General features: G+C 65.0%; 60 protein-coding genes (1 of these 60 only partly in view). 23 read left to right on the top strand and 37 right to left on the bottom strand.

The window, feature by feature from the left end; translation table 11 throughout:
- Together VFZ97_05740 and VFZ97_05735 are read right to left on the bottom strand one after the other, a co-directional pair.
- Positions 1 to 737: the 5' portion of a glycosyltransferase 87 family protein gene (locus VFZ97_05740; GenBank protein HEX6392923.1), read on the bottom strand. Its footprint begins 445 nt before the window's first position; only the first 737 of its 1,182 coding nucleotides appear in the window; it begins with the start codon at positions 735 to 737; its stop codon lies off the left edge, out of view.
- Positions 738 to 740: 3 nt separating this feature from the next.
- Complete coding sequence (locus VFZ97_05735) at positions 741 to 1,529, bottom strand: class I SAM-dependent methyltransferase (GenBank protein ID HEX6392922.1); 789 nt, start codon at positions 1,527 to 1,529, stop codon at positions 741 to 743.
- Between the two features lie 38 nt (positions 1,530 to 1,567).
- Between VFZ97_05735 and VFZ97_05730 the strand changes: the two genes are divergently transcribed.
- Genes VFZ97_05730 through VFZ97_05720 form a run of 3 tightly spaced genes read left to right on the top strand, consistent with a single transcriptional unit; the run spans position 1,568 to position 3,616 of the window.
- Positions 1,568 to 2,359 (top strand): SDR family oxidoreductase, encoded by a 792-nt coding sequence (locus tag VFZ97_05730; protein ID HEX6392921.1) that lies wholly within the window; start codon positions 1,568 to 1,570, stop codon positions 2,357 to 2,359.
- A 14-nt stretch (positions 2,360 to 2,373) separates the two neighbouring features.
- Positions 2,374 to 2,787 (top strand): TIGR03668 family PPOX class F420-dependent oxidoreductase, encoded by a 414-nt coding sequence (locus tag VFZ97_05725; GenBank protein ID HEX6392920.1) that lies wholly within the window; start codon positions 2,374 to 2,376, stop codon positions 2,785 to 2,787.
- A gap of 10 nt (positions 2,788 to 2,797) precedes the next feature.
- The gene (locus VFZ97_05720) at positions 2,798 to 3,616 is read left to right on the top strand and encodes an alpha/beta hydrolase (protein ID HEX6392919.1); all 819 of its coding nucleotides are present in this window, start codon (positions 2,798 to 2,800) and stop codon (positions 3,614 to 3,616) included.
- Here VFZ97_05720 and VFZ97_05715 read toward each other — a convergent pair.
- The 5 genes from VFZ97_05715 to VFZ97_05695 form a co-directional block, all read right to left on the bottom strand.
- Positions 3,606 to 4,574, bottom strand: coding sequence for a zinc-binding alcohol dehydrogenase family protein (locus VFZ97_05715; GenBank protein HEX6392918.1), 969 nt, complete (start codon positions 4,572 to 4,574; stop codon positions 3,606 to 3,608). The two genes, VFZ97_05720 and VFZ97_05715, sit on opposite strands and share 11 nt — an antisense overlap.
- Positions 4,575 to 4,659: 85 nt before the next feature.
- Positions 4,660 to 5,136 carry a pyridoxamine 5'-phosphate oxidase family protein gene (locus VFZ97_05710; protein HEX6392917.1) on the bottom strand — a complete coding sequence of 159 codons (477 nt, stop codon included), beginning with the start codon at positions 5,134 to 5,136 and terminating at the stop codon, positions 4,660 to 4,662.
- 52 nt (positions 5,137 to 5,188) lie between these two features.
- On the bottom strand, positions 5,189 to 6,226 hold the full coding sequence (locus VFZ97_05705) for a Gfo/Idh/MocA family oxidoreductase (protein HEX6392916.1): 1,038 nt from the start codon (positions 6,224 to 6,226) through the stop codon (positions 5,189 to 5,191).
- Entirely contained in the window at positions 6,199 to 6,903 is a 705-nt protein-coding gene (locus tag VFZ97_05700; protein ID HEX6392915.1) for a DsbA family oxidoreductase, read from the bottom strand. Before VFZ97_05700 ends, VFZ97_05705 begins: the two co-directional genes overlap by 28 nt.
- Before the next feature lie 59 nt (positions 6,904 to 6,962).
- Complete coding sequence (locus tag VFZ97_05695) at positions 6,963 to 8,336, bottom strand: FAD-dependent oxidoreductase (GenBank protein ID HEX6392914.1); 1,374 nt, start codon at positions 8,334 to 8,336, stop codon at positions 6,963 to 6,965.
- 56 nt (positions 8,337 to 8,392) lie between these two features.
- Here VFZ97_05695 and VFZ97_05690 point away from each other — a divergent pair, with 56 nt between their 5' ends.
- The 3 genes from VFZ97_05690 (at position 8,393) to VFZ97_05680 (ending at position 10,097) form a co-directional block, all read left to right on the top strand.
- On the top strand, positions 8,393 to 8,746 hold the full coding sequence (locus tag VFZ97_05690) for a TfoX/Sxy family protein (GenBank protein ID HEX6392913.1): 354 nt from the start codon (positions 8,393 to 8,395) through the stop codon (positions 8,744 to 8,746).
- Positions 8,739 to 9,146 carry a PaaI family thioesterase gene (locus tag VFZ97_05685; GenBank protein ID HEX6392912.1) on the top strand — a complete coding sequence of 136 codons (408 nt, stop codon included), beginning with the start codon at positions 8,739 to 8,741 and terminating at the stop codon, positions 9,144 to 9,146. The genes VFZ97_05690 and VFZ97_05685 overlap by 8 nt, the downstream gene beginning before the upstream one ends.
- A gap of 180 nt (positions 9,147 to 9,326) precedes the next feature.
- Entirely contained in the window at positions 9,327 to 10,097 is a 771-nt protein-coding gene (locus VFZ97_05680; GenBank protein ID HEX6392911.1) for a VOC family protein, read from the top strand.
- On the opposite strand, the gene VFZ97_05675 is transcribed toward VFZ97_05680, so the two are convergent.
- Positions 10,075 to 10,665 carry a hypothetical protein gene (locus VFZ97_05675; GenBank protein ID HEX6392910.1) on the bottom strand — a complete coding sequence of 197 codons (591 nt, stop codon included), beginning with the start codon at positions 10,663 to 10,665 and terminating at the stop codon, positions 10,075 to 10,077. The genes VFZ97_05680 and VFZ97_05675 overlap by 23 nt on opposite strands.
- A gap of 101 nt (positions 10,666 to 10,766) precedes the next feature.
- On the opposite strand from VFZ97_05675, the gene VFZ97_05670 reads away from it, so the two are divergent.
- Complete coding sequence (locus VFZ97_05670; protein HEX6392909.1) at positions 10,767 to 10,961, top strand: DUF1059 domain-containing protein; 195 nt, start codon at positions 10,767 to 10,769, stop codon at positions 10,959 to 10,961.
- Between the two features lie 31 nt (positions 10,962 to 10,992).
- On the opposite strand, the gene VFZ97_05665 is transcribed toward VFZ97_05670, so the two are convergent.
- The 3 genes from VFZ97_05665 to VFZ97_05655 all read right to left on the bottom strand — a co-directional run bounded on the left by VFZ97_05665 (position 10,993) and on the right by VFZ97_05655 (position 14,386).
- Positions 10,993 to 11,409: a nuclear transport factor 2 family protein gene (locus VFZ97_05665; protein HEX6392908.1), complete on the bottom strand. Its 417-nt coding sequence runs from the start codon at positions 11,407 to 11,409 to the stop codon at positions 10,993 to 10,995.
- Between the two features lie 651 nt (positions 11,410 to 12,060).
- Entirely contained in the window at positions 12,061 to 12,810 is a 750-nt protein-coding gene (locus VFZ97_05660; protein ID HEX6392907.1) for a VOC family protein, read from the bottom strand.
- Between the two features lie 82 nt (positions 12,811 to 12,892).
- Positions 12,893 to 14,386, bottom strand: coding sequence for an MFS transporter (locus tag VFZ97_05655; GenBank protein HEX6392906.1), 1,494 nt, complete (start codon positions 14,384 to 14,386; stop codon positions 12,893 to 12,895).
- 127 nt (positions 14,387 to 14,513) lie between these two features.
- Between VFZ97_05655 and VFZ97_05650 the strand changes: the two genes are divergently transcribed.
- Entirely contained in the window at positions 14,514 to 15,110 is a 597-nt protein-coding gene (locus VFZ97_05650; protein ID HEX6392905.1) for a TetR family transcriptional regulator, read from the top strand.
- Between the two features lie 3 nt (positions 15,111 to 15,113).
- On the opposite strand, the gene VFZ97_05645 is transcribed toward VFZ97_05650, so the two are convergent.
- Both VFZ97_05645 and VFZ97_05640 read right to left on the bottom strand, forming a co-directional pair.
- Positions 15,114 to 15,926 (bottom strand): phytanoyl-CoA dioxygenase family protein, encoded by an 813-nt coding sequence (locus tag VFZ97_05645; GenBank protein HEX6392904.1) that lies wholly within the window; start codon positions 15,924 to 15,926, stop codon positions 15,114 to 15,116.
- A gap of 102 nt (positions 15,927 to 16,028) precedes the next feature.
- A complete protein-coding gene (locus VFZ97_05640; GenBank protein ID HEX6392903.1) occupies positions 16,029 to 16,391 on the bottom strand; it encodes a VOC family protein in 363 nt (120 codons plus the stop codon).
- A 231-nt stretch (positions 16,392 to 16,622) separates the two neighbouring features.
- On the opposite strand from VFZ97_05640, the gene VFZ97_05635 reads away from it, so the two are divergent.
- A complete protein-coding gene (locus tag VFZ97_05635) occupies positions 16,623 to 17,192 on the top strand; it encodes a TIGR03086 family metal-binding protein (protein HEX6392902.1) in 570 nt (189 codons plus the stop codon).
- A gap of 18 nt (positions 17,193 to 17,210) precedes the next feature.
- Here the strand turns inward: VFZ97_05635 and VFZ97_05630 are convergent, their stop codons facing one another.
- The 3 genes from VFZ97_05630 to VFZ97_05620 all read right to left on the bottom strand — a co-directional run bounded on the left by VFZ97_05630 (position 17,211) and on the right by VFZ97_05620 (position 19,584).
- Positions 17,211 to 17,657, bottom strand: a complete 447-nt coding sequence (locus VFZ97_05630; protein HEX6392901.1) for a pyridoxamine 5'-phosphate oxidase family protein — start codon at positions 17,655 to 17,657, stop codon at positions 17,211 to 17,213.
- A gap of 132 nt (positions 17,658 to 17,789) precedes the next feature.
- Positions 17,790 to 18,338: a hypothetical protein gene (locus tag VFZ97_05625; protein ID HEX6392900.1), complete on the bottom strand. Its 549-nt coding sequence runs from the start codon at positions 18,336 to 18,338 to the stop codon at positions 17,790 to 17,792.
- A 160-nt stretch (positions 18,339 to 18,498) separates the two neighbouring features.
- Positions 18,499 to 19,584 (bottom strand): DUF2330 domain-containing protein, encoded by a 1,086-nt coding sequence (locus VFZ97_05620; protein ID HEX6392899.1) that lies wholly within the window; start codon positions 19,582 to 19,584, stop codon positions 18,499 to 18,501.
- Between the two features lie 79 nt (positions 19,585 to 19,663).
- On the opposite strand from VFZ97_05620, the gene VFZ97_05615 reads away from it, so the two are divergent.
- The gene (locus tag VFZ97_05615) at positions 19,664 to 20,248 is read left to right on the top strand and encodes a GNAT family N-acetyltransferase (protein HEX6392898.1); all 585 of its coding nucleotides are present in this window, start codon (positions 19,664 to 19,666) and stop codon (positions 20,246 to 20,248) included.
- Here VFZ97_05615 and VFZ97_05610 read toward each other — a convergent pair.
- Positions 20,208 to 21,011 (bottom strand): mycofactocin-coupled SDR family oxidoreductase, encoded by an 804-nt coding sequence (locus VFZ97_05610; GenBank protein ID HEX6392897.1) that lies wholly within the window; start codon positions 21,009 to 21,011, stop codon positions 20,208 to 20,210. The genes VFZ97_05615 and VFZ97_05610 overlap by 41 nt on opposite strands.
- Before the next feature lie 23 nt (positions 21,012 to 21,034).
- Between VFZ97_05610 and VFZ97_05605 the strand changes: the two genes are divergently transcribed.
- Positions 21,035 to 21,499 carry an SRPBCC family protein gene (locus VFZ97_05605; GenBank protein HEX6392896.1) on the top strand — a complete coding sequence of 155 codons (465 nt, stop codon included), beginning with the start codon at positions 21,035 to 21,037 and terminating at the stop codon, positions 21,497 to 21,499.
- On the opposite strand, the gene VFZ97_05600 is transcribed toward VFZ97_05605, so the two are convergent.
- Positions 21,465 to 22,763: a geranylgeranyl reductase family protein gene (locus VFZ97_05600; protein HEX6392895.1), complete on the bottom strand. Its 1,299-nt coding sequence runs from the start codon at positions 22,761 to 22,763 to the stop codon at positions 21,465 to 21,467. The genes VFZ97_05605 and VFZ97_05600 overlap by 35 nt on opposite strands.
- A 29-nt stretch (positions 22,764 to 22,792) precedes the next feature.
- On the opposite strand from VFZ97_05600, the gene VFZ97_05595 reads away from it, so the two are divergent.
- From VFZ97_05595 to VFZ97_05585, 3 genes are read left to right on the top strand one after another with little or no spacing between them, the layout of a single operon-like run.
- On the top strand, positions 22,793 to 23,530 hold the full coding sequence (locus tag VFZ97_05595) for a class I SAM-dependent methyltransferase (GenBank protein HEX6392894.1): 738 nt from the start codon (positions 22,793 to 22,795) through the stop codon (positions 23,528 to 23,530).
- Positions 23,523 to 24,314: a hypothetical protein gene (locus VFZ97_05590; GenBank protein HEX6392893.1), complete on the top strand. Its 792-nt coding sequence runs from the start codon at positions 23,523 to 23,525 to the stop codon at positions 24,312 to 24,314. The genes VFZ97_05595 and VFZ97_05590 overlap by 8 nt, the downstream gene beginning before the upstream one ends.
- A 38-nt stretch (positions 24,315 to 24,352) precedes the next feature.
- Positions 24,353 to 25,804, top strand: a complete 1,452-nt coding sequence (locus VFZ97_05585; protein HEX6392892.1) for a DHA2 family efflux MFS transporter permease subunit — start codon at positions 24,353 to 24,355, stop codon at positions 25,802 to 25,804.
- Here the strand turns inward: VFZ97_05585 and VFZ97_05580 are convergent.
- The 6 genes from VFZ97_05580 to VFZ97_05555 form a co-directional block, all read right to left on the bottom strand.
- Positions 25,801 to 26,811, bottom strand: coding sequence for a pirin family protein (locus VFZ97_05580; GenBank protein HEX6392891.1), 1,011 nt, complete (start codon positions 26,809 to 26,811; stop codon positions 25,801 to 25,803). The two genes, VFZ97_05585 and VFZ97_05580, sit on opposite strands and share 4 nt — an antisense overlap.
- 111 nt (positions 26,812 to 26,922) lie before the next feature.
- A complete protein-coding gene (locus VFZ97_05575; protein HEX6392890.1) occupies positions 26,923 to 27,327 on the bottom strand; it encodes a PaaI family thioesterase in 405 nt (134 codons plus the stop codon).
- Between the two features lie 66 nt (positions 27,328 to 27,393).
- A complete protein-coding gene (locus tag VFZ97_05570; protein HEX6392889.1) occupies positions 27,394 to 27,690 on the bottom strand; it encodes a UBP-type zinc finger domain-containing protein in 297 nt (98 codons plus the stop codon).
- A gap of 104 nt (positions 27,691 to 27,794) precedes the next feature.
- A complete protein-coding gene (locus tag VFZ97_05565) occupies positions 27,795 to 28,769 on the bottom strand; it encodes an NADPH:quinone oxidoreductase family protein (protein HEX6392888.1) in 975 nt (324 codons plus the stop codon).
- Position 28,770: 1 nt separating this feature from the next.
- The gene (locus tag VFZ97_05560; protein HEX6392887.1) at positions 28,771 to 29,805 is read right to left on the bottom strand and encodes a phosphotransferase family protein; all 1,035 of its coding nucleotides are present in this window, start codon (positions 29,803 to 29,805) and stop codon (positions 28,771 to 28,773) included.
- On the bottom strand, positions 29,802 to 31,103 hold the full coding sequence (locus VFZ97_05555; protein ID HEX6392886.1) for an acyl-CoA dehydrogenase family protein: 1,302 nt from the start codon (positions 31,101 to 31,103) through the stop codon (positions 29,802 to 29,804). The genes VFZ97_05560 and VFZ97_05555 overlap by 4 nt, the downstream gene beginning before the upstream one ends.
- A 75-nt stretch (positions 31,104 to 31,178) precedes the next feature.
- Between VFZ97_05555 and VFZ97_05550 the strand changes: the two genes are divergently transcribed.
- Positions 31,179 to 31,676, top strand: a complete 498-nt coding sequence (locus VFZ97_05550; GenBank protein HEX6392885.1) for a VOC family protein — start codon at positions 31,179 to 31,181, stop codon at positions 31,674 to 31,676.
- Here the strand turns inward: VFZ97_05550 and VFZ97_05545 are convergent.
- A complete protein-coding gene (locus VFZ97_05545) occupies positions 31,669 to 32,595 on the bottom strand; it encodes a DUF5996 family protein (protein ID HEX6392884.1) in 927 nt (308 codons plus the stop codon). The genes VFZ97_05550 and VFZ97_05545 overlap by 8 nt on opposite strands.
- Positions 32,596 to 32,648: 53 nt before the next feature.
- On the opposite strand from VFZ97_05545, the gene VFZ97_05540 reads away from it, so the two are divergent.
- On the top strand, positions 32,649 to 34,376 hold the full coding sequence (locus tag VFZ97_05540; GenBank protein HEX6392883.1) for an LLM class flavin-dependent oxidoreductase: 1,728 nt from the start codon (positions 32,649 to 32,651) through the stop codon (positions 34,374 to 34,376).
- On the opposite strand, the gene VFZ97_05535 is transcribed toward VFZ97_05540, so the two are convergent.
- Entirely contained in the window at positions 34,370 to 35,902 is a 1,533-nt protein-coding gene (locus VFZ97_05535) for an adenylate/guanylate cyclase domain-containing protein (protein HEX6392882.1), read from the bottom strand. The genes VFZ97_05540 and VFZ97_05535 overlap by 7 nt on opposite strands.
- A 28-nt stretch (positions 35,903 to 35,930) precedes the next feature.
- Positions 35,931 to 36,542: a TetR/AcrR family transcriptional regulator gene (locus VFZ97_05530; GenBank protein ID HEX6392881.1), complete on the bottom strand. Its 612-nt coding sequence runs from the start codon at positions 36,540 to 36,542 to the stop codon at positions 35,931 to 35,933.
- 36 nt (positions 36,543 to 36,578) lie between these two features.
- Between VFZ97_05530 and VFZ97_05525 the strand changes: the two genes are divergently transcribed.
- From VFZ97_05525 to VFZ97_05515, 3 genes are all read left to right on the top strand, one after another.
- Entirely contained in the window at positions 36,579 to 37,457 is an 879-nt protein-coding gene (locus VFZ97_05525) for an ABC transporter ATP-binding protein (protein HEX6392880.1), read from the top strand.
- Positions 37,454 to 38,218 (top strand): ABC transporter permease, encoded by a 765-nt coding sequence (locus VFZ97_05520; protein ID HEX6392879.1) that lies wholly within the window; start codon positions 37,454 to 37,456, stop codon positions 38,216 to 38,218. Before VFZ97_05525 ends, VFZ97_05520 begins: the two co-directional genes overlap by 4 nt.
- 69 nt (positions 38,219 to 38,287) lie before the next feature.
- Positions 38,288 to 38,746, top strand: coding sequence for an FxsA family protein (locus VFZ97_05515; protein HEX6392878.1), 459 nt, complete (start codon positions 38,288 to 38,290; stop codon positions 38,744 to 38,746).
- A gap of 329 nt (positions 38,747 to 39,075) precedes the next feature.
- Here VFZ97_05515 and VFZ97_05510 read toward each other — a convergent pair whose 3' ends face one another.
- The 4 genes from VFZ97_05510 to VFZ97_05495 form a co-directional block, all read right to left on the bottom strand.
- On the bottom strand, positions 39,076 to 43,329 hold the full coding sequence (locus VFZ97_05510; protein HEX6392877.1) for a DEAD/DEAH box helicase: 4,254 nt from the start codon (positions 43,327 to 43,329) through the stop codon (positions 39,076 to 39,078).
- A 45-nt stretch (positions 43,330 to 43,374) separates the two neighbouring features.
- Positions 43,375 to 44,241 (bottom strand): MBL fold metallo-hydrolase, encoded by an 867-nt coding sequence (locus tag VFZ97_05505; protein ID HEX6392876.1) that lies wholly within the window; start codon positions 44,239 to 44,241, stop codon positions 43,375 to 43,377.
- Positions 44,238 to 44,660, bottom strand: a complete 423-nt coding sequence (locus VFZ97_05500) for a PAS domain-containing protein (GenBank protein ID HEX6392875.1) — start codon at positions 44,658 to 44,660, stop codon at positions 44,238 to 44,240. The genes VFZ97_05505 and VFZ97_05500 overlap by 4 nt, the downstream gene beginning before the upstream one ends.
- 83 nt (positions 44,661 to 44,743) lie before the next feature.
- Entirely contained in the window at positions 44,744 to 45,631 is an 888-nt protein-coding gene (locus tag VFZ97_05495) for a patatin-like phospholipase family protein (GenBank protein HEX6392874.1), read from the bottom strand.
- An 88-nt stretch (positions 45,632 to 45,719) separates the two neighbouring features.
- Between VFZ97_05495 and VFZ97_05490 the strand changes: the two genes are divergently transcribed.
- On the top strand, positions 45,720 to 46,460 hold the full coding sequence (locus VFZ97_05490) for a pyrimidine reductase family protein (GenBank protein HEX6392873.1): 741 nt from the start codon (positions 45,720 to 45,722) through the stop codon (positions 46,458 to 46,460).
- A 50-nt stretch (positions 46,461 to 46,510) separates the two neighbouring features.
- Positions 46,511 to 46,798, top strand: coding sequence for a MazG nucleotide pyrophosphohydrolase domain-containing protein (locus VFZ97_05485; protein ID HEX6392872.1), 288 nt, complete (start codon positions 46,511 to 46,513; stop codon positions 46,796 to 46,798).
- 13 nt (positions 46,799 to 46,811) lie between these two features.
- Here VFZ97_05485 and VFZ97_05480 read toward each other — a convergent pair whose 3' ends face one another.
- Together VFZ97_05480 and VFZ97_05475 are read right to left on the bottom strand one after the other, a co-directional pair.
- Entirely contained in the window at positions 46,812 to 47,705 is an 894-nt protein-coding gene (locus tag VFZ97_05480; protein HEX6392871.1) for an SDR family oxidoreductase, read from the bottom strand.
- Between the two features lie 97 nt (positions 47,706 to 47,802).
- Positions 47,803 to 48,459, bottom strand: a complete 657-nt coding sequence (locus VFZ97_05475; protein ID HEX6392870.1) for a peroxiredoxin — start codon at positions 48,457 to 48,459, stop codon at positions 47,803 to 47,805.
- 340 nt (positions 48,460 to 48,799) lie between these two features.
- Here VFZ97_05475 and VFZ97_05470 point away from each other — a divergent pair, with 340 nt between their 5' ends.
- On the top strand, positions 48,800 to 49,282 hold the full coding sequence (locus VFZ97_05470) for a carboxymuconolactone decarboxylase family protein (protein HEX6392869.1): 483 nt from the start codon (positions 48,800 to 48,802) through the stop codon (positions 49,280 to 49,282).
- A 27-nt stretch (positions 49,283 to 49,309) separates the two neighbouring features.
- On the opposite strand, the gene VFZ97_05465 is transcribed toward VFZ97_05470, so the two are convergent.
- The 3 genes from VFZ97_05465 to VFZ97_05455 are packed head-to-tail and all read right to left on the bottom strand — an operon-like array spanning position 49,310 to position 52,626.
- On the bottom strand, positions 49,310 to 50,842 hold the full coding sequence (locus VFZ97_05465) for an acyl-CoA synthetase (GenBank protein ID HEX6392868.1): 1,533 nt from the start codon (positions 50,840 to 50,842) through the stop codon (positions 49,310 to 49,312).
- Between the two features lie 2 nt (positions 50,843 to 50,844).
- Complete coding sequence (locus tag VFZ97_05460) at positions 50,845 to 51,738, bottom strand: enoyl-CoA hydratase-related protein (protein ID HEX6392867.1); 894 nt, start codon at positions 51,736 to 51,738, stop codon at positions 50,845 to 50,847.
- Between the two features lie 30 nt (positions 51,739 to 51,768).
- Entirely contained in the window at positions 51,769 to 52,626 is an 858-nt protein-coding gene (locus tag VFZ97_05455; protein HEX6392866.1) for an enoyl-CoA hydratase-related protein, read from the bottom strand.
- Between the two features lie 65 nt (positions 52,627 to 52,691).
- Between VFZ97_05455 and VFZ97_05450 the strand changes: the two genes are divergently transcribed.
- Positions 52,692 to 54,362, top strand: coding sequence for an FAD-dependent oxidoreductase (locus VFZ97_05450; protein ID HEX6392865.1), 1,671 nt, complete (start codon positions 52,692 to 52,694; stop codon positions 54,360 to 54,362).
- A gap of 11 nt (positions 54,363 to 54,373) precedes the next feature.
- Here the strand turns inward: VFZ97_05450 and VFZ97_05445 are convergent, their stop codons facing one another.
- Positions 54,374 to 55,666 carry an aromatic ring-hydroxylating dioxygenase subunit alpha gene (locus tag VFZ97_05445; protein ID HEX6392864.1) on the bottom strand — a complete coding sequence of 431 codons (1,293 nt, stop codon included), beginning with the start codon at positions 55,664 to 55,666 and terminating at the stop codon, positions 54,374 to 54,376.
- Positions 55,667 to 55,706: the final 40 nt, after the last annotated feature.

Here is a 55,706-nt window from a genome sequence, read left to right as displayed (position 1 = left end):
CGAAGGGACTGATTTTTGTATCCCGCGGTGCGCCCCGGTCGTTCGGTATCAAAGAGCAGGTGAGTCCAGTAGCGGTGTGAGTCGCCAAGATCCGCGAAAGCGGCTATTGCTTCGCACGCGACAAACACTGCGGCGGCGAACGCGGCGGCCTTCCTGCGGCCGGTCACCCAAAGGTAAGGAATGAATATCCCCGGCACCAGCTTGATCGCTGTAGCGAGGCCGACGAGCAGGCCGCGCGGCCACCGAGGACGAGCCGCCAGGGTGTCGGCGAGGCACAGCGTCATCAGAAAGATGTCCACCTGACCATCGGCCAGGTGGTCGTACACCGGCCGGGTGACCAGGAAGGCCGCAGTCAGAATTGCGACGATCCAATCCGCACGAGATGGCTCCCGATCAAGCAGCCTCTGGAACGACACGCGCACGCACCAGAAGAGCATCAGGATCGTCGCCGTGGCCCAAAGGACCGCGGTCAATCCCTCGGGTAAGGGAAGCAGCGGGAGGGCGGCGATGCTCGCGAAGGGCGGGTAGGTGAACGGCAGGTGTCCACGGTTGCCAGTGGCGAAGCTCGGCGCATAGAGCGACTGCCCGTGAAGCAGAACGGACGCGCCGTGGCGGTACACATCCAGGTCGGCGGAGCCAACGTGGAGAATGAGCAAGGGAGCCGCTAGTAACGCGAGCAGGACGCCGCCGCGAATGGTGAAGACTCGGGCTCTGTCCCGGGCAATCCGAGCTTCCACGGTTCAACCTCCACGCGGCACAGCGACCACGAGACCCGCGGCGGCACGCCGCGCTTGCGTGGCGTCGTCAGGAGCGACGCGGTCCGAAAGCCGCCATCCGGTCCTCGAAAGCAAAGCGCCGACCTGGTCCTGCTCTATCGTGCTGCGGGCCGGCTCGCCCATCCTGGCGACGGCCGCTTGGAACTGCCGGCGGCGCTCGCCGGTGTCAGGTGATTCAGAAGACACCGACAGGCTGATTGCAAGGACGCTTCCGGGTCCGGCGAGATCGCTGAATTCCCGCAGCACCGCCTCCAATGTCGCGCCCTCGAGATACACCGCGACCCCCTCCAGCAGGAAGAGGGTCGCCTGATTCGGATCGAGCCCCGCGTGCTTCAGCGGAACGGCTAGTGGATCGACCGCGAAGTCGGCGCCGATGAACCGCACTTCGGCGCTGTCGATGCCGAGAGCTTCAAGTCGATCCAACTTGTCGCGCTGAGTGGATGGATGGTCTACCTCGAACCATGCAACGTCCGGCTTGCGGTACCGCCAGGCCCTACCGTCGTACCCGGCAGCTCCGACGACGATCTGCTTGATCCCTCGTGCGATCGACTCCACGACGACCGTGTCGAAGAACTGGGTGCGCGCCTGCAGGTAGGCACGGAGTGGGGAGTCTGTGGCATCGATCCCAGCGGCCACGTCCCTTGCGAGCCGCTCGTCGGCAGTGGGGTCCCCGTAGTCCGTTTCTCGACGTGGAAACGTCAGGCGCTGCGCCGCCACCCGTCGTGCCGTCTCCGATGCCCGTCCCCTGTGCACGATCACTCCTAAGGTCGCGATTTCTATACTCGGACGCCGTGGCCCCTCTGACCCGGCTCTCTCGATCGGTACAAGACAAGGTAGCGGTAGTCACCGGGGCTGCCTCGGGAATGGGCATGGCGACGGCCTTCTTGTTCGCCGACGAGGGAGCGAAGGTGGCGGTCCTCGACCGCGACGGCGAAGGTTCGAAATCGGTCGCCGCAACCATAAACCAGGCTCACGGAGAAGGATCTGCCACGGCCTGGGAAGTGGACGTGGCTCACGCCGACGACATAACCCATGTCGTCGACGACGTCGTCGCGACGCTGGGCCCGATCGACATTCTGGTGAACAACGCGGGCATCGCGCTCCTCGCTCGATTCGACGGGAACGATGCGGAGTACGAGGCGGCGTGGTCCGCGACTCTTGCCGTCAATCTCACCGCCCACCAGAGGCTCATACGCGCGTGTCTCCCCTACCTGGCGCGCAACTCGGCAGGACGCGTCGTCAACATAGCCTCCACCGAAGGGATCGGCGCCAGCCGGTACAACAGCCCTTATGTCGCCGCCAAGCACGGGGTGATCGGCCTGACCCGCGCGCTGGCCGTCGAACTCGGGTCGGCTGGGGTAACTGTCAACGCAGTCTGCCCTGGTCCGATCCGCACAGGCATGACCGAGATGATCCCCGAGGAGGCCAAGGAGAAGTTCGCCCGGCGCAAGATCCCTGCCCGGCGCTACGGCGAGCCGGAGGAGGTCGCTCACGCCACCCTCTCACTCTGCCTGCCCGCGAGCAGCTACATGAACGGCGTCGTGTTCGTGGTCGACGGCGGGATGACCGCCAAGAACGACTGACCGGGCTGCTCGGCTTGACCGGCGAACAGGCACGAAGGAGATTCATCGAAGCCAGGGTGGCGCACATGGCGACGGCAGATGAAGCCGGTCGTCCGCATCTGATACCGATCGTCTTCGCACTCGAAGGTGACGGCCTCGTCAGCGCCGTCGACCACAAGCCGAAGCGGCGAGCCGAACTACGGCGCCTGGCGAACATCGCAGACAATCCCCGCGTGACTGTCCTCGTCGACGAGTACGACGAGGATTGGGACCGGCTCTGGTGGGCCCGCGCAGATGGCGTCGCGACGCTTCTCGAGCCCGGGTCGGTATCGTCCGAGCACGCGTTGGACCTGCTAGTCGCTCGCTACCGGCAGTACGAGGGGCGCCGGCCGACGGGGCCGGTGGTTTTGGTCGAAGTGAGCCGTTGGAGCGGGTGGTCGGCCTGCTAGAACTTCCGGTATGCCCACCACGGTCAACGGTGAGATAACCCTCTACTACGAGACCTTCGGTTCCGACGACGACCCTGTCCTGCTGCTGGTGAACGGGTTGGGGAGCCAGTGCATCAACTTCAAAGAGGAACTGTGCGAGAAGCTGGCGGCCAGGGGCATTCGAGTCATCCGATTCGACAACCGCGACGTGGGGCTGTCGACCCACCTCAGTGATGGCGCGACGTACACGGTCGAGGACATGGCCGAGGACGCATTCGCCGTGCTCGACTCGGTGGGGGCTCCAGCTGCGCACATCGCCGGCTGGTCGATGGGCGGGATGATCGTGCAAGCCATGGCCATCCGCAATCCGGCTCGGATCCTCACGATGACGTCCGTCATGTCGGCGCCGGGGCCGCTTACCGGAGAACGCGACCCCGACGTCGTCGCAGCGTTTACAGCGCCGCCGGCCACCACCCGCGAGGAGGCGGCAGAGCGGCATCTCGCCAGCCTCAAGGCCTGGGGAAGCCCGGCATGCCTTGACGTCGACCGGATCACCGCGGACGCGTACGCGGCGTTCGATCGCTGCTGGGATCCGGGGGGCCGGCAGCGCCAGGCGATCGCGGTCGCCTCATCCGGGTCGCGGGAAGAAGCGCTCGCGTCGTTGACCGTTCCGACGCTGGTGATTCACGGCGATGCCGACCGCCTGGTGCCGATCGAGTTCGGTCGCAGGACCGCCGCAGTGATACTGGGCGCTCGTTTCGAGGTCATCGAAGGAATGGGCCACGACTACCCGCCGCAGCATTGGGACCGAATCGTCGAATTGATTTCGGCCCACGTCCTCAGGGGATGAGCACCACCCGACCGAAGGACTGCCGGCTCTCGATGTAAGCGTGCGCCTCCGCGGCTTCGGATAGCGGATAGGTTCGGTCGACCACCACCCTCAGCTCTCCGCTCGCGATCCGATCGAGCAGTCGAGCGATAAGAGCGTGTGCGCGCGGCGACAGAAACAGCTCCGCCCCGAGGAAGTAGCCCGACAGTGTCTGGTTGTTGGGCCGCATATTGGAGACGTCGAGGCTCTCCACCGCCGATCGTCCGGCATCTCCGACGCTTACGCACCGACCCCGGTACGCGAGCGCGTGCAAGCTGTCCTGGAGGGTCTTGCCGCCCACAGAGTCGACGATCACGTCGACGCCTCGACCGTCGGTGATCCGGCGGGCCTCTGCGACAAAGTCGGAACTGACGTAGTTGATGCCCTCGTCGAGCCCGAGCGGCTTGAGACGGTCGAGCTTTTCGTCGCTCGAGGCGGTAGCGAGAACCCTCGCACCGGCACGCTTGGCGAGCTGGATCGCAGCGATCCCTACGCCGCTGGCGCCGGCGTGGATCAGCGCAGTCTCGCCGCCGGCCAGGTGGCCGAACTCGAAAAGGCAGTCGTCCGCGGTCCCGAACGGGACCGGCACGCACGCTCCTTCTTCGGTCGACAAGCCATCCGGCAGCCTCCACGCGAAGGTCGCGGGAACCGCGCGAAGCTCCGCGTGCGACCCGTTGAGGCCTACGGTGACGACACGATCGCCCACCGCGAACCCCTCTGCGGCCGATCCGACGTCGAGAACCGTCCCGGCACACTGATATCCCACGATGTGCGGAACCGTCGCCATTTCTCCGTGCAGGCGGTTGAGGGTGTCGCCGCCCTCGATGCTCACCGCCTCGACTCGCAGGAGGAGGTCCGATTGTCCTGGCACCGGGTCAAGGACATCTTCGTAGCGAAAGACGTCGGGTGCTCCCGTGGAGTAGTAGACGGCTGCCTTCACGGCCGAGTTTCTAACACCAATCGTTCGACGGGTCAGGCAGGGCGACCGTCGAAATCGAGTCGCGGACTAAGACTGCCAGCGACTTCTAGGTGCCGATCTGGTCCGGGCGGACGTCGTCAAGTTTGCGATGGTCCCACGAAACAACGACCGAAGGCTGGACCGCGACGCCGACGCGGTCCGCGGCAAGCGAGGCCACATACGCGCGGATGTCGTCACTCAAAGTCCCCATCGTGCGGGAGAAGAGAGCTTCGCCCACCTTCCGAGAAGCTTCGAAATCGGTGATGAGGGAACCGGTTCCTACCAGTTGCACCGCCCGGAACGACCGGAAATCCTCGCCTAGTTCGACGAGACAGGTCAGCCGCGGGTCTGCCCGCAGGTTGTTCACCTTCCGGGATCCGGGATCCGTCCACAAGGTGACCCTGTCCTCGTAGATCACGTAGGCCATCGGCACCAGATGGATCGAGCCGTCAGAGTTGTACGTGGCGATTTGCGCCCGGTGGCCCTCTTCGAGGTGGTCGGCGATCTCGAGATTGGTCATCCGAAGCAGATCGCGTTCAGCCACGCCTGCAAGTATTGCTGAATCGTCGCCGCGCGATGAGCTCGCACCCGCCGAGTCAGTACGGGTCGGTGCTTCCCCGGCGAGGTTCGAGCCCGGCAGCCTCGTAGATGGCGTCGATCGCCCGCATGTTGGCGACACCGTCGTCCGGACCTGTGGGGAACGGCTTCCCGTCTCGGACCGCATCGGCAAAGGCTTGCATCTGATAGTCGTAGGTCGCCTGCCCGCGAACCCGCGCACGGCGCGTCTGTCCCTTGGCCTTGACCGTCAGGAGATTGAAGAACTGAGGGGCAAGGGGGTTGATTACGGTCATGGTTCCCGCCGTGCCGCGCACGGTCGCCTGTGCCCTGAAGACCGGGGAAGCCCACATTCCCGCGGTTACCAGCCCGGAAGCGCCGCCGCCGAAATCGAGCTCGGCGCGAATCCAGCGGTCGACCTGGGGTGTACGCACCTTGGCCCGTGCCGAGGAGACCCTGGGTTCGGTACCGGCCAGAGTCCGGACTATGTGCACGGGGTAGCAGCCGGCATCCATGAGCGAGCCACCGGCAAGGCCGAGCTGCCACCGGATGTCGGACCATCTCGGGAGCGGGAAGACGAGCGCCGCTTCGATCCGGGTGAGACGTCCCAGGTCGCCAGACGAGATCACGTCGAGCATCCGTTGCGCGAGCGGGTGGTAGCGCCAATGAAACGCTTCCATCACCACTCGGTCGGACCGCCGGGCGATATCCCGCACCCGTTCGGCTTCGCCGGCGTTAGCCGTGAACGGTTTTTCGCACAGGACGTGCTTGCCGGCCTCGATTGCCGCGATAGCCCACTCGGCGTGCAGGCCGTTGGGCAGGGGCACGTACACGGCGTCCACGTCGTCAGCCTCCACCAGCTCTCGATACGAGCCGTACACGCGAGGCACTCCATGCTTCGACGCGAACGCCTCCGCTCGCCCCTTTTCACGAGCGGCGACTGCCGTCACCTCCACACCGGCGCAATTGCGAGCAGGCCGGATCAACGCTGCGGGAGCGATGCGAGCTGCTCCCAGGCACCCGATGCGAATCGTCCGGGACCCCTCCGTGCTCATATCGCGCAGCCGTCTTCGCTGCACGCTGAGCCCCCCGGAGCCGGTACCACTTCGACGGGGTGAGATCGCGACCAGGCTCTCCTCAGCGTTGCGAGGAACGTGCCGGGATCCTGGGCTCCGTGAATCGCAAACGCCCGGTCGATCACGAAGAAGGGAACCCCGGTGCAACCCAGCTCCGCCGCGTCTGCCTCGTCCGCGCGGACTTCCGTCGAGAGGCTGTCGGAGCCGAGCAGATCCCTCACCTCGCCGGCATCAAGGCCCACAGACTCGGCGATTCGCTGGAGCACTTCCGGCTCGCTGATCGGTTCCAGGTTGATGAAGTACGCCTTCAGGAGAGCCTCCTTGACTGCCGCGCCGGTTTCGGGATTTCTTTCGTAACCAAGATGTATCAGCCTGTGGGCGTCGAACGTGTTCCCGCCCGGCGTCCGCGCAAGGTCGTACTCGAGGCCTTCATCTGCGGCCAGCCGGTTCATGCTCTCGATGCGAGCGCCGGCCTGCTCGACTGTCATCCCATACTTCCTCGCCAGGTGCTCCGCCATGTTCCCGGAGCGCCGGAAAGGGGCGCGAGGGTCGAGCTCGTAGCTCCGCCAGCGGACTTCGACTTCCTCCCTGTGCTCGAATTCCCCGAGCGCAGTCTCGAACCGTCGCTTGCCTATGTAGCACCAGGGGCACACAGCGTCTGACCAGATCTCTACCAGCATGGCTGCAACAACGCCGAATCGTCGAACCCTGTTCCGTAAGGGCCTGCGATGACGCCGGGTTAACCATTGCGGACGGTGCTCTCGACGATCTCCGAAGCGGCGCGTTCCCCGGAACGGACGGCGCCGTCGATGGCTCCGTGGCTGGTGCCCGCTGTCTCCGTGCCGGCCCAGTGGATCCTTCCGAAAGGCTCGCGCAGCAGGTACCCATGGCTGGTGAGGACACCCGGGGGAAGGTGCGCCATGGAGCATCCCCTGGACCACTCTTCGTTCCACCATGCCGTTTCGACGAACTCGGAAGGCGCGGCAGATTTCGGTCCGAACCGCCGGATGAGCGCGTCGAGAACTGATCGCCTCCGTTCCCCGCTTTCCATCGCGTCGACCCTCTTGGCAACGGGACCGAAGGTGAACGAAGCAAGCACCCCCGGCGATCCGGACGGCGGCGAAGCATCGAGGGTTACCTCTGCCGCGGATCCCGGCCCCGCGCTCTGCCCACTGAACCCCTCGTCGCGCCAGAACGCGGTGTCGTACACAACGAGGGTCTTCGTCTCGACACCAGCGACGGCGCTCTTGTACAGAGTCGCTCGGTCGGCGGGGAGGGCAGGATCGAATGCGATCTTCAGCGTCAGCGCCGGCGGTGTCGCAACAACCACGTCTCGGCACCGAACCGACAAACCATCGCCATCAACTGCCGCGCCGCCGCCGTTCTGGGTGATTGCCCGGACGGGTACCCCCAGCTTCACCGCGTCCCCGAGGCGATCCGCGATTCGCTGGGCTATCGAACCAGCCCCACCGTGAACCATGTTCTCCTGCGCGCCGCCTTCTATCGAGAAGAGCTTGCTGATGCTCTTGTGAGCGCTGACGAGTTGAAGCAGATGTAGGTAGGAAACCTCTTCCAGGTCGGTTGCGAAAAGGCCGCGAACAGCCATCTCGAACAGGTCGAATCCGATGCCCCTGCGAACGCCGGAGTGCTCGGCCCAGTCCGCCACGGTCCGAGCATCCCACTCGGCGGCGCGGTCAGCCGTCCAGGGTGCGTCGGCTGGGACCCGTTTGGCAACACGGTCGACCTTGGTTTGGGCCAGGGCGATGCTCAGCACGGCGAGGGGGCTGATCTTGGGGATGAGACCGGTGTAACGACGATTCCGGTCCCCGTCCACGAGAAGGTGGGCCCCCTTCACCCAGGTCTTGTAGGTCGACACCCCCAACTCGTTGGCAAGTCTGAAGATTGCCTCGTGGCCAGGGGCGAGCCACGCACCGCCCCGGTCGATGACCCCAGCCCCCGGTAGCGCCTGCGTCCATATACGGCCGCCGACCCGATCACGCGCTTCGAGCACCGCAACCGACAAACCCCCGGCCTGTAACTGCCGTGCCGCGGTCAACCCCGCGTAGCCCGCACCGACGACGCAAACGTCGGCTTCGATACGGTCGTCGGACATCACCCTCCCCCAACCTGTGGCGATTCGAGAAAACAGCAGACCCTATAGTCAACCCGGTGGCCTACGACGAACTGCTCGCCAATCGGATTCGGGAACTGATCGGGGCACACCCCGACGTCACCGAGCAGAAGATGTTCGGCGGCTTGGCGTTCCTGATTGGAGGGAACATGGCGATCGCGGCGAGCGGGCAGGGAGGGGTGCTCGTGCGCGTCCATCCTTCAAAGTCCCAGTCGATCGTAGGCAAGTCGGATGCCAAAACCGCGGTCATGCGTGGACGGGCGATGGACGGCTGGCTTCGAGTCGCCGACGAGCACGTGAGCACCCAACGGCAGCTCGGCAAATGGGTCAAGCTCGGGGTCGACTACGCCGGTTCGTTACCTCCCAAGACCAAGGCGAAACGTAGTGGCTGACTGGGACGGGGCAGGATTCGAGTCAGCCATTCCGCTCGCAAAGACGCTGGGCATCTCATTCCAGACCACCGAACCCGAGTTGGTCAAGGCTCGGCTCAACTGGTCCGATGGGCTCTGCACAACCGGCGGAATGCTCCACGGCGGAGTTCTCATGGCCCTCGCAGACACGACCGGAGCCGCCTGTGCCTTCATGAACCTGCCGGAGGGGGCGGGCGGGACTACGACAATCGAGTCCAAGACCAACTTCCTCCGTGCGGTGCGCGAGGGATTCGTGGAGTCCACATCCAAGCCGCTGCACGTCGGACGGACGGTCATCGTGGTCGAAACCGATCTCAGAGACCATCACGCCAACCTGGTCGCGCGCGTCACCCAGTCGCAGCTGGTGCTCCAGCCTCGTTAGCGCCGCCGCCGGTTAGCTCGGCCTACTCGGCTTCGCTGTGAACGTCTTCTCAAGCTCCGTCGGCCATTTCTGTCCTTCTACCTGGGGTTTTCCATCTTGTATGACGTACGTGGGCCTCGCTGGTCATCGGTCCCGGAGGAGTGTTCCGGGTTGGTCTCGGAGGGGCGTAGCCTCGCGCGCATGACTATCCGATGGATGACCGCGTTCATTGACCGGCCAGCGGATCCATTCGATAACGCAGTCGAGTTCTGGATGGAGACGACCGGCACCAAGCTCTCGTCGGCTCGGGGTGATCACAAGGAGTTCGCCACCCTGCTACCACCCGGTGGGGATGCATACCTGCGGGTGCAGAGGGTCGGCGATTGTGGTGGCAGCCACCTCGATTTGCACGTCGACGACGTAGAAGGCTTCGTACGCCGTGCGCACGCGATGGGCGCTCACGTCGAACATCCTCCCGGGGGACCGCCGCTGATCCGCTCCCCCGCCGGGATGGTCGCCTGCGTCGTCAACCATCACGGGGAGTCGATCCGACCAGGCGCTCTCATGTCGCCCGAAGGGGCCGTGTCGATCGTCGACCAGTTGTGCATCGACGTACCTGAAGATGGGTTCGACGAGGAGTGCGCATTTTGGTCAGGTCTTACCGGTTGGGTCTTGCAGTCGTCGTCATCGCACCCGGAGTTCAAGTTCCTCATCAGGCCGGCGTGGTCGCCACTACGTCTGCTGCTTCAGCGCCGCGAGGACAGCGACGGGCCGGCGCGGTCACATCTCGACATCGCGTGCGACGATGTCAAGCTTCTCGTGGACGACCACCTGCGACTGGGCGCGTTCTTGCTCGAGGAGTTCGCGGACTGGACCTGCATGATCGACCCTGCTGGGCTCCCCTACTGCATCACCCGGCGGAACCCACACACCGGGCTGCTCTCAACGCCTACGCCTGATTACGGTCCCTGACCTGATCGAGACCGGCTGTCGGCACTCGCCTCAGTGTTTCGCCGGGCCGCACCGTGCCGGCGGTGATCACTCGGGCGTTGCGACCTCGCAGGTTGAGTTCGATCCCAGGGCCGGTATTGACGAAACGCAGAGCGTCCCGCCCGAACCGAGCGGAGAACTTGGCGCAACCCCGGTGCGGCTTAGGAGTGATCTCGATCACCGCGTCCCCGATCGACAGCCGAGTCCCGGCCGGGAGTGAGACCTCGCTGAGGTCGAAGTCGACGTACAACTGGTCGCCGGCGAGGGCCCAGCGGTCCGGGTGGCCGGCGATGAGCGCGATAGCCCGCGAGTTCATGAGAGTCAGCTGACCGTCCGGGTTTGGCGATTCGTCCGGTGTGGAGGTCGTCGGCTTTACGCTCCAGTTGTCACCGACGAGTCCCAACTTCAGATCCAGGGTGCCCTGCCCAAGGACCTGCCGTTCGTCGACTGCCGGGCGGCACACGATCAGCTCGACCGTCCCGACGTCGGCAGGTGACAGCCGGATGTGATCCAGCCCGGCTGCCAAGTCCGCACTTCCGATGTGTGCCATCTCATAAGCATTGCCGGAACGGGACTGAACGGTCGGAGATTTTTCTCGGGCGTTCGACCGGGCGGGGCCTACCCTCGCGCCAGTCCTATGTAGGAGGGAACATGCCGAGGAAGGTAGCCGACTGTAGGGACTTCCCCAGCGAGAGCGGATGCACGCTGACCATCGCGGGGGAAGAGGACGAGGTAATGAGAGCGGCGTTGCAGCACGCCGTCGATATGCACGGGCACCAGGACACCGAAGAGGTGCGGGCCTGGCTGAAGGAGCACCTGAAGGACGAGGTGCCTTCGCCGGCCTGAACCTCGCGGCGCGAGGGGGTCGCCGGCGAATTCAGGTCGTGAGGTCCTTGCCGAGCGCTTCCTTGTTGCTGACCCCCATAGAAGCGTGAGCCTGAGCCATCTTCCAGCCGTCCGGCCTCCGCGTGAAGACTGCGGTGATCCGCGTCGTGACCGGGGTTTCGCCTGGGAGCGCGATCTGCATCTTGCCGGCTCCCCACCCGACGTCGCGTTCGACCCATCCTTCGGCATGCTCGAGCTTGACGGACATCCCCTGAAGTTCGTCGCTTTGCGCGGTCATCACCGCCTTGATGCGATCTAGGTCGTCCCACCACTCGTCAGGGTCGGTACCGATCACGAGTGTTCCAGGCTCAGTCGAGATCGTCTCCAGGAAGGACTTGCCCATGGCGGGGGACCCGAACGTTTCGATCAGAGATTCCAGCGCGGTCCGGATTTCGTCAGAAGTCTCCATGAATACCCCCATTTCTCGAAGCACTCGAGCGACGCTACCGACCTGGCGCGGTCATGAGGACATCTCCATACGAACGGACAGGTTTCGGTAGCCAAGCCCCGTTCATCGAAACGTACGAACCGATCACACCGAGTCTCATCACGAAGTTCACGATCGACAAGCGATCAAAACGACACCAGCGCGCGATAACGACGCGCGCGATCGATGCGCGATTGCTTATTTCAAGGAACTTCGCTCTACACTGTTGATCGCCAACTTCCCCCGCATCTAGGAGTCTTACGTGGCAGAACCGAAGCTCGTAGTTACAGAAACCAAAGGTGGTAGCAAAATCACCCTCATCGGGTCGAGTGGAACACCCTTGCTCACGTCGAAAGTGTTCAGCGAACCGAGAGGAAAAGGTGCGACGCTCCGGGCTCTCAAGGGACTCCTAGGTGAGGGCGTTGCCGTTGACGATCAGACGCTTCCTGGTCGTGAGACGGCTCCAAGCACGGTGACCACTCGCCGTCGAAGCACCAGATCCACCAGCAGTTCGAGGACTCGCACGTCGGGCACCCGCCGTAGGGCGATCAAGAAGTCCGCGAAGGCTTAGATCGGGCGAGGCGTAGGTCGGCGAGAAGTTTCGCCGACCTAGCCTTCGCTTCCAGTCTGTGGCTAACCCTTGAAGAGAGCGAAAGCAGCTCCCTGCGGATCCAGAAGAACCGCGAATCTTCCGGTATTAGGGATGTCGGTCGGTTCAACCAGGACAGTTGCCCCCATCCCCGAGGCTTTCTTGGCCTGAGAGTCAACATCTTCCGAACCGAAGTAGACGAGCCAGTTGTCCGGAACCTCGGCGGGGATTTCGGGCGACCGGGGCATTACGCCGCCGATGGTCCGGCCGCTCACCTGAGCTTCGGCGTACTCGTCACTGCCTCCCCACGTCCAGGCGAACACCTCTGAGTAGAACGCCTTCGACTTGGCGGGGTCAGACGTCGACAGTTCGCTCCACGTGAAGGCACCCGGCTCGTTGACCAGTTCTGCCCCTTTGTGGTCACGGGGTTGCCACACCGCTATCACCGCGCCGGTCGTGTCGGCGAATATCGCCATGCGTCCGGCGGACATGACGTCCATCGGAGCGACGATTACGTTCCCCCCGGCGGACTCCGCCTTCTTGACCACGTCATCGACGTCGTCGACGTTGATGTAGGTGGTCCATCTCGGCGGTCCGGGGTCTTGGGCGGTGCTCAGAGCGGCGACCTGTTTTCCGTTCTTGGAGGCGATGGTGTAATGGCCGGTTTCCTCACCCATGTCCTGGGCATCCCAGCCGAACAGGTCCTTGTAGAACCGAACACCCGCAGCGAGATCGGGTAACCCGATGTCGACCCAGCTTGGAACGCCGTGCTCGTACCGCGATACATCCGGCATTTTTTTCTCCTTATCGGTCGGAAGAGCATTCGCGCTCCACTCTGGACCGGCTGCGGCGGCAACGCAAGGGTCGCCCCTCCCCTTAAGCTGCCTCCACCATCTCGAGCTCCGGCTCGGGAAGCGGCACCCTCTCGGGTGGGCCGGTACGAACGAACCCGGCGACGACCACCAGCGCAGCGACCGCGAATGCAGCAGCGATGCCGAGGGTGAAGTCAAGCCCGTGGATGAGCGACGCCGTGGCTACTGAATGCACTCCCGCTTGTGCCAATCCTCCGGACTTGCCGGCGCTTGTGACACCGTCAAATATCGAGACCAGCACGGCGAGCCCCAGCGCCGCACCGACCTGCTGCGCAACGTTGATGACACCCGACGCAGCACCGGCATCCGCGGGCTCGACCCCGTGCAAACCGGCAGTAGTGAGGCTGACGAACGACAGGCCCATACCCCACCCGGTGAGGATGAAGCTCGGCAGCAGCTGAATGTAGGGAGTGCCGGCGTGCAGTTGTGTCAGCAGAATCAGCCCGAGCGCCGAAAGAAGCGAGCCTGAAAGCATCAGGACCTTCGGTTGTACCCGCCTGACCAACACCTTGCTGGTCAGCTGCGACGACAGGAACACCGACGCCGGAGCCGGCAGGAAACCGAGCCCGGTGACCAGCGCCGAATGATGCTGGACGTCCTGCAGGAACTGGGTGAGGAAGAAGATCATGCCGTACATCCCCGCGTAGCCGAGGCCGCGGGCTGCGTTAGCGGACGCGCGGGTCGGATCGGCCAGGATCCGAAGCGGAAGGATCGGCTCCTCGGCGTTTCTTTCGATCCTGATGAAAAGCGACACGAGAGCGACACCGATCGCGAGCGAGCCGACCGTGATGGGCGAGCTCCAGCCGGATGTGCCGGCCTCGACCAGGCCGAGAACGATTCCGGTCATTCCTGCGGTGGAAGTGATCGCACCGGCGAGGTCGAACCGTCCGCGACGGCGATCGGTCTCGGTCAGAACCCACAGACCGGTGGCAATGACCGCCAAGCCGATCGGGACGTTCACGAACATGACCCACCGCCACGACGCCCACTCGGTGAGCAGGCCGCCAGCGACCAAACCCGTGGCCGCGCCAGCGGCTGAAACGGTGGTGAAGAGCCCGATCGCCTTGACCCGTTGAGGCCCCTCTGGGAAGACGACCGTTAGCAGGGCGAGCGCAGCTGGAGCGGCAAGAGCACCTCCGACGCCCTGGGCCGCGCGGGCGGCGAGCAGCAACCACCCCGAGGTGGCCAGACCTCCCACTAGCGAGCTCACCGAAAAGAGCGCGATGCCGGTGATGAAAGTCCGGCGACGGCCGAGGAGGTCGCCCGCGCGTGCACCCAGCAGCAGGAGCCCTCCGAAGGTCAAGACGTATGCGTTCAGCACCCACGACAACGCTGAGCTCGAGAAACCGAGGCTGCGCTGTATATGGGGTAAAGCGACGTTGACGATAGTCGCGTCAAGCACGACCATCATCTGGGCGGTGAGGATGACGGCGAGGACCACCGAAGGATTCGGGCGCCACCCGTCCGGGCGGCGCCGGGGACTTAACAGCTGGACCATTGACTACGACCTTTCCGCTGGTATCCTGAGAGGCAAAGCGGAAGCTTCCTCCACTTAGTATACGGAGGGTGCCTCCGCTTAGCAAGTCCTTTTGGACAACAGCGTTTCGAGGGGAGGTATTTCGGCGATGGCCGGCGAGCACGACAATCAGGCGGAAGGCAGCGTCAGCGACCGCCCCCTTCGTGCCGATGCCCGCCGGAACTACGAGCGCCTGGTCGACGCGGCCCGCAAGGTGTTCGCCGACCAGGGCGGCGGCGCATCCATGGAATCGATCGCCAAGCAGGCCGCAGTCGGGGTCGGGACCCTATACCGACATTTCCCCAGGCGGATCGACATCGTCGAAGCCGTTTATCGCGACGACGTCGACACCCTGGTTGGCTCTGCCGATCGGGGGATGACGGAGCTCGAGCCGTGGGAGGCCCTCGAAGCGTGGTTACGCGCTTATGTCGACTACGGGCGCGCCAAGCGAACGTTCCTCAACGAGCTGCACGAGGCGTTCGAAAAGAATCCGGATCTGAAGCCGGCCTCGCGCGAGCGGATTATTGCCGCTTGCGAGCGCGTCGTGAAGCGCGCCCAAGAGGCGGGTGTTGCCCGGACCGACATCAATGGGGAGGATCTCATGCAGCTGGTGTCCCCGATGTGCATGAACGGCACCCTCGAGGCCGACCAAGGCGGCCGGCTGCTCAACATGATCCTGGACGGACTGCACACTCCGACCGCCTGATTCTCAGCCGACCTGGTCCCAGATCATCTGGCTCTTTTCGGTCTCGGGTTTGAGGAGCACAGACCGGGGGCTCTGCTTGTCAATGTGTCCGATCAGGCCGTTGTAGATGCTGTACCCGACCAGCTCCTGGAGCCGGCGGGGCATCCGCCTGACCATCTCCACCGGGACGCCTAACTGCTGGTTCTCCTGCTGCCGGATGAAACCGGCGCAGTAGTTCATCGCGATCCCGACCCGCTTCCGATCGGTCTGGTTGGCACCCCCTCCGTGCCAGAGGCTCCCGTGCCAGACCAAGACGCTCCCCCGTTTCATCACCGCTGGCTCGGAGTCGTAGTGCTGTCCGTACACGGGCGAGTCGTCGGCGAGGTGGGTTCCCGAGATAACCCGGGTCGCTCCGTTGGGCTCGGTGAAGTCGGTGAGCGCCCACATCGTGTTGCACACCGTCGCAGGATGAGGCTTCGGGAGAGGGATCAGCTGATCGTCTGCGTGGATGGGTTGCGCGGTCTGCCCGGACCCGATGTTGATGGAAGAGAGCGACGAGATGAGACAACCGTTGTCAAGGACTCCTTCCACCACCGGCAGCACCGCCGGATGCACCGGCACTTGCCACCACACCTCACCTCTCGCCAGAAGGTTGTAGACCCTCAAGGTGCTCCGTCCCTCGAACGAGTTGTCGGACGGCTGGACGTCCAGGTCGCGCTCCAACCGATCGAGGTCCTCTGCCAAGGCGTCAACCAGGCCTGGTTCGATGGCATCCTCCAGTACGGTCCACCCTCGGGTCCTGACCTCGGCGACGTGCTTTTCTACAGATTCGCTCATCGCCAAACTTCTTAGCACCACTCCCGACGGACGCCGCGGCGAAAATCCCGGCGAGCCCGGCGCCAGGCCTCCGGTGCCTGGCGCCACCGAAACGCCCGACCGCTACCTGGGAGCGGCCACGATGTCGAACTCGTTGCCTTCAGGATCGTTAAGAGTGGTCCATTGAAAGCCGCCCTCGTCGAAATCACCGACGCGGCTTGCGCCACACTCGAGTGCGTGGGCAACCGCCTTGTCGAGAGAATCGGAAACAAGGTCCACGTGCACGCGGTTCTTGGCGACTTTGCTTTCCGGGACCCGGTGGAACATCCAGACCGTCGATCCCGAGAGCGCTTCGCCGAGGCCGATCGAGGCAAAGTCGGGGGTCGCGCCCGCGTCGACCGGCCGGTCGAGAATCTCCGACCAGAAGCCGGCCACCCGTGTGGCGTCAGAGCAGTCGTAGCTGATGCCGAGCAGTGAAGAGTTCACGGTCTTGCCAATTCCTTTCTGTGGATGGTGGCGAAATGGCTCCGGGAGCCATTTCAGAATCCAAGGATCGAGGCTCCCGTAACAGGAGAGTCAAGAAGCGATTTCGCCGCCGTTCCCGACCTGAAAGGATTTGGAAAAAGAGGACGGATTCTGTCCTCTAACTGGTTCATGCTTTTCAGGTCCGATGAGTTCAAGGAGGAAACGTTGTCTGCTGCAGACCACCGTCAAAATTTGATTCGGGCGTACGAACACGCCGCGGAAGTGGTTTCGGGGATTGAACCGGCCCAGCTGCGGCTTCCCACGCCCTGCGCCAAGTACGACGTAGCTTCGCTGATCGACCACGTCGTCGGCGCCGGCAATCGAGGAGTGTCGATTGCCCAGGGAGACCCGGTGGGCGGGGACGAGTTCCCTCACATCGAGCTCGCCGACGCCCCCGAGGAGCTCCGCCAGACGGGCAAGGCGGCGGAGGCGGCATGGGGCGATGACCAAAAGCTGGGTGCCAGCATCACGATGCCGTGGGGGGAGATCTACGACGGTTATACCGCGGTGAACATGTTCCTGACGGAGCTCGCCACCCACACGTGGGATCTCGCCGCCGCTACCCGCCAGCTGTCCAAGCTGGATCCCGCCCTTGCGCCGAGCGCGCTCGACGGTGCACGGAGCATGCTCAAGCCCGAGTACCGCAACATGATGGAGGAAGGGTCGCCTTTTGGGTCTGAGATCAACCCCCCAAAGGATGCGAACGATTGGGAACGGCTAGCCGCGTTCACGGGCCGTGCGCCACGGCCAGTACTTGGGTGACCTAGCCGTCGCCGACCACTACAGGCTCGACGCGTCCCAAGTTCGTGTAGAGGCCTCTGTATCCGGCAGCGTCCACGTCAATGCTCGGCGCGGCTCCAGCGAGTAAAGGACATCGAAGACGGGGTCCGAGGATGGCAAGAAAGGTCTCTCCTCGGGCCCGTCGTACTTCTTCTCGAACAGCTCCACGATGTCGGGATGCTGCGAGGGACGGCCGAGATAAATGAAGCGGCCGCGGACAATCACTACATCGGCGCCGCTCTCCAGGTGGACGGCCACGAGCGGGTTCTTCTCGAGGTTGCGCGCTTTCACGGTTCCGCTGTGCGTGTAGAAGTAGAAGACCCCCTGCAGGCCGGCACCCCAGACCGGTGTCGCGTTCGGCGCTCCGGTGGGCCCGGTCGTGTGCACCCAGTAGATGTGCGCGGCGCTGAGCCGGTCGGCCACTTCCCTCCACTCCAGTCCTCCCATCCCGCGATTCTGTCCGGTAGGGCGGTGGACACCCTCTTTCGGTAGACCTTCAGTCCGGCTTTCGTAGCCCTTCAGTCCGGCTTTCAGTAGACCTTCAGTCCGGCCGGCCGGCCGGCCCCACCGGCGCCCGGGCTACTGCCAGGACGACCAGTCGAGGACCGCGCTTACCGCGCGGGCGAGCCAAACGGCGGCCGTACCGGTGTTGTCCCGGCTCACTCCGGGGATGTCCCAGCTCGGCATCGCTGAACCCGCTGCTTGACTAGCTGGCACCACTATCGGCGCGAGCTCCAGCGCCGCTCCGCAGTAGCGGCACTTCTCATCCAGCGGCGAGCTGATCGCAGCACCGCAGTTGCTGCACTTGGGAACCGCGATGTCCGACAGATGAGTGACCGGGACGGCGGCTGTCAATGAGCTCAATGCATCTTTGTCCAGCCAGATCACCTGGCAGGTCTTGCAGATGGCCGCGTGACCCGATTCGAGCGCCCGCGGCTCCATGTTGGCGAAGCAGAACCCGCACCGGGGTGCCGCCTCGTTCTGCTCCGGGAGATCACCGTTCCAGATCTGCCCCACCTGATTCTCGCCGATCAGGTGCCGGAACACCGCAACTCCGGCGACCGCGCTGCCGCACGCGTTGCAGACGTACTCTCGGGAGCTGACCGCCGGGTTGACCGCGATGGTCATCGCGCCACCACAACCCGGGCATCTCACCGGTTCCGTTTCCATGGCCGATTTGTCGACCCTTATCCCGTCGGGCTGAAGCGCGACCGCTCAAGGCCGCCTTCGATATCCGCCGCTGGGCTACTCCTGGCTCCCTGAAACGCGATTTCGAAAATTTTGTGAGTTACGAAGCGCGCGGCCGCACCTCGAGATCCCCGTACCTTTCGGCCACGAACCGGCGGCCGGCCCACCAGCCTCCTACTGAGAGACCCGCGACCATCCCACCGCCGGCGAGAAGGAGCAGCCACCACCAAGCCTCATCGTTCGTGTGACGGGCGGGGGGCAAGGCGATGGGGTCGAAGGACAGACCCGCCGCCGTTGGTGACGGACGGGCGGCGCCGGAGACATCGGCGGCCAGGTCGTAGTTGAGCGACGGGGCCGGGGCGTCCACCTTGAGGTATGTGAGCCACGCCGAATCGGGGATCCAACCCATGCCCTTGTCCGAGCGAAGGTCGGATAGAAGCGAGGCCTCTGCCGGACGGGTGGTCTCGAGAGCGACTCCAGGGCCGGTGAGCAATGCGGGTTGCCCGTCGGTGAGCATGAACAGGTCCGCCTGAACCCGGTCATCGGGATCCTTCGCCAACGCGAGGATGTGGAGCGGGACCCACGGGTCGGACGTCGGAATGGTGACTTGAACCGGCGTCCCGTCGCCGATGCTCAAGCCTCTGGCTGTTTCAGCCGCCGGGTCGAAGGTGGCGGTGAGGAACACCGGGCTACGGCGGGCGTAGAAATCAAGGGTTGGGCCCAAGTCCGGGCTGACCGCGAATCCCTGCTGACGCACCCATTCGGTGACCGCAGGACCGCCGCCCTTGATCACGGTGATGTCGAGCGCGTCGACTCGCGTGCGCAGGATCACCTGCGCCGGCGGTGCGGAACTGCCCTCGGCGACTCCGGCGGCGGGCGACGGCACCGGGGGTTGAACCTCGCGTTCCAGTCGCTGAAGGGTCCAGCTGCCACCCCTGCTCACCGACGTGGGCACGCCCGGCAAGGGAACGATCGAACCGAATTTGGTTCCTCCTCCTTCGTACTGGAATGAGGTCACGTAATGCTCAATGCCCGAGTGGTAGGTAACGAGTGTCGTCGTGTCTAGAAGCTTCACCGCCCCGTTAGGCGCTACCAGCCCCCCGCACGCAAGTGCCGGCCGAGCCCAGCCGATACCGGCTCCCAACAGAACAATCAAGACGGATGCGATACGTCGCAAGGCCAGCATTTACGGCACCTCCCGCTGAACAGGTTCTGAGCCTTTGACGACGGGCGATGTGAATGCAGTTCCCATACGATCAAAAATTGTGGACGCAAAAACTGTGGACGCCGGCGAGATCCGCCTCGTGGAGATGAAGGTCGACGATCTCGGCACCGTCGCGCGATGGTTGGCCGAGCCTCACGTGTCGCGGTGGTATGTCGCGGGCTCGTCGGTGGAGCGGGAGATCGACGACCTGCGGCAGAGCGTTGCCGGGGAACAGGCAGTCCACGCGCTGATGGTCATCTACGGCAGCGACCCTGTCGGGTGGTGCCAGTGGTACCTCTGCCACGACGACCCGGAGTGGGCGAAAGACATCGGAGCCGAACCGGGAGACGTCGGAATCGACTACGCCATCGGCAGCCCAGCCCACCACAGTCAAGGCATCGGGACGAAGATGATCGCCGAGCTGGTCGACGCGGTCCGGGTAGTGCACCCCGGCTCGTCGATCCTGGCGGATCCCGACGAGAAGAACACCGCATCAAGGCGGGTGTTGGAGAAGAACGGCTTCCGGTTGCTGGCGGTGAAGCCGATCCCGTCCGAGCCGACGGACGACCCGATGGCCGTCTACAGGCTCCGGCCGGGCCCAGCGGTCAGTGCATCCGGGCGCTCGACCCGAGACCGATCTCGATAACGCTTCCCGTGATTACGCCCGGGTCGGTGACAAGGTAGAGCACCGCCCGAGTGACGTCTTCGGGCTGCAGCCACGGCTTCGGTATCGGATTGGCGCGAAGAAATCGCTTCACCAATTCGTCCTGGACGTCAGCATCGGGATCGGGTTGGACCATCGGCGTCTGCGTCGTGGTCGGACAGACGACGTTGACGGTGATCCCGTCCTTGGCCACCTCCAAGGCAACAGATTTGGCGAGTCCGATCACGCCCCATTTGGTCGCGTTGTACGCGGCCAGTTCCGGAATCCCCATCCGCCCACCCATCGACGAAGTCACGACTATGCGGCCGTACCGCTGGCTTCGCATCGTCGGGATCGCCGCGCGCAGGGTGTGGAAGGCTCCGCTCAGATTGGTCGAGACCAACTCTTCCCATGCGGCGTCGGACACGTCGACGAGGGGGCCGGTGGTCACGATGCCCGCGTTGGCGATGACCACGTCGAGCCGCCCGAACCGCTCGACTGCTCCACGCACCGCCGCCTCGACGTCGCCGGAGTTCCGTACGTCCAGCTCTAGCGGCAGGCACCTCCGGCCCTCGCCTTCCACGAGCTTCGCCGTCAGCGTGAGGTCGTCGCGCGTCGCGAGCGGATAGGTGGGCGTCGACATCGGCCCGGGAACGTCGCAAGCGACGATGTCCGCTCCTTCGGCGGCGAGCGCGACGGCGTGCGAGCGGCCCTGACCCCTCGCAGCCCCGGTGATCAGCGCGACTTGGCCCTCTAGAAGACTCATCGGCTGCGCACCATACTTGGGTCGTGGCCGGATCCTCCTACGTGATGGATTTCACGGGTCGTTTCTCGTTCCCGGTCCCGCCGGATCGCCTGTGGGCTGCCATCGAGAGGCTCGACCAGTTCGAGAGCTGGTGGGGGTGGCTTGGGCAGCTCCAGGTCGACGGTATGGGGCTCGAAGAAGGTTCCGTCCTGCGCGGAACGGTGTCGCCCCCGGTCCCCTACCGGATGCGCGTCGAAGTCGAGTTGCAGCGTTGCGTTCCGTACGAGATCATCGACGCGTTGGTCAGCGGGGACCTTTCCGGTGACGCGCACCTCCGCATGCAGCCTGAAGGGGATTGCACCGTCACTGACGTCGCGTGGTCACTAGAGATGCTGCAGAGGCCGATGCGAGCAGCCGCCCGTGTCGCGTACCCGCTGCTGCGCTGGGGACACGACAGGGTAGTTGACGCAACGGTCAGCGGCTTTCGGCGGCAGCTACGGGATCGGTGAGCGTGGACAGGCTCTCTTGCACAGCGCGCCTGGCGGTTGTGCGAGAGGTGAGAAGCCCCCCCGTGCGCTCCGCCAGTCGAGCCATCCGGCGGGACCAACCGGGCGCGGCGCCGTCCAGAAGATCGTTCCAGTAGATCGCCCAGCCGCCGGCGAGCGCGGACCCGACACCTCTGGCAGTGAGAACCCGGCCGGCAGCGGCCACGCCCCGGGGCCGGTCGATCATCCAACTGGTGACCGCTGCCGTCATGGACGCGAACGACCCGTACCGAGCCGCGAGTTCGTCCCGGTACAACGAGGCCGCGCCGGAAGCGCCCACCTTGAGAACGGCTTCCGCAGCAGCCCGGCCGCTGGCGAGCGCCTGCGCAATCCCCTCGCCCTGGAGGGAGTTGACCAGCCCTGCGGCATCGCCAACGAGCAGGGTCCTTCCCGACGCCGGCACCGTGCCAACCATGCCCATCTTCAGCCAGCCGCCAAGGGTGGGGCCAAGCCGGGAAGGGTCGAGTCCCGCGTCCTGCACGAACTGCGGCAGGTCCCTCACCGCACGGGCCGCTACTCGTCGGTCACCGCAGGCCGCGACACCGAGGCCCACGTTTGCGTGGCCGCGCTCACCCGGGAACACCCACCCGTAACCCGGGTACCCGGCCCATCGCGATGGCTCCCAGAAATGGATCCTCGGAAGACCGACTTCCGCGCTGATGTAGCCGCGCACCGCGAAGCCCCACAGAACCTCCTGCTCGTTGACCAGCGCTGCTGCCGCTCCGACACGGGTCAAGGCACCGTCGGCTCCGATGACGACATCGGCGGTCAACTTCGCGGCGGCCGACCCGTCGTTCCTGACCTCGAAGCCGTCGAGTTGGTCCCCGTCGTCGAAATGCGGGGTGTCGGCCCTGCCGGTGTACGGCACGGCTCCGGCGTCGATGGCGGCTTGATGAAGAAAGGCGTCGAACTCGAGGCGCGACGCAACCACCGCGTGACCGGGGTAGGTGATACCCGGCCGGGCGGGAAGCAGCACCTTTCTCCCCGTCGGCCCGATCACCTCCATGTCGCCTACGCGAGGCCCGCCGAGGTCAAGTCCCAGATCCTCCAACGCCTGGACGCCTCGCGGGCCGACCAGATCCCCGCAGGCCTTGTCCCTCGGGAACGCGGCCTTGTCCACTAGCGCGACCCTGGCACCTCCCCTGGCGAGGACCAACGCGGAGATGCTTCCGGCCGGACCGCCGCCGACTACCAGGGCGTCGTAATGTTCCGCGTTGGGGCGTGTCATTCCCCCGATTGTCGCAAAGGAGACGCGACGTGCGAGTAGCCGAGTCCCGCAACCGCCCGAACGATTTCGCCAGGCGCTTGTTCGACGGCCTGCCGGCACGGTATGACCGGCTCGCCGAAGTTCTCTCGATGGGCCAGAACGGTGCGTGGCGCCGGGCGATGGTCGACGCCGTCGCCCCGTCCTCGCCGGCGTCGATACTCGACGTCGCCACCGGCCCCGGTGGCGTCGCAATGCAGCTCGTCGATCGCACGGGCGCCCGCGTCACCGGCATCGACCTGACCCCCGAGATGCTCATGGTGGGCGCCGCGAATATGGATCGCAAGGGATACGCAGGGCGCGTCGCCCTGGTGAATGGACGGGCGGAAGACCTCCCGTTCGACGACGCGACCTTTGACGCCCTGACCTTTACCTACCTCCTGCGCTACGTCTCTGATCCCGCGGCGACGCTGCGCGAGCTGGCGCGCGTCGTCAAACCAGGAGGCGCGATCGCCAGTCTCGAGTTCCACGTGCCGCCCAACCGGTTCTGGTGGTCCATGTGGATCGCCTATACCCGGATGGTGCTTCCTGCCGCCGGGCTGATCACGGGCGGGCCGGAGTGGTTCTCGGTGGGCCGCTTCCTGGGTCCGTCGATCAGCGAGCACTACCGCCGCTACCCCCTCGAGTGGCACGTCTCCGCGTGGAACGCCGCCGGCATAGAAGATGTCCGCACCCGTTTGATGAGCCTCGGCGGAGGCCTGGTGATGTCGGGGCGTCGCGCGAATGCGTGAAGGTCGAGAAGACCTGGCAGCGCGCCGCCGGGTCGCGCACGGCCGGGCCGCGCGCGACCCGGCCGCACCGCGTCCCGCTTGGTACGCGCCCGGCCCGGGGCGGTGGCGCGACTGGATGAGCGTCCTGCACCTGCCCTACACGGCTTGGCATCTCAGCTACGTGCTGATCGGCGCGGGACTGGCTCCGGTTCTGTCGGTCCAGCGCCTGGTCGCCACCCTCGTGGCGTTCGGCCTCGCGGTCGGTGTCGCGGCTCACGGTTTTGACGAGCTACGCGGCCGCCCTCTCGGCACCGGGATCCCCGGTCCCCTGCTGGCGACGGTCTCGGCAGTGGCGCTGGGAGGAGCGGTCCTGATCGGAGCCGCGGGCATCAGCCGAGTGGGGTGGGGTCTCGCCGGGTTCATATTGGTGGGCGCGATGCTCGTCGTCGCGTACAACCTCGAGTTGTGGGGAGGTCGCCTGCACAACGACGCGACGTTCGCGCTGGCTTGGGGTGCGTTTCCCGTGCTGACCGCTTACTACGCGCAGGCTGCGACACTCCGGCTAACCGCGATATTCGCCGCCCTGTTCGCCTACGGCCTGTCCGCCGCCCAGCGAGTGCTCAGTACCGAAGCACGTGATCTCCGCCGGCGAACGGTGTCTGTGTCCGGGAGCAAGACAAGGCCCGACGGCTCAACATCAGCGATCTCTCGGGAATCGCTGATCGGTCCACTCGAACGGGCGCTTGTGGCGCTGTCATGGAGCACGTGTGCTCTCGGCGTCGCCCTCGCGGTTTCGCACGCTTGAATCTCCGTTACCCCCGCGTTCGGTGAAAGGATGAGCGAGTGCAAGTCCGGTACGCGACGACTGCAGGTCGCTGGGTCCTGGCGGCTACCGTGCTTGGCTCAGGAATGGCGTCCATCGACGCAACCGTGGTGGGAATCGCGCTTCCGAGCATCGGCCGTGACTTGCACACGTCGCTGTCGGAGTTGCAGTGGGTGGTCTCTGGCTACCTGCTGACGCTCTGTGCGCTCCTGCTGCCGGGTGGCGCTCTCGGTGACCAGTCCGGCCGGCGCCGAGTCTTCAACCTGGGTGTCGTCTGGTTCACGATCGCATCGGCGGGTTGCGCTGTCGCGCCGGACGCGATCGTCCTGATATTGCTGAGGGTCCTCCAGGGTGTGGGCGCGGCGTTTCTGACACCGGGGAGCCTTGCGATCATTGAAGCCTCGTTCGACAAGGACAGCCGAGCCCAGGCCATCGGTGCGTGGTCCGGGCTGGGCGGGGTCGCCACCGCTGTCGGCCCGCTGCTCGGGGGCTACCTGATAGCGGCCGCCTCGTGGAGGTGGATCTTCGTGATCAACCTTCCCCTCGGAGTCGCCGTGCTATGGATATCGAGCCGGCGCGTCCCCGAATCGCGGGATCCGGATGCACCGAGCCGCATCGACATTCCGGGAGCGGTTCTGGCGACGCTGGCGCTGGTCGGGGTTACCTACGGTCTCATCCAGGGGCCGGCGTCCGGGTGGACGCAACCCGATGTTGTGATCTTGCTCCTGCTCGGAGCGGCTTCGGGTGTGGCCTTCTACTTCGTCGAGCGTTCGGCGGCGCACCCGATGCTTCCGCTGTCCTTGTTGAAAGTGCGCCAGTTCACCGTGACCAACGCGGTGACGTTCATCATCTACGGTGCGTTGAGCGGAGCGCTCTTCCTTTTTCCGGTCTCGCTGCAGGTGGTGAACCACTACTCGCCGCTCGAGTCCGGCGTGGCTTTGCTTCCACTAACCGTCATCATGCTGCTGTTCTCGGCGAGGTCGGGGAAGATGGCTTCGCGCATCGGCCCGAGGCTTCAGATGTCGGTCGGTCCGCTGGTCGTTGCCGCGGGCTTAGCCCTTCTAGCCCGGTCCACGACCGACGGCTGGTACCCGACGGGAGTGCTACCTGCGGTGCTGGTATTTGGTGTCGGCCTGGCGATAACCGTTGCTCCGTTGACGAGTACCGCAATGAATTCGCTCGCCGAGGAGCACGCCGGGATCGCGTCCGCCTTGAACAACGATGTCGCCCGTACCGGAGGCCTGATCGCGGTTGCGATACTTCCCGCGATCGCAGGGCTCAAGGGCAACGCCTATTTGCACGCAGGCGCGGTCGCGAGCGGATTCCGCACGGCTACGGCCGTTTCTGCGGCTTTCTGCGCGCTCGGCGGGGTGGTCGCGGCGATCGGCATCGAGAACCGGATACCCACTCAACCGATGGACGAGGGCCTGTATTGTGCTCTCGACGCGACGCCCCAGGCCTCCCGGCGTTAGGGAGCCTGGCGATCGGTCCCGAGCTCGACGTCACCAGGATGGCGGTGCGGGACGGTGTCCGCCGGGATCCGACCGAGCCGGCCGGCCTGGAAGTCTTCCATCGCTTGGACGATCTCCGCCTTGGTGTTCATCACGAACGGGCCGTAGTGCACGACGGGCTCGCGGATCGGTTGCCCGCCTAGCACGAGCACTTCCAGGTTCGGGTAACGGCTTTCTTGGTGCGCGTCCGCGGATACTCGCAGTGCGTCACCTGGGCCGAACACGACGAGCTGGTGCGGGCCGACCGGACGGCGGTCGGCGCCGGCCGTGCCCCGTCCAGAAAGGACGTACACGACTGCGTTGAAGTCGGCGCGCCACGGAAGGACCAGCTCGGCGCCGGGGCTGACCGTGGCGTGCAGGAAGGTGATCGGGGTGAACGTGGACCCCGGTCCCGAGTAGCCGGCCACCTCCCCTGCGATGACCCTGACCAGCGCTCCTCCGTCCGCCGAGGAAAGCAGCGTGGCTTCGCTCCCCCGCAGGTCCTGGTAGCGGGGCGGGTTCCATTTGTTGGCCGAGGGCAGGTTCACCCACAGCTGGATTCCGTGGAACAGGCCACCGCTCGCAACGAGGAAATCCGGCGGCCGCTCGATATGCAAGATGCCTTGGCCTGCAGTCATCCACTGGGTGTCGCCGTTGGTGATCCGCCCGCCTCCGCCGTTCGAGTCCTGATGGTCGAAGATGCCGTCGATGATGTAGGTGACCGTCTCGAATCCCCGGTGCGGGTGCCACGACGTCCCCTTTGGCTCGCCCGGTGCGTACTCGACCTCTCCCATTTGGTCCATGTGGATGAACGGGTCCAGATCGTCTAGCCCTACGCCGGCGAAAGCGCGATAGACCGGAAAGCCCTCGCCTTCGAAGCCGGGCGGCGCCGAAGTGACCGACTTGACCGAACGTTCCCGCGCCACAGCAGGATCCACCTTGGGAAGGCCGGGAAGCAGGAGAAGATCTTCAACAGTGACGGCCGGCATGGCTCTCCTTTCGATGGGTGGATGGGGCTTTCCACGGGAACGTGGCCCACACTTACCACCTCGCACCATGAACAACTCGTTGCACCCGCAACGATATTCCCGCCGGACCGGTCAGGCGACGTCGAGGTTCTGCAGCCTCAGCTCCCCGTGGGCCACGAGCCGCCCCGCCTCGTCGGTGATGTCGACCCGCCAGAGTTGCTGGCTCCGGCCCTGGTGGAGGGGCACCGCTTCCACGGTAACCCGGCCGCTTTTCAACGACCTGACGAAATGGGTGGTGTTGGTCAGGCCGACCGCGACCTGGCCGCGGTCGCGAACTGCCGCGCTCCCCCCGATGCTCGCCGCGGACTCGACGGCGGTCGCGTAGACCCCGCCGTGCACGATCCCCCAGGGAGTGTGGTGGCCTGGCCCGAGGTCGATGTAACCCACCACCCGGGTCGGTCCCGCCTCTTCCACCACGAACCCTCCGCCGTGCAGAAAAGTTCCGGTTTCGGGCTCGAGGTTGGGCACGCTCGCCATGTGCGCCGAGATTAGCCGGCGTGGGTTCTATAAGACAACTGACTTCTCAAGTCGCTCACTCGGACTTCAAGGGTGCGACGGAGCCGGGGGGGCTCCTTCCAGTTCGAACGCCAAATCGTCGACGTAGCACCAGTACCAGTCTTCGCCGGGCTCGTACGACCTGATGATCGGATGAGTAGACGATCGGTAGTGCCCGGTCGCGTGCTTCCCGGGCGAGTTGTCGCAACACCCCACGTGCCCGCACTCCTGGCACACCCGGAGGTGCACCCAGTCCTGCCGGCCCATTGCGAGGCAGTCCTCGCAACCCCACGACGACGGTGTCACATCCGCGATTTCACCGAGGTGAGTGCAGCCGGAGCTCATTTGCCTGTCCCTTTGTCGCGTGCCATTTGATGAGCGTACGTTCAGCCGAGAGACAACCGTCAGGGGTGCCGGATACCCGCTGGCCAGAGCCCGTTGCCGGAGCGTTAGGTCAGTCGGAGCACGACCTTTCCGATCGCCCGGCCGTCGGCCACGTATCGCAAGGCCGCGGCGGTCTCGTCGAGTGCAAACGTGGCGCCGATATGCGGGTGGGCCCGCCCCGACTCGAGCAATGCGATCAGCTCGGCTTCGTTCCTCGCGGCTTCATCCTCAGCGCGAGACAGGAAACTTCGGATCTCGAAGCCCGCGACGTGGATGCCTTTCAGCAGGACCAGGTTGAGGGGGATTCGGGGTATCTCGCCCGACGCGTAGCCGACCGTGACGAAACGACCGCCCCATCGAAGGGAGCGCAGCGCCGGCTCGGCGAGTCGTCCACCGACGGGATCGATCACAACGTCGGCTCCCTCATCCAGGGAATCGCGGAGGGCCACCCGGAGGTCGCCTGCCTGGTGGTCCACGAGGCGTTCGGCGCCGGCGGTCTTGGCGGCGTCCAGCTTCTCGGCGGTCGATGCGACTGCGGTGACCCGCGCCCCGAGGACGCGACCGAGCTGCACTGCGGCGAGACCGACTCCCCCACCGGCACCCAAAACGACGAGCTCTTCGCCCTCTTGCAGCTGCGCAACCGACCGGAGGGCGTGGTACGCCGTGCGGTGGGCCACCCCGAAGGCCGCAGCCGCGTCGTCTCCCACGGAGTGCGGCGTGCGGGTGAGCGAACCCGCAGGCACGACGACCTCCTCTGCGAACGCCCCGACGAACGTCGTGCCGAAGACTCGATCCCCCGCGGCGAGGCCTTCGACGTCGGAGGCGATGTCGATCACTTCGCCGGCGAACTCGCTGCCGGGAACGAATGGTGTTGGGATCTTCACCTGGTACTCGTTGGCCACGATCAGTACGTCAGGAAAGTTCACCGCGGCGGCGTTGACCTTGGCACGTACCTGACCCGGTCCCAACGGCGGCGGAGGGAGCTCGTCTACAACGACCACCTCGGGCTTGCCGTGCGTCCGGCAGACTGCGGCGCGCAAGCTACTTGTAGCCGGTCGACTCGGCGAGCTCGGCCGCTTCTTCCATAAGCTTCAGGACGATCGGACCGAACGCCTGAAGCTTCTCGTCGGCACCCGCCCTCTGGTAGCCCTGCTCGAGGACGACCCCGAGCTTCCATTTTGCGAGGATGACGTAGTAGTCGAGGTCGTCAACCTGCCTCCCAGAGATCTCGGCGTAGTGCTGGACAACCTGGTCCTTCGACGGCATGCCGTACATGTCTGCGTAGCCGAGTCCGGGCAAAGACCGGTCGTTGGTGTCCTCGGGCCATCCCTGAACCACCCACCCGAGGTCGAGCTTCGGGTCCCCGACCGTCCCCATCTCCCAGTCGACAATTGCAGCCAGGCGGGCCGGAGCCCCGTGCCTGAACATCACATTGGCGAATTGGTAGTCGCCGTGCATCAGGCCCGGGATGTAGTCGATCGGGCGGTGCGCCCGAAGCCAGTCAGCGGCCGTTTCGAAGCCCGGGAGCTCGCGCCCTTTGATCCGGTTCAGGAAGGCGGTCCATCGGTCGACCTGCCGCTCGTGAAAACCGTCGGGCCTACCGAGGTCGGCCAGCCCCTTCGCCTCCCAGTCCACGTTTCCGAGGAGCGCGATCCCCTCGACCAGCTGGTAGGCGAGGCCCTTGCGCGCATCGAGGTCCTCGTCGAACGGGCCCGGCCACTTGCCGTGGCTGCCCATCGGGGACCACCCGTCGACGAATCCCATTATGTAGAACGTGCGGCCGAGTACCGACTTGTCGTCGCACATCGCTATCGCGGGTGTGTGGGGAACGTCGGTCCCGTCCAGCGCGTCGATGATGCGCCATTCCCGCAGGATCCCCTCGTCCCTGCTTTCCGGGGCCGTAGTGGGGGGTATCCGCAATGCTCCGTGTAGATCACCGCGTCTGATCTCGTAGATCTCGTTTTGGGATCCTCCGGCCACGAAGCCGTGGTCGATCGGTTCGCCTTCACCGGGCAAGCCGGCTCCGTCCATCCATTTGGCGAGCCGCTCTATGTCGAGGGCCGGATCCGCAGTCACAGGTTGCCGACTTCAAGCTCGATCAAGTGGCCGAACTTCTCGCGTGCCGCGTCGATCTTCCCGGGGATCCATTGAGTGGGCCACATGCCTTCGCTCGGCCGGTAGTCCCGCAGCAGCTGCCTGGCGACGGTCATCTTGTGCACCTCTGTGGGACCGTCGGCGAGACCCATCACTCCGGCGCCGTGGATCATTCCGAAGAACGGCATCTCGTTCGTCGTCCCGAGCGCCCCGTGCACCTGCATCGCCCTCCACGCGATGTCGTGAAGGACGGTGGGCATGACCACCTTGACGGCCGAAATGTCCTTGCGGACCCGCTTGTAGTCGTTGTACTTGTCGATCTCCCACGCTGTGTAAAGGACGAACAGCCGGAACTGGAGAAGCTGTGCGTAGGAGTCGGCGATGTACCCCTGCACGAACTGCTTGTCCGCCAGGATGCTGCCTGCAGTCTCGCGGCTGAGCGCGCGCTCACACATCATGTCCAACGCTTTCTGCGCCATCCCGATCGTGCGCATCGCGTGGTGGATCCGTCCGCCTCCGAGGCGGGTCTGGGCGATCACGAAAGCCTGTCCCTCGCCTCCGAGAAGCGCCTCCTCCGGTACCCGAACGTCTTCGTAGTGAATGAGCGCATGGGAGCCTTCGTTGAGCGGCTCTCCGTACAAGCCGACATTTCGCTCGATGTTGATTCCGGGGGTGTCCGACGGGAGGAGGAACATGGACATCCCTTTGTAGGGGCTGACATCTGGGTTGCTGACTGCCATCACGATGAAGAAGGAGGCCGTCTTCGCGTTAGACGAGAAGTACTTCCAGCCGTTGATGACCCACTCTCCCCCGTCTTTTACCGCCTGCGTCTTGAACTGAGTCGGGTCGGCCCCACCGTGCGGTTCGGTCATGGAGTAGCAGGAGAACATCTCTCCCTCGAGGAGGGGCTTGAGGTAACGGTCCTTCTGCTCCGGAGTTCCGTAGTGGGCGATGATCTCGGCGTTCCCGGTGTCGGGCGCTTGGCACCCGAACACGATCGGCGCCCACGAGGACCTGCCGAGCACCTCGTTCAGCAGCGCCAGCTTGAGCTGACCGAAGCCCTGCCCACCGAGCTCGGGACCGAGGTGGGTGGCCCACAGGCCCTGACGTCGCACCTCCTCTTTCAGAGGATCGATGACCTTGCGCTTCCTGTCGTCGAGCGGGACGAACTGCTCGTGAGGGAACACGTAGTCGAGCGGCTCGACCTCCTCCCGAACGAACCGGTCGGCCCAGTCCAGTTTCTGCTGGTACTCCGGGTCAGTCTCGAAATCCCAGGACACATGCGCCTCCCCCAGGGAACGACCTGTTCGTCCCCGGGGGCAGAATATTCTTCTGACCGCCGGAGGCGACAGCTGGTGAGAGACTCGTCAGCTGGTGAGAGACTCGTCGCGGTGAGGGCCTCCGACCAATTCCACGCCGGCATCGTTGTCGACAACCTCGAGGCGGCCACCGCCGACCTGGCTCAAATATTCGGTTACGAGTGGTCCCCCACGCTCACCGTCCCAATACCAGTCACCTTTCCCTCCGAGGACGGCAAAGCGGAGCGGACCGTCGAGCTCACCTTTACGTACTCGGTCACGACTCCTCGGCTCGAACTGGTGGCAACCGTTCCGGGAACGCTGTGGAGCCCCGTCGCCGGCGTACACCATCTGGGCTACTGGTCGGACGACCTTCACGCCGACGAAAAGCTGCTCGAGGCCCGCGGTTACACCAAGGAAGCGCTGGGGGCCGCCCCTGACGGCTCGCCCATCTGGTCGTACCACCGCAAGGCGAACGGCTTCCGCGTCGAAATGGTCAATCGCCAACTTCGGTCGTTCTTGGAGAAGTATTGGACCCCAGCAGATTTCAGGTGATGGGCGGCGGCACCCCCATCGCGCTTCCCGCCAGCGCCGGGTCCCATTCGCACACACTGCAGGCGTGAGAAATGAGAGAACGCCCGAAGTCCAGCGCGGCTGAACGAGGATCGGAACTGGCGACCACTTCGTCCCAGTCGAGTATGTACTCGCCGAGATCCTTGTCCCAGTGGGCGGCAGGCGGGGAAAGGTCGGATTCGGAGAACGACTCCGGAGCCGGGAACGCGAAGCCGTAGAACGCCGCCTTCGGATAACGGGAGTCCCCGGGCCACCACCCGATCTCGATCTGCTGCGCGTCGCCCGAATTGCGCGTGATGAAGTCCTTCGACGGAGGGGTCGCCGGCGCCCCCGAGAACAGGCTCACCGCCAGGTCGAACGTCCCCCACCATGCGTTCACAGGAGTCGACCTCCCACGGTAGGGGGCCCGCAGCTCCGCAAGAACCATGCCGGCCCGCGCCGCAACGGCGAAATACCGTTCGACACTTCGTGGGTCATACGTATGGTGCTGTTGATCCTGGTCGAGTGGCACCTCCCACGCCACCTCCTGGGGACGGAAGTTGACGTTCACCGGGCCGACGAAGTCGGTCACAGCTGCGAGGACGTCCCGGGTCACGTCGCCGACCGGCCGGTCGGGGGTCAGGGGAATCGTGCGCGGCGGTAGGCCGGTGAACTCGACCAAGGCTTCGTGAGTTCGAAGGTCGAGCGCGACTCCGAGGAGTCCCGACCTGTCGGGTGCCGGAAGCGGGCGTGTCTCCCAACCGCGTGCCGTCAGCTGCAGCGCGGCGTGCTGCAGTTCGGGCTCCGGCGGAGCCAGGGCAACAGCGAGCTTTCCGAGCAGCTGGGAGTGCGCGTGGAGGGTGTCGCAGGTGGCGCTCCACGATTCGTACGTCGGAAGGGAGGGCCACGGCGCTGCGCTCACTTCCCCCAACCTTAGGCAGCGTTCGAGGGATTAGGGGTATATAACGTACGTTCATGCGGTTCGGAATCTTCTTCGAACACCAGATGGCGAGGCCTTGGGAGGAGGGCGCCGAGGAGAAGACCCTCCAGGACGCCCTGGACCAAGTCGAGCTGGCCGACCAGATCGGCATCCAGCATGTCTGGGAAGTCGAGCACCACTTCCTCGAGGAATACTCCCACTCTTCGGCACCGGAAGTGTTCCTCGCAGCGGCGAGTCAGCGGACCAGCCGCATCAGGCTGGGTCACGGGATCGTCGCGCTGCCACCGGCGTACAACCACCCAGCCCGGGTCGCCGAAAGGATCGCAACGCTCGATCTGGTCTCGCGAGGAAGGGTCGAGTTCGGGACCGGGGAGACGAGCTCGCAGTCCGAGCTCGGAGGCTTCGGCGTGCCCCGGACCGCGAAGCGCGAACAGTGGGAGGAATCGCTCGACGCGGTCACCCGAATGTTCGTCGAGGAGCCGTTCGCCGGTGTCGACGGCAAGTGGGTCAAGATGCCGCCCCGGAACGTGATCCCGAAGCCGGTTCAGAAGCCACACCCGCCGGTATGGGTCGCTTGTAGCCGTCGAGACACGATCCTGATGGCGGCACACAAGGGCATCGGGGCGCTGTCATTTTCCTTCGTCGAGCCCGAAGAGGCGAAGCAGTGGGTCGACGAGTACCACCGGATCCTCACGTCCGACGCCTGTGTACCGGCGGGGTTCGCGGTCAACCCGAACGTCGCCATCGTGGTCCCCTTCATGTGCCACGACGACGAGCAGACCGCGATCGAGCGGGGCATCGACGGTGCGCACTTCTTCGGCTACTCGCTGGCCCACTACTACCTCTTCGGGGACCACCGGCCGGCCAAGACCAACGTGTGGCAAGAGTTCCTCGAGAACCGCGATCAGCGAGGCTTCGCCCGTGAGGTTGTCACCGCCGACGACGGTCCTCTCGGCGTGAAGCTGCTTCAGCGCGGGCTCGGTTCCCTGCGGGGGGCCATAGGCACTCCCGAGCAGATCCGCGACCTGTTGAGCCGGTACGAGGCCGCGGGCGTCGACCAGGTGATCTTCGTTTCACAGGCGGGACATAACAAGCACGAACACATCGTCGAATCGCTCGAGCTGTTCGGCAAGACGGTGCTTCCCCACTTCGCCGACCGCGTCGAAGAACTGGAACAAGCGAAGGCTGAACGGTTGGCGCCCTATGTAGAAGCTGCCCTCGCCCGCCGGCCCGCGGCGCGGAAGGCACCCGAGGACTACGTAATCGCGGTCAGCGGCGAACCCGCGGAAGCACCGCCGTGGCGGCAGGGCGGAACGAGCGCCCCTCAGACGATCGCGGGTCTCGCCCGCCACGCCGGCCAGATCGCCGCTGCGCGTACGCTCGGCCGGGCGAGTCCGAAGTTTCTCGAAAGGACCGTCGGCAGCGACGCCGGCCTCGGTGTGGTGTTCAAGGCGATGGCCCGCCGCTTCAACCCCGAGTCCGCTCTTGGCTGGACTGGCGACATCCAGTACCTGCTCGAAACCGAGGGTGGCACTCGAGAGTGGTACCTCCATGTGGACGGCGACAAGGCGACCGCCGTCCACGGGCGGAGTCCAGACCCGGAGCTGACCCTTCGCCTGCCGTTCTCGTTGTTCATTGCGATCGGGCGCGGCGAGGTGAACTTCAGCCGCCTGTTGCTGGAGGACTCCGCGCTGCGCGCCGAAGGCAACCTTGCCCTGATCGGTCGCATGACGGAGATGTTCGTCCCGCCGGGGACCTACTGACGTTCTGATCCGGCGGGAGCGCAATAGACGGTCGGTTCGGACCGACCCCTGAGCACAGCCTCACCCTGGACGATCCAAAGCGACGCGAGGTCGCCCGAAGAGTCGACGGTTCGCTTGCTCGCGAGGACGCAGCCTGGGACAGTTTTGGCCAGATCGGTCAAGCGCGCCGCTTCGTTTACCGCATCTCCGATCACCGTGTACTCGTAACGGTCCTCTGCGCCCACGTTGCCCGCGACAACTACTCCAGAGGAGATACCGATTCCGACGGCGAGATTGGAGCGTTCCGCGGCAGCCTCAAGCAATCGATTCCGAACTGCAAGGGCGGTTCGGAGAGCTCTGGCGCCATGATCCGGCTGGGCCGCCGGCGCTCCGAAGACGCAGAGCGCTGCGTCGCCTATGAACTTGTTGACCCAGCCACCCTCGGCTTTCGCCGCGGCTACGACGGCTTCGAACATCGCGTTGAGGATCGAGACAACCTCGCCCGGAGGCTTGGTCAGTGAGAGCCGAGTCGATGAAATGAGATCGACGAACAGGACGGTCACTTCGCGTGCCTCGCTCATCAGCATCGACTCTGATTCGAGAGCATGGCGCGCAACGTCGACACCCACATACCTTCCAAAGAGATCATCGAGTCGCTCCCGCTCACGTAGACCGGCGACCATGGCATTGAAACCGGACTGAAGCACCCCGATTTCACCTGGATCGTCAAGAGCGACGCTCGCCCGTAGATCACCTTCCGCTACCCGTCGCATGGCTCGCTCGACCTCACGGAGGGGTTCGCTCACCGAACCCGCCGCAATGAAACTCAAAACCGCACCCACGATCAAACCCACCAGCCCGAGATAGAAGGCTGGGTTGCCAACCGAGATTGACCTCCCGGCGACGTGATCGAGAGGCTCGGCAACGATTCCCAGTAGCGCCACACCGGACCCCAGGGCCCAGGCAAGCCAAAGTCGCGGACGGATGCCGAGCCGTTTAGTCCCCAGGCTCGCAGCTTCCTCTGGGGAAAGCTGCGCAAGTGCCGTCGCGTAAACAGGCCGCAGTCGGCGTTCGACGAGCAAGTACGCCAAGCCGAAGCTCATGATCCCCGCCAGGAGCAAAGACGTGATTACTCGGAGCACATCTCGGGCAGAGCCGCCGACAGCCGCTCCGCTGACGATCCCCAGGACCAAGGCCCCAACCAGCCAGTAGCCGAAGTTGAGACCTGCCTGCCACAGCGGCTGGGCGACGAGCGCCCGCCGTTGCGAAGCCGAAGGAGACCCTCCCGCCTCGAGCCAGGTTCTGACCGGAGAGAAGGCACGTGCCTCCAGGATCGGCCCAAATAGAGCTGCGACGACCACGTAAGCCAACGCCCCTACGACCGCTACCCGGTCGGAGTGTGAAGCCAAGCTGGCGCTCCCAGCGGATATGGCGAGATATCCGAATACCGTCCCCACTCCGGCCGTGTTCGCAATGCCGGTCCGCCACTGGACAGCCATCAACAGCCGTCCGGCGGCACCATGCCAACCGAGGTACTGCGTTAGCACAAGCGGACGGTAGCAACCCCGACCCAGTTCAGGTCGGATGCTCGCTCAAAGCCGTCCAGAACGCTTCTAGGCCCACTGGGATCTCTTCCGATGAAATCGCTTTGGGGTCGATCGCGAGCCGCTGGGCGTACCCGGAGATCAGAGCCGTCACCAAACCCGCGAAGGTCGCCGGCGGCACTTTCAGCGTGACGTTGTGGCGCTGGCAATAGTCGGAAAGCATTTCCGCCGACAGGTCGATGTCGGCCTGTGCCAGGTCCGCCAGTCGCTTCCGCAGACTCGGTTCGTCCTGTGCGACAAGACGGAACTCGTCGAGGGCGCGAACGAGGGGTGCGTTCACGAGCGTTCGGAAGAACCACTCCCCCATGACGTCGAAGATCTTCTCGTCGGGCGTAACCCTGATCCGGCCGGCGAGATCCGCGAAGTCCTGTTGCTGTTGGGCGTCGGCGATCGAGAGGAAGATCTCTGCCTTGTCCGCAAAGTTGGCGTAGAAGGCTCCCCGGCTGAAACCGGCCTTCTCCGAGATCTCTTCGATGGTCGCCGCGTTGTAGCCACGTTTGGCGAACACCTTCGCCGCGCTTTGAAGCAGTAGCCGGCGAGTGCGCGCCTGGCTCTCGGCCCTTGACATTCGCCTCGTTTTCACATACACAGTGTATCTGAGATTGCGAGGTGACTGGGAATGATCCACCTGACGGGGGTGCGCAAGCGTTACGGGAAGATCGTCGCCCTCGACGGAGTCGACCTCGAGGTCAGCGCCGGCGAGATCGTCGCGATACTCGGGCCGAACGGCGCCGGAAAGACCACCCTCATCGAGATCATGGAGGGCTTCCAGCGAGCCGACTCCGGGGATGTTCTTGTGCTCGGTACCGACCCGGGTCGCGCCGGCCGCGGCTTCCGGGAGAGGGTCGGCTTGATGCTGCAGGAGTGCGAGCCCGAGCCGTACCTGACGGTGGCCGAGCTTCTCTCGCTCTACCTGAGCTACTACCCGAATCCCCGGTCGCTGCCGAAGCTCCTCAGACTGGTGGGTCTCGAAGAGAAAGCAGACGCGCGGATCCGGACCCTCTCCGGCGGTCAGCGCCGCCGCTTGGACATGGCGGTTGCCCTTGCGGGCCGCCCGGTTCTGCTCTTCATGGACGAGCCGACTACCGGGTTCGACCCCGAAGCCCGGCACTTGGCCTGGGACGTCGTTCGTTCGCTGCGTGAAGAAGGCACGACCATCGTGTTGACCACCCACTATCTCGAGGAAGCGGAATCGCTCGCCGACCGGGTGGTCGTCCTCGCGGCTGGACGGATCCGGGCACAAGGGCCCCCGAGCACGATCGGCAGCCGCCGCGACTGCTGGAGCCGTATCTCGTTCAGGCCGGTCGAAGCCCTGGACCCGATCGAACTTCCAGCACGGATCACTGTTGAGCAAGGGATGTGGGTCCTGCTCACCGACGCCCCGACTTCCGCCCTCGCGTGTCTCACCGCGTGGGCGGTCGACCGCGGGGTCGAACTCGACGGGCTAACCGTGAGCAGGCCCTCCCTGCAGGACGCGTACCTGGAACTGATCCGATGAGCGCCCTGTCCTTGACCTGGCGGCAGTTCGGTTACGAGCAAAAGCTATTTCGCCGGACGCCGGCCGCCATGTTCTTCGTGATCGTGTTTCCCGTCGTCCTGCTGCTGATCTTCGGCAGCCTCAACCGGAACCAACGCCTCAGCCAGTTGGGTGGCCTCCCGTTCACCCAGTACTACACCCCCTCGATGGCCGCGTTCGGCTTGATGAGTTCCTGCTACGCCAACGTCGCCGGGAGATTCGTCTACCGGCGCGAATCCGGTGTGTTGAAGCGTTTCCGCGCCTCACCGCTACCGACAGGCGCCCTGATAGGGGGACTGTTGCTGAATGCGGTAGCCGTCGGATCGGCGGTCGCTCTGGTCAACCTGACCGCCGGGCACCTGCTCTACAACGCGGTCCTACCTCACCGCTGGGCAGTGTTCGCCCTGTTGCTCGTCGTCGCCAGCGCCTCCTTCTGCGAGATCGGCGTTGGGGTGAGCTGCCTGGTGCCGAACCAGGACTCGTCGGATCCCATCGTGTGGGGCACGTTCATGCCTCTGGTCTTCATCTCCGGCACGTTCTTCCCGGTTCCAGGGAGTTCTCCGCTCTCGGCTCTCGCCTCGATCTTCCCGATCCAGCACCTCGTGAAGGCAACGGTTGCGGTGTTCAATCCGGCCAGCGCGGTCGGGATTCCGTGGGGGCATCTCTTCGTGATCGCGCTGTGGGGGGCGGCCGGTGCCTTGCTGGCCGTGAAACGGTTCCGTTGGGAACCGACGCGGAAGTAACACTCGTCAAACCGAACGCCCTAGCAAGACGACCGGAGATTGCAACCGGACCGCCGGTACCCTGCCGCTATGCCGTTCCTTCTTGGCGCCCTTGCCTTCTTCATCGCCGAGATTGCCGCGTTTGTCGCAGTGGGATCACAGATCGGGTTCGGTTGGGACGTGCTTCTTCTGATAGGGGCGAGTCTTCTTGGCCCGTTCGTGGTCAAGCGGGTGGGACTGGCGGTGCTCGGACGGACGCGGGACCGCCTCGCGCGCGGGGAGGTACCGACCCGCGAGGTTCTCGACGGCGTAGTCGTCCTCGCCGGCGGCCTGATGATCATGGTGCCCGGCTTCATCAGCGACGCTCTCGGTCTCCTGCTGATGATCGGACCGGTTCGCCACCTTCTGATCCGGGCCTTCGGGTTGCGGTTTGGGCGACGAATTCAGACCATGCGGACAGGTCGGTGGACGGTCATCGACATTCCCTCGAGAGATGGCGCCGCCGCTGCTTCCCCGGCTGCCCCGCCGCCTCCGAGAGAGCTTTGGTAAGGCCGGCGGACGTATTTATCTCTCCCGTCATTGACGGTTCGTCCCCGAAGGTATAAGCAATTGTTGGGCGTCGAGCAACGCCGTCTTTTTCCGGCCGCCCGGTTGAACACCCAGCCGGTGGCCACGGTTTCGGTAACAGCATCGGACCGGGCGAGCGTGAGGCAGCACCAGCCGCGCCGCCGGATGCAGTCGTCGGAAGGTAAAAGCGACCCTCAGACCCCGCCGCCGGAACTTTCGACGATTAGCGGCGGCCGAGTCCCTGGCCCCTTGGGGCTCGGCCGCCGCACTCACTCGACCAAGCAGTGCTGCGTCCTCACTGCCGCCCGAGATCACTCATTGCGGTAGATCCCGTCGACGTAGACGACCCTGTTGGTCCGGACTGCCGGAACTGCCGGACCCGGCAGCACGACACCGACTAGGTTCAGCGGATCGGTCGCGTTGACGACTACCCGCTCGCCCGTCCTGGGTGTCTTCCGCATTCGGTCGAGTTGATCGGCGGCCTCCGGTAGCGCGTACTGCTCGCCGCTGAACCCAGTGACGAAGCGCCCGCCGCGCACCAGGCCCCTGTCCTCGAGCCGCCTCAGGGCCCACTGCAGATCGCGCCAGGGGATCTTGAGCGAGTCGTGAACCGCCAGGTCCCTCACCAGAACCCCCCAGCGGTTCAGCAGCTGCTCGGCGACGGCCTCGGCGAGATCCTCGCGATCCATTTCTTGGCCGGCAACACCGGCCCCGCCGGCCGCGGAATGCGCCGGGACCACCGCCCACCGCCCCGCGGATCCGGAGGTCGGTTCCCGCCGCGCCCTGGCCAACCGCGACATCCGGCGGCTGACGGGTGCCGAGTTGGCGCGTGACCCGCCCACCCTCGCCCTGATGGCGGCGAAGCCGTCACACATGATCAAGCCCCTGGCGACGCCATCCCACAGGCCACGCTCGATGTCCTCGGGAAGGCGGTGCAACGCGGCCCCGAGCTCGGACGCGAACGACGCGCCTTGACGGCGAAGGACTCCGATTATCTCGGCGGTGGCGCCCACTGTCGGCTCGCCGAATGGCGTGGCCCGGGCCCCCTCGAGCAGCCACGCCAGGTCCCCACGGAAAACAACCGAGATCGGCGTCGCCTTCGACGGCCCGACCATCGGTCCGTCGTCGTCGGCACGAGCCCGGGGGATGAGCCGCAACCAGGCGACTTCACCGTCGTGGCAAAGGTGGTCCAGCCAAGCGGGGTCGTAGTGGCGGAGCCGGCGTCCCAGCAGCTCCGGCTCCCACGCCACCGCCGCGGCCTCGAAGCCCTGCAGCTGCTCGATCACCGTGGCGAGACCGGGCTCCCCTGAGAGCTGCGTGCCGGGAGAGACGTGCTGCCACCGAAGAAGGAATCGCATGTAGTCCTGCGCGGTGGCCGGCTCGACCGACTCGCGTCGCGAACGCCTCGAGTAGCTGTGCATCCGAGCAAGAAGGCGGCGTGCAACCCATTCCGTTCCCGTTGCGTCAGGCGAGTAGCGCCCTTGCAAGGCCTGGCCCTCGTGCTCCAAGACCGCCAGCGCCACCGCGACGCGGGTCGGCTTCAGGCCCGTCGCCTCTGACAAACGGTCCGCGGTGATGATTCCGGACAGCTCTAGATGCCCGCGCACCAAGCGCGCAGCCGCCTCGTCGTCATCCCCGGTGAATGCGGCGACGGCGTCGGCGAAGTTCTCCGCCGTGCACCAGAGCTCTTCTCCAGCCTGCGACAGGCCCCGCACCCGGCGACGCTCTACGAGCTCGTTCCACAACGGCTGCCATTCTTCGCGTGGCCTGATCGCGATAAGCGACGAGAGCAGGTCGTGCAGATCGTCCGCGCTGAGGAGAGTAGGTTCGATCTCCTCGTGCACCCGGGCAATGGCTTCGGGGTCGAGCGCTCCGATGGCGGAGAGGTCGACGCTCAGTCCGCGCCGCAGCCTCACCGCGTTGACCCGCCTGTTCTGGAACTCCTCGTCGTCGAGGAACGCATAGGGCCGTGCCGTCACGATCTCGTGAGCCAACACCGACGGCTCGGTCGTTTCGCAGCAGTGGACAGCGACCGCCCCCGACTCGATCCGCTCGATCAACCCCTGCACGCCATCGACGTCGAGCGCCTCGTGGAGGGTGTCGTCGATCGTCTGGCGGACGAGGATGTGGTCGGGTATCTCGACCGGTCCGGCGACGTTGTCCTGGCAGGCCGCAGCCTGAGGGAAGACCGCAGTGAGGAGGTCGTCTGACTCCATCCTCTGGATGGGAGGAGGGTTGCGCCGGCCGTTACGGAACCGCAGGACCATCAAAGACCGGTTAAGGTTCCATCGCCACCGCGCTTGGAACATCGGCGAGTCGAGGATGGCGTGCTCCAGCGTCTCGCGGACAGTCTTGCTCGACAGGTATCGGGGGACGTCGTCGAGAGCGAAGCTCTGGGTGAGGCCAAGCGACAGGATGACCGCGTCGTCGGTGGCGGCAGCTTGCAGTTCGAAGTTGAACGTTCTGCAGAACTTCTTTCTCAGCGCCAGGCCCAGCGCGCGGTTGATCCTGCCACCGTAAGGCGAATGGAGAACGAGCTGCATGCCGCCGGTGTCGTCGAAGAAACGCTCGAGCACCAGGTTTTCCTGCGACGGCATGACCCCGAGCACCGCCCGGGCGACGGCCAGGTAGTCGACGATCATGGTGGCCGCGTCGCCGCGCACACCAGCCGCTTCTTCGAGCCAGCTGCGCGCACCGTCAGGGTCACCCGCCGCGAGAAACTCGTCGATGCGAACTCGAAGCGACGAGACCTCCCGGGAGAGTTCCGCGGTGCGCGCCGGCGCCTCACCCAGCCAGAAGGGAACGGTCGGCGGGGTGTCGCCGGCGTCCCGAACCCGAACGATCCCAGGCTCCACGCGGCGGATCTGCCAGGAATGGCTGCCGAGGAGGAAGATGTCCCCGGCCATTGACTCCACGGCCCAGTCCTCGTTGACGGTTCCGACGAACGTGTCATCGGGGTCGGCGACCACCCGGTAGTCACCGGTCTCGGGTATCGCTCCGCCGGACATCACCGCGGCCAGCTGCGCTCCTTTTCGCGGCCGGAGCTCGCCGTTGACAGAGTCGTGATGGACGTAGGCGCCACGCCGTCCTCGCCCGGTCTCTATCCCGGCGCTGACGAGCGACAGGACTTCGTTGAACTGCTCCAAACTCAGCTCGTTGTAGTGGGCCGCCTTGCGAACAACGTCGAAGAGGGTCGCGGTGTCCCACTCTTTGACTGCGACCTCGGCGATGATCTGCTGGGCAAGGATGTCCAACGGGACGCGGGGAAGCTCGATGGCGTCGAGATTCCCGGAGCGGACCGCAATCAACAACGCCGTGCATTCGATGAGCTCGTCGCGCGTCATCGGGTACAGCCGGCCCTTCGGAGTTCCGCCGCGGCTGTGGTTGCTGCGCCCGACGCGCTGCAGGAAGGTTGCGATGCTTCGAGGAGAGCCGATCTGGCACACCAACTCCACGGGACCGATGTCGATCCCGAGCTCGAGCGACGCGGTCGCAACCAGAGCGCGGAGATCCCCGGCGCGCAACCTGGACTCGACCCTGTACCTGCGTTCCTTGGAAAGGCTGCCGTGGTGCGCAGCGACCACGTCATCCCCGAGCCTCTCCCCGAGCTGGTGGGCAAGGCGCTCCGCGAGCCTGCGGGTATTGACGAATACCAACGTCGTGCGATGCTGCCGGACCAGGTCCGCGACGCGATCAAGAACATCCGACATCTGCTCGTGCGACGCGACCGCCTCGAGCTCTCCGTCGGGAAGCTCAATGGCCAGGTCCATGTCTCGGCGGTGCCCGACGTCGACGACGGACGGAAGCTCCCGACCCCCGACGAGCAGCCGCCCCACCGTTTCAAGAGGTTTTTGTGTCGCGGACAGACCGATCCGCTGAGGGCGCGCGTCGCACAGCGCTTCCAGCCGCTCCAAGGTGAGAGCGAGGTGGGCGCCTCGCTTGTCGCGCGCGACCGCGTGGATCTCGTCGACGATGACCGTCTCCACCCGTCGCAGCGCCTCTCTGCCACGCGAGCCGGTCACGAGGAGATAGAGAGACTCCGGGGTGGTGACGACAAAGCTTGGCGGCCGGCGAAGCATCTGCGACCGGTCGGAGCTGGTGGTGTCGCCGGTGCGCACCGCGACCCGGATGTGAGGCGCCTCAAACCCCATCTCACCGGCAATCCCGGCGATCTCGGCCAGGGGCCGCTCGAGGTTCTCGGCGATGTCAACCGCCAACGCCCGGAGCGGAGACACGTACACGACCCGCGTTCCCACTTCGACGTCGACGCCCGCCGCGTGGGCGCGGTAGAGGCGATCGATGGCGACGAGGAACCCGGCGAGGGTCTTTCCTGATCCGGTCGGCGCGGCGATGAGCGTGTCGCTGCGGTCCGAGATCAGCTCCCATCCGCGAGACTGCGGCTCGGTCGGGCCCTCGGGAAAACGCCTCCGGAACCACTCCGCCACCGCGGGGTGGAACGTCGTATCTCCACCCCCTTGCAGCCGGACGGGCGCCAGGTCGACGGCGGGGTCCTCCGAGGGGATTTCCGGCCAGAGGCTCGCCTGGCCGTCTCCAACCAAAACCATTCGTGGATGGTACGCCGCAACTAGGACATCGTTGATCCTGAAAGATCAGTATGCGACCACTTCTTCGCCGGTCAGGTCGACGGTCATGCCCTCCCACGCCGCGAGCACCTGACCCTCAGATGTGCCCCATACCTCCCGCGCCGTGGACACGAGATCCTCCAGTTCGGTGTCGGGATGGTACGGGTCGTGATGGAACAACACGAGATGACTCACTTCAGCCTTCTTGGCGAAGTCCACCACGTGCCCGACCGAAGAGTGCCCCCAGCCGACGTGGGCCGGATACTCGTCGTCGGTGTACTGAGCGTCGTGCAGGAGAACGTCCGCGCGGCACGCCAGGTCGTAGCCGCTGATCCACTCGGCCGAGCGACCCTCTAGCCCGTGACCGAGGCCGGGTTCGTGGTCGGGCATGTAAACGACGCTGCGCCCGCCCTCCTCGATCCGGTATCCCACTGTCGGGCCTTGATGGGTGACCAGCTCGGCCCGGATGTTGAAGCCTCCGATCGCGACCAGCTCGTCGGGAACGTCGTGGAAGTAGAGCTTCGATGGTACGTCGGAGAGCCGGACGGGAAACAACGGCGGCGACAGGTAGGTGGCGATCCGGTCGGCCAGCGGCTGTACCGGTGAGGACGGCCCCCAGATGTGGATTTCACGGTCCGGCTGGAAGAGCGGTCGGAAGAACCCGAGTCCCTGTAAGTGATCGAGGTGCAGGTGGCTCAGCAGGACGTGTACCGGCTGAGTTGACTCGTCCATCATGGTTATGCCGAGGGGGCGCATGCCCGTCCCGGCGTCCAAGACGAGGATCTGCCCGTCGCTCCCCCGCACCTCGACGCAGGACGTGTTGCCTCCATAGCGAACCGTTTCGGGTCCCGGCGTGGCAAGCGATCCCCTGCAACCCCAGATCCGCACCTTCATCGGTCGGCCTCCCAGAAGACCGTGAGCACACCGTGCATCTCTCCGACCTTTCCGAATAACGGATACGCCGTCACCTCGAACGGTCTCCTCGACCCGTCGAGAGAAGTGGCGAGCACCGTCCGGTGGGATGGCTGGCGTTGCAAGAAGGCAACCCCCGCGGGCGAATCCCGCCGGCGCATCGGCGAGCCGTCGAGCTCGGCCAGCTGCAGCTTGGTACCGAACTCGTTGGCCGTCATCTGCCCGACCTCCGCGAACGTTCGCCCGAGCATCAGCTCCGCCGCCTCGTTGAAGTAGACGAGCATGCCCTCCTCGTCGATGAGGAACATCGGCGTGGCGAGATTGGCCGCAAGCTCTCTCGCAAGGATGAGCTGCAAGCTCTTCTTGTGTGTCGCGCCCGATCCGCCCCCAGACTCGGTCATGCCGACGGACGCTACCGCAAGCAGAAGCCGCTATTGAAAAAGAGAAACGTAGGGCCGGCGGACGTCTGTCGCGGGGCTGAGATCTATGCAGTGGCGAGAGAAGGGCTCGTGGCTGTCAGGGTGTGCAGCTGTCCTGAGGTCGGCGACGACGCGCCGCCTTCCAGCCACGAAGCTGCGAGAACGTAGGACTCTCGGATCAACTGCCTGGTCACCCTGAAGTCGAAGATCGACAGCTTGCCGGCCGCCGCCGGCACCGGGAGGATCCGGACGGTGCGCCGCGACGAGGCTTCCGCTACAGCTCGCTGCTCGCCCGGATGAGCAGAAAGGGCCATCGCCCGCTGCATCATCAAGATCGCGTTCCCCGGTGGCGGGAGATGGCTTGCCGGCACGGTCGGAAGAACGTAGATCTCGGACGGGTCGAAATCCTCCGCCTGGGCAATAGGGGTGTTCGCCGCGATGCCCCCGTCGATGAGGGTACGGCCGTCTATCTCGACGGTGGGGAACACCCCAGGGATGGCCGAGCTGGCCAGCAACGCACGGATGGTGTCTCCGGAGCGGAGCACCACTGCGTCACCGGTCTCGAGGTCGGTCGCGATCACGCGCACTGGGATCGGTGCTTCCTCGAGGCGCTCAAAGCCGAAGTTCGCCCGCATCAGCAGGCTCCTCAATCCGAGCGACTCGACGATGAAGGGCTGGTGCCCAAACACACCCTTGGCAAGAGCGGGAATGCTCATCGGGAACACGTCGCGCCGGCGGACGGAGGACCACAGCTCCGACAGCTCCTCGATGCCTGCCAGATCGTGGTGACCGGCGAGGAAAGCTGCGTTCAGGGCTCCGATCGACGTCCCCACAACCGCATCTGGCTTGATGCCAGCTTCGAGAAGCGCCTGGAGCATGCCCACCTGGACCGCGCCAAGGTTACCGCCGCCATTCAGGACGAACACTTTCTCGGCAACCCGCTCGGAACCCATCAGAACTCCTTCCAAACCCGCCGGTTACAACAGCGGCCTCTGCGTTTACATGCCCCAAGCGCGTAGATTTGGGGCTCGACCATCATCTATGCGCGCTCTATTGCCTATCGCAGCCGCGAACGTAGACATCACCGACGCTTACGCGGTCGGACGGTCACAGGTCCCGGGCCGGGCTTTCGTCCGGTGCAACATGATCTCCAGCCTTGACGGCGCGATCAGCCTGAACGGCAGATCTGGCACGCTCGGAGGTCCGGCGGACCGCATGGTGTTCCAAGTTCTCCGGTCGCTCGCGGATGTGATCCTGGTCGGCGCAGGGACCATGAGGACGGAGGGCTACGGCCCAGCGGTACTGAACGAGGATCTCCGCAATCAGAGAAAGGAACGGGGGCAGCCGGCGGTCCCGCCCATTGCAGTGGTCACGCGATCCGGCAACCTGGACTGGTCATCACCGTTCTTCACCGAGGCCGAGCAGCGCCCCATCGTGGTCACCACCACTGGCACCAATCCCGGCGCGCGCGAGAGGGCGGGGCACGCGGCGGAGTTGGTTCTCGCCGGCGAAGACAACGTGGATCTCGAAGAAGCTATCGCCAACCTCTACGGGAGCGGGTACCGGTCGGTGCTGCTCGAAGGCGGCCCGGGCCTCAACGCGGACGTGGTCAACGCAGGTCTGCTCGACGAGCTGTGCGTGACCCTGTCTCCCCGGATTGTTGCTGGGGACGGACCCCGGATCCTTGCCGGTCCCGAGCTGTCGGTGCCGCTCGAGTTGGATCCTGTCCACCTTCTCGAGCAGGACGGGTTCTACTTCTACAGATTCGCAGTTCGCCGCTAAAGGCGTGTGCCTTCGCGACGGGCTTCCGCGGTTCACCTAGGGTCTCGACGGTGCAACTGGCAGAGCTACAACGGCTGATGCTCGAGACGTACGGTGAACGAGACGAGGCTCGCGGCACCACGGCGACGGTCGCGTGGCTCACCGAAGAGATGGGAGAGCTCGCACGCGCGGTTCGAAAAGGGACCAAGGAGGAACAGCTTCATGAGCTTTCCGACGTTCTCGCCTGGGTCGCCTCGCTGGCGAACCAGCTCGACCTTCGCCTCGACGACGCAGTGGCCCGCTACTCCGCGGGCTGCCCGAAATGCTCGAGCAGTCCATGCCGCTGCTCTGACGATTGACCCCAGGATCGATTCAGTCGGGGCGGAACGGATTGTTCAGGTTGAACGGCACGTCCGCGAAACGGGCGGCCTCCTTCTCGAGCTCCGGAACCGTCCACCGGCCGTCCTTCTCGATCTTGTCGACGAGTGCGAACGGTTGGAAGAGGTGAACCTGGCCGCCGAACACGAAGAAGCACCTGCCGTTGATCGGGCACTCCTCGGTGGCGAGATAAGCGACGAACGGCGAAATGTTCGCCGGGTCCATCGGCCCGCCGGGCTCATACGGACGGTCCGGATTGAGATCAGCGGTGAGACGGGTGTACGCGGCCGGAGCAATGGCATTCACTCGGACGCCGAAACGGCCAAGCTCCCAATTCGAGATGATCGTCAAGGCGGCGATACCCATCTTCGCTGCGCCGTAGTTGGTCTGGCCGACGTTCCCGAACAAGCCTGACGTCGAAGAGGTGTTGATCACCGATCGCTTCGCTTCGTGCCCGGCCTTGGACTGCTCCCTCCAGTAGGCCGCGGCATGCCTCAGCGGCGCGAAATGACCTTTCAGGTGAACGTGGATGACCGCGTCCCACTCCTCCTCGGTCATGTTGACGAGCATCCGGTCGCGCAGAATGCCGGCATTGTTGACGAGGACGTGAAGGTCGCCATAGGTATCGATGGCGCTTTGGACCATCCGTCGCGCCCCTTCGAAATCGGCCACGTCGTCGTGGTTTGCGATGGCTTCGCCGCCGGTCGCCTTGATCTCGTCGACCACCTGCTGTGCCGGCGAAGCGTCCGCGCCGGTACCGTCCCGATCGCCGCCGAGGTCGTTGACGACGACCTTCGCTCCTTCCGCCGCAAATAGGAGCGCGTGCTCGCGCCCGATCCCCCGGCCGGCGCCGGTAATGATCGCGACCCTGTCCTGAAGCGTGTTCATTGGGGCATCCCCTCCCGATCTAATCGGGCGGAAACATAGCCGACGACAGCAAGCCGGCGTTCCGCTTCACGATGACCGCAAACCGCTTCGTCCGGGGTCAGTCGGGCTGGGGGACGATCCGGATGTACGGCTTCGGCTCCTTCCAGCTCCCGAACACCTTCTTGGCCTCGTCGTTCGAGACAGAGCCGGAGATGATCACGTCTTCGCCCGGCTTCCAGTTGACAGGAGTAGCGACCCGGTGATTTGCGGTGAGTTGCAGCGAGTCGATGACGCGAAGTACCTCGTCGAAGTTCCGGCCGGTGGTCATCGGGTACACCAGGATCAGCTTGAGCTTCTTGTCCGGGCCGATCACGAAGACGTTCCGGACCGTCTGATTGTCTGCAGGGGTACGCGACTTGGCCTCGCCGGATGTGCTGGCCGGGAGCATCCCGTAGAGCTTGGCGACGTTGAAATCCGAGTCACCGATAATCGGGTAGTTGGGGGCTGTCCCCTGGGTTTCCTCGATATCTCTCGCCCATTGCTCGTGGTCGCCGGTCGAGTCGACGGAGAGTCCGATGACCTTGACACCGCGCCGGTCGAATTCCGGCTTGATCCTCGCCATGTACCCGAGCTCGGTGGTGCAGACCGGGGTGAAATCCTTCGGGTGGCTGAACAGCACCGCCCACGAGTCACCTATCCATTCATGGAAGCGAATGGGTCCTTCGGTGGTCTGGGCTTCGAAGTCCGGAGCAGTGTCGCCGATTGCCAGTGACATGGAAAGCCTCCTGTTCGTTCGAGCTTTCACGAGTCCACCCTCTCGCCAACCCCGATGTCAAGGCCGATTCTCGCTTCACTCACGGCTAGATCATGCCACTCCGGCCCGCCGTTACTCTGCCGCCAATCGGGGGGCGCCGTCGGTGGATCACCCAAACCGCCCACGCACGGCTGGTAAAAAACTAGGTGGGTGGCCTGGGTTCTCAAGGGCAGACCCCTGCAAATCGAGTCCCAGGTCACCCGCCAGCATTATCGCTGCCAGGTCTTTGGGTGGACCAAAAGTAGGCACTTAGGAATTCGGCGCGACGCGATCCCGGCTTTACTTGCCTACGATCCCTCGTATGGCCCGAATCGGCATTCCAAGTGGTCCCGGCGGCGAAGCGTCGATGATCTGGACGCTGCGCCCAGAGATGGGCTCCATGGTCGAGCGAATGATCTCGACCGTCTATCAGCGCAGCATCCTTCCCCCCGAGGAGCGGGAAGTGGCGCGCATGCGCATCGCCCAGTTGAACGCGTGCAGCGCGTGCTCGAACTTCCGCGCACCCTCCGTGCTGGCGGCTGGAGTGACCGAGGATCTGTACGAGCACCTCGATGAGGCGTCGGACTATCCGGGATACAGCCGGCGACAGAGGCTCGCCATCGAGTTCGCTGAGCGCTTCGCGGCCAACCATCGCGAGATCGACGACGACCTGTTCGCGCGCTTGCGATCAAGCTTCAGCGATCAGGAGATCCTGGACTTGACCATGTGCGTGTCCGTGTATCTGGGCCTCGGGCGGGCGCTCGAAGTTCTCGGAATCGACTCGAGCTGCGCGATCGACATCTGAGCCGGCCATTCCGACCCGCTGTCCCGGCTACAAGATTCGCGACGCCTTTCCCTGCCAGTAACGATCGCGAATCCGCCTCTTGTAGAGCTTGCCGTTCGGATCCCGAGGCAGGGCGGAATCGAAATCGACGCTGCGGGGGCACTTGTATGACGCCAGATGCGCCCGGCAGTATTCGACCAGCTCGGCGGCCAGGTCCGGACCGGGGGCAACACCGTCGAGAGGCTGGACGACGGCCTTGACCTCCTCGCCGAACTCGTCGTTCGGCACGCCGAAGACAGCAGCGTCGGCGAGCTTGGGGTGCATCACCAGGAGGTTCTCGATCTCCTGCGGGTAGATGTTGACGCCACCGGAGACGATCATGAACGTGGAGCGGTCCGTGAGGTAGAGGTACCCGTCGTCGTCCACGTAGCCGACGTCGCCGAGCGTGCGCCACCCTTTCCCGTTGGACACCGAGGCGGTCTTCTGCGGATCCTTGAAATACTCGAAGTCAGGTCCACCCTCGAAGTAAATCTCTCCCGGCGAGCCCGGAGGAAGCCCCTCTCCCCCGGAATCGAGTACGTGAACCGTGGTGAGAGGCTTGCCGACCGAACCGGGATGGGCGAGCCACTCCTCGGGACCAATCGTGGTTCCCGCAAAGCCCTCGGTCCCGCCGTAGTACTCGTGGATGATCGGACCGAACCAATCCATCATCTGATGTTTGACATCGACCGGGCATGGCGCCGCGGCGTGGAGCACGCACCGGAGAGACGAGACGTCGTACTTCGCACGGACCTGCTCTGGCAGCTTGAGCATCCGCACGAACATCGTCGGCACGAACTGCGCATGGGTGACGCGATGAAGCTCGATCAGCCTGAGGACGGTTTCGGGATCGAACTTCCGCATCAGGACCGAAGCCGCTCCGACCCGGTTCACCGCCATGGTGTAGTTCACCCCGGCCGCGTGGTAAAGAGGTGCCGGCGAGAGGTACACGCTGGAAGCCGTCATCCCGTAACGGTGGAGCAGAGCCAGTTCCAGGACCGACTGCGCCCAGGAACCGTTCTCCGCAGGAAGCGGACGGCGCACCGCCTTGGGGCGCCCGGTGGTGCCAGACGAGTAAAGCATCTCGCTGCCGTCCGACGGTTCAGGGGTCCCACCCGCCCCATTGAGAACGTCTTCGTAGGCCATCCAGCTCGGAGCCGTGTCGCCGACGATGATCCGCGTGCTGACTCCGGGCATGTGGCCGAGAAGCTGGGAAGCGAGCGGGGCCATCGACTCGTCGATGAAGACGGCTTTCGCTTCCGAGTCCTCGACTATGTAGGCGACTTCGTCGAAGGTGAGATGCGTGTTAACCGGCGTGTAGTACAGGCCGGAGAGCTGGCAACCCCAGGTCACCTCGATGAACTCGGGCCGATTCGGAAGCATCAGGGCGACGGCATCCCCGCGGCGCAGACCAGCCGAGTAGAGGGCGCCCGCTACCTTTTGACTTCGCTCGTACAGCTCGCCATACGAGACGGTCTTGCCTTCAGAGGTAACGAGCGCCGGCGCATCGGGCGTCTTGGCCGCGTGGTCGGAGATGTTCACGATCAGGCCTGATGGTCGGATCCGCCGTTCGCATCACCCGCTCCGTTGGCGTCAGCGGCGGCGGCTTGGCGGCGTGCCATCTCGGCCGGCTTGATGTTGCCTTCGAGCACCCGCCGGATAAGCGCCTGGACATCGGAGCTGAGCGACGCGAGGGCGACCAGGTCGTTGGAGCTCTGCCAGTGCACGCGCATGCCCATCAGCTCCCAGGCCCGCTTCAGGTTCGCCTTCGTCGCCATGAGCGTCGTCAGAGGCGCTTGGGCGATCTGGCGGGCGATGGTGTCGACCCGAGCGTCGAGTTCGTCCCGAGGCACGACTTCGTTCACCAGGCCGACTGCCAGCGCCTTCTGCGCGTCGATGACCTCTGCCAGGTACAGGTAGTACGCGGCCCGGCGCCAGTTCATGAACACCCACGGCTCGATCGAGCATTCACCGGAGGGCATGCCGAACCCCTGTAGCGGCGGGTACTGGAAGTAGGCGTCATCGGAGGCGATAACGATGTCAGTGGTGAGCCCGTAATGGGTGCCCCCGCCGACGCAGTAACCGTGCACTTGCGCGATCGTCGGCTTGGAGAACTCCCACAGGTTCATGACCGGTTTCACGAACAGGTCGGTCTGACCCTTCCACGGCGTTCCCATGTGAGCCCCTCCCTCGACGAACGCCGGGTAGTCACGTGCGTTGTCCCCAATGGCGTGACCGGAGCAGAACCCCTTGCCGTTGGCCTTCAACACGAGGACCTTGATGTCGTAATCGCGGTCAGCGTCGAGGAGCGCGGCGTCGACCTCCTCGGCCAGCTTCTGGTCCTGGGCGTTCGCCTTCTCCGGCCAGTTGAGGATCACGCGGGCGATCGGGCCATCCTTCTCGTAGATGATGCGCTCGCGGGTCTCCGTAAGGTTCATCTCCCCTCCCTGGTCATGGGCGCATGAACACTACTCAGGTTTACTGACGCTCGTGTCAGGTTCAGCGCGGTCGAGGAACTGCCGGGGTTTCAAACCTGACTCGATGAGCTCCGCTCGGCGGGCCTGAACGTCGGAAGCGGCCCCGACGAGATTGGTCAGGATGTGGCTCACCTGGAGATGGACCCTCATACCCATGAGCTCCCAGGCTCGCTTCACGTTGTTCTTGACGGCCATCAGCGTGGTTAGCGGAATTTGGGCGATCTTGTGCGCCATCTCCTCCACGGTGTCCTCAAGCTCCTCGCGCGGCACAACCCGGTTGAGGAGCCCCCACTCGAGCGCCTCCTGGGCGTTGAGCGTCGGAGCCAGCAGGAGCCAATCCATGGTGCGATGCCAGTTCATCAGCAGCCACGGTTCGATCATCGTGTGACCGCCGGGCTCGCCGAGGCTCTGAGCCAGAGGCATCTGGAAGTAGGCGTCGTCCGAAGCGACGCAGAAGTCCGTCAGCAGGCCAAGGTAGATCCCGCCGCCCATGCAGTATCCGTGGATCTGCGAGATGGTCGGCTTGGGGAACTCCCACAGGTACAAAGTGGGCCACAGGAACAGGTCGGCCGTGCCTTTGTAAAGGTCCTCGAAGGTCGAACCGAACTCGGGATAGGGGTTCTCGTCCGGGGCCCAGCGGGCGACGTGACCTCCGCAGAAGCCCTTGCCGTTGGCCTTCAGGATCACCACCTTGATCTCACCGTCTCGGTCGGCCTCGCGGAGGCATGCATCGACCTCACGGACAAGAATCGAATCCTTCGTGTTGGCTTTGTCGGGACGGTTCAAGACGATGCGCGCGATCGGAGGGTCGCGCTCGTAGATAACCGCTTCGAGTGTGCGCTGCTCCATGGCGGTCACCATACCGGTGTCACTGTCCAGCCGACTCGCTGCGAGACTGACTGCACTTCGGGTTCATGGGAGGCAACTTGGCGATCGAGGGTGGAACCGATGTCGTCGTGGTCGGCTCTGGCGGGGCCGGACTGGCCGCCGCGCTCACCGCCGCCCAGGAGGGGGCTCGGGTAACGGTCCTCGAGCGAACGTCTCTCGTCGGCGGCTCGACCGCGGTGTCGGGCGGCGGCATCTGGGTTCCGGGGAACCATCACATGCTGGCGGCCGGTTTCGACGACAGCCGCGAGGAAGCCATCGCCTATTGCGGCCGGCTGGTCGCAGGCAAGATGCCGGACGATCTCGTGGAAGCCTTCGTCGACTCCGCCCGAGAGATGATCCGCTACCTCGAGGCGAACACCTCCCTGCGATTCCGGCCGATGTCCTGGCCCGACTATCACCCCGAAATGGAGGGGGCGAAACCATCCGGACGCATGCTCGAATCGACTCTCTTCGCGTCCACATCGCTTGGGGAGTGGGCGGAACGGGTTCGGACCGGCCCGGTCCTGGCGATGCCTATCACCCTGGAGGAGCAATCGGTGACCTGGCGGCTCGGCTACACGCCGGAGAAGCTCGATCGCCAGATGGTCAGAGAGCGGAGTGCTGCCGGGTTGGTCACGATGGGACGCGCTCTGATCAGCGGACTCCTCGAAGCGTGCCTTAGTCGCGGCGTTCGGGTGTTGACGCAGGCACGGGCGACCGGGCTCGTTCGAGGAAGTTCCGGAGCGGTCGCCGGTGTCCGATACAGCTCGGGCGACGCAGACTCTTATGGGGTGGTTGCTCGGGAGTTAGGAGCGCCGGCGGTCGTCCTCGCGTCGGGCGGTTACGAGTGGGACCGAGAGCTCACCCGCAGCTTCCTTCCTGGTCCCCTGACCCACCCGACCACGCCTCCCTTCGGCACCGGCGACGGGTTGAGGATGGCGATGGAGGCCGGTGCGGGTCTCGCCAACATGAGCGAAGCCTGGTGGTACCCCGCGTCGAATGTTCCAGATGATTCCTACGAGGGACTGCCGCTCAACCGGTTCGTGGCGACCGAGCGGACGGCGCCGCACTGCATCCTCGTCAATCGATCCGGGCGACGATTCGTCGACGAGGCGGCCAATTACAACGACATGATGAAGGCGTTCTTCGACTTCGACCCGGTCGCCTACCGTTTGCGCAACCTTCCCTGCTGGTCGGTGATGGACGACCAGTATCGTCGCCGCTACAGCATCGCATCGGCCCGACCAGGCCGCCCCGACCCGGAGTGGCTCATCAACGCACAATCCCTTCAGGAGCTGGCTAACAGGATTGGCGTCGACCCACGAGGCTTGGAGACGACGGTCGAGCGATTCAACGAGTTCGCCAGGGGTGGGCGTGACCCCGAGTTCGGCCGGGGCGACAGCTACTACGACCGCTTCCACGGGGATCCCGAGGCGCCGCATCCCAACTTGGGGACGATCGAGGTTGCGCCGTTCTACGCGCTGGAGGTCCACCCCGGTTGTGTGGGCACCAAAGGCGGGCCGGTGACCGATGCCCGCGCACGCGTGCTGGATACCAGGGGGGAGGTCATCCCGGGGCTGTTCGCCGCTGGCAACGTGGCGGCAAGCCCGGCGGGGCCCGCCTACTTCGGCGGTGGATGTTCGATCGCCATGGCCCTTACCTGGGGTTACCTGGCCGGCGCCACCGCCGCGCGAACATTCCGCCAGACCGCCCTTTAGCCAAACACTCGTTAGCCAGACAGGTAGCGATCCAGCTCGCGGTGCATGTTGATGATCCCGCCCTCGTACCTCTCGCTCAGCCTCATCGAGTCGAACCCAAGCGTGTGGATACCACGCTGCTGGCGCTCGATGTTCGAGAAATCCTGCAAAGGGATCGTCGGCCACGCCGATGTGTCGGACGGTCCGAACGGCCCGAGCCTCGTCGGCCGGACCGTCTCTTTCTGACCGGGTGGAATGGATACCGACCAGAGTTCGAACAGACACGACTCGGCTTCCATCCCGTTCGGCCGGCTCCGGTAGATCAGCGCGTTCCCGTACTGGGGAAGAACGAAGTAGTTAGGGAAGACGAAGAACACGCCTCCCCAACGGGACAAGGCATCCGGTTCGGGCGGCGGCAGCTCAACACCTTCAGCTGCTGCCGCTTCGTAAATCGCCTGAACCACCCTCTGGCCGATCGACCCCTTCGTTGGCGAACCTCGCAAGCCTTCGATCGCGCGCACGTCCCTCTCCAGGGTCATTGCCTCGAGACCCTCGCAGAGGAGCTTGCTCGACTCGATCGCGACCTCGAGAGCGTCCACCCCCTCAGGCACCGGGGAACGCCTGGCCCTGTTCTGGAAATGAGAGTGACCGTTGGGATGCACCTCGTAAACCTGGGCGTCAGGGTCGTCAGGCAGTCCCAGGTTCAGCTGCGGGTGGGTCTGCATGACGTGGAAACCCTCCATGAAGGCCTCTTGGGCAAGCTTCCAATTCGCGTTGAGTACCACGGATTTCCACCATCGGACCCGCATCCGATCCACTCCCAACGGGTCCAGCAGCGAGGCCATGGGCGCTAGCGCTTCCTCCAGTGGCGGAGCCTCGGAGTCGAGGTTGACGAACACGCACCCGCCCCAGCAGCCAACGCGGTACTCCCTCAGCTTGAGGTCACCGCAGTCGAGGCATTGCGGATCGAATCCCTGCTCCCCGTAAACGAAGGTGTTGTCGCCGTCGAGGTTCCATTGCCATCCGTGGAACGGGCAGACGATGCGCCGGCCTCGGAAACTGCCCGAACCGAGAGCCAGCTGGGTGGCACGATGCCTGCACGCGTTCCCGAAGGCTCGGACCGTCGCTGGATCGCTGCGGACGAGCAAAATCGACTGGTCGCAGATCGAGTATTCGGTGAAGTCCCCCACGCTGGGGATCTCCTCGAGGCGGCACGACATCTGCCAGACGCGGGGCCAGAGCTTGTCGCGTTCGAGCTCGAGGAACTCCTTGCTCCAATAGCGCGACACGGGGAGGAAAGAGGAGGTGGCGCCCACGTCGGACACGCCTGCCATCTTGCCACCCGGCCAGGAGTCGATCCGTGGG

It is taken from the genome of Acidimicrobiales bacterium (assembly GCA_036378675.1).
Classification (GTDB): domain Bacteria; phylum Actinomycetota; class Acidimicrobiia; order Acidimicrobiales; family Palsa-688; genus DASUWA01.
Note: the sequence above shows the minus strand (reverse complement) of the source record. Positions and strands in the feature narration are given on the sequence as shown.

Bases quoted from the DNA above. Each gene is read 5' to 3' on its own strand.
- VFZ97_05720 (HEX6392919.1), top strand. From the start codon at position 2,798: ATGCCCACCACGGTCAACGGTGAGATAACCCTCTACTACGAGACCTTC.
- VFZ97_05700 (HEX6392915.1), bottom strand. From the start codon at position 6,903: ATGCTGGTAGAGATCTGGTCAGACGCTGTGTGCCCCTGGTGCTACATA.
- VFZ97_05695 (HEX6392914.1), bottom strand. From the start codon at position 8,336: ATGTCCGACGACCGTATCGAAGCCGACGTTTGCGTCGTCGGTGCGGGC.
- VFZ97_05680 (HEX6392911.1), top strand. From the start codon at position 9,327: ATGACTATCCGATGGATGACCGCGTTCATTGACCGGCCAGCGGATCCA.
- VFZ97_05675 (HEX6392910.1), bottom strand. From the start codon at position 10,665: ATGGCACACATCGGAAGTGCGGACTTGGCAGCCGGGCTGGATCACATC.
- VFZ97_05670 (HEX6392909.1), top strand. From the start codon at position 10,767: ATGCCGAGGAAGGTAGCCGACTGTAGGGACTTCCCCAGCGAGAGCGGA.
- VFZ97_05665 (HEX6392908.1), bottom strand. From the start codon at position 11,409: ATGGAGACTTCTGACGAAATCCGGACCGCGCTGGAATCTCTGATCGAA.
- VFZ97_05660 (HEX6392907.1), bottom strand. From the start codon at position 12,810: ATGCCGGATGTATCGCGGTACGAGCACGGCGTTCCAAGCTGGGTCGAC.
- VFZ97_05655 (HEX6392906.1), bottom strand. From the start codon at position 14,386: ATGGTCCAGCTGTTAAGTCCCCGGCGCCGCCCGGACGGGTGGCGCCCG.
- VFZ97_05650 (HEX6392905.1), top strand. From the start codon at position 14,514: ATGGCCGGCGAGCACGACAATCAGGCGGAAGGCAGCGTCAGCGACCGC.
- VFZ97_05645 (HEX6392904.1), bottom strand. From the start codon at position 15,926: ATGAGCGAATCTGTAGAAAAGCACGTCGCCGAGGTCAGGACCCGAGGG.
- VFZ97_05630 (HEX6392901.1), bottom strand. From the start codon at position 17,657: ATGGGAGGACTGGAGTGGAGGGAAGTGGCCGACCGGCTCAGCGCCGCG.
- VFZ97_05625 (HEX6392900.1), bottom strand. From the start codon at position 18,338: ATGACCATCGCGGTCAACCCGGCGGTCAGCTCCCGAGAGTACGTCTGC.
- VFZ97_05620 (HEX6392899.1), bottom strand. From the start codon at position 19,584: ATGCTGGCCTTGCGACGTATCGCATCCGTCTTGATTGTTCTGTTGGGA.
- VFZ97_05610 (HEX6392897.1), bottom strand. From the start codon at position 21,011: ATGAGTCTTCTAGAGGGCCAAGTCGCGCTGATCACCGGGGCTGCGAGG.
- VFZ97_05600 (HEX6392895.1), bottom strand. From the start codon at position 22,763: ATGACACGCCCCAACGCGGAACATTACGACGCCCTGGTAGTCGGCGGC.
- VFZ97_05590 (HEX6392893.1), top strand. From the start codon at position 23,523: ATGCGTGAAGGTCGAGAAGACCTGGCAGCGCGCCGCCGGGTCGCGCAC.
- VFZ97_05580 (HEX6392891.1), bottom strand. From the start codon at position 26,811: ATGCCGGCCGTCACTGTTGAAGATCTTCTCCTGCTTCCCGGCCTTCCC.
- VFZ97_05575 (HEX6392890.1), bottom strand. From the start codon at position 27,327: ATGGCGAGCGTGCCCAACCTCGAGCCCGAAACCGGAACTTTTCTGCAC.
- VFZ97_05570 (HEX6392889.1), bottom strand. From the start codon at position 27,690: ATGAGCTCCGGCTGCACTCACCTCGGTGAAATCGCGGATGTGACACCG.
- VFZ97_05540 (HEX6392883.1), top strand. From the start codon at position 32,649: ATGCGGTTCGGAATCTTCTTCGAACACCAGATGGCGAGGCCTTGGGAG.
- VFZ97_05525 (HEX6392880.1), top strand. From the start codon at position 36,579: ATGATCCACCTGACGGGGGTGCGCAAGCGTTACGGGAAGATCGTCGCC.
- VFZ97_05520 (HEX6392879.1), top strand. From the start codon at position 37,454: ATGAGCGCCCTGTCCTTGACCTGGCGGCAGTTCGGTTACGAGCAAAAG.
- VFZ97_05515 (HEX6392878.1), top strand. From the start codon at position 38,288: ATGCCGTTCCTTCTTGGCGCCCTTGCCTTCTTCATCGCCGAGATTGCC.
- VFZ97_05510 (HEX6392877.1), bottom strand. From the start codon at position 43,329: ATGGTTTTGGTTGGAGACGGCCAGGCGAGCCTCTGGCCGGAAATCCCC.
- VFZ97_05505 (HEX6392876.1), bottom strand. From the start codon at position 44,241: ATGAAGGTGCGGATCTGGGGTTGCAGGGGATCGCTTGCCACGCCGGGA.
- VFZ97_05500 (HEX6392875.1), bottom strand. From the start codon at position 44,660: ATGACCGAGTCTGGGGGCGGATCGGGCGCGACACACAAGAAGAGCTTG.
- VFZ97_05495 (HEX6392874.1), bottom strand. From the start codon at position 45,631: ATGGGTTCCGAGCGGGTTGCCGAGAAAGTGTTCGTCCTGAATGGCGGC.
- VFZ97_05490 (HEX6392873.1), top strand. From the start codon at position 45,720: ATGCGCGCTCTATTGCCTATCGCAGCCGCGAACGTAGACATCACCGAC.
- VFZ97_05480 (HEX6392871.1), bottom strand. From the start codon at position 47,705: ATGAACACGCTTCAGGACAGGGTCGCGATCATTACCGGCGCCGGCCGG.
- VFZ97_05475 (HEX6392870.1), bottom strand. From the start codon at position 48,459: ATGTCACTGGCAATCGGCGACACTGCTCCGGACTTCGAAGCCCAGACC.
- VFZ97_05470 (HEX6392869.1), top strand. From the start codon at position 48,800: ATGGCCCGAATCGGCATTCCAAGTGGTCCCGGCGGCGAAGCGTCGATG.
- VFZ97_05460 (HEX6392867.1), bottom strand. From the start codon at position 51,738: ATGAACCTTACGGAGACCCGCGAGCGCATCATCTACGAGAAGGATGGC.
- VFZ97_05455 (HEX6392866.1), bottom strand. From the start codon at position 52,626: ATGGAGCAGCGCACACTCGAAGCGGTTATCTACGAGCGCGACCCTCCG.
- VFZ97_05450 (HEX6392865.1), top strand. From the start codon at position 52,692: ATGGGAGGCAACTTGGCGATCGAGGGTGGAACCGATGTCGTCGTGGTC.